The organism is Streptomyces sp. SAS_281 (genome assembly GCF_052542855.1).
Window position 1 is genome coordinate 1 of sequence record NZ_JBMNDO010000032.1, and the last position, 55,093, is coordinate 55,093.

57 protein-coding genes and 1 pseudogene (1 of these 58 cut by a window edge) are annotated in these 55,093 nt (G+C 71.8%); 21 read left to right on the forward strand and 37 right to left on the reverse strand.

Translation table 11 applies throughout. From position 1 onward, the window contains the following. Positions 1–96: 96 nt before the first annotated feature. From ACN6LM_RS14805 to ACN6LM_RS14815, 3 genes are all read right to left on the reverse strand, one after another. Complete coding sequence (locus ACN6LM_RS14805; RefSeq protein WP_445065818.1) at positions 97–1,011, reverse strand: DUF6891 domain-containing protein; 915 nt, start codon at positions 1,009–1,011, stop codon at positions 97–99. 80 nt (positions 1,012–1,091) lie between these two features. Continuing rightward, entirely contained in the window at positions 1,092–2,126 is a 1,035-nt protein-coding gene (gene glnII, locus ACN6LM_RS14810) for a glutamine synthetase (RefSeq protein ID WP_445065819.1), read from the reverse strand. Between the two features lie 127 nt (positions 2,127–2,253). Beyond that, on the reverse strand, positions 2,254–2,676 hold the full coding sequence (locus ACN6LM_RS14815; RefSeq protein ID WP_445065820.1) for a hypothetical protein: 423 nt from the start codon (positions 2,674–2,676) through the stop codon (positions 2,254–2,256). Positions 2,677–3,070: 394 nt separating this feature from the next. Here ACN6LM_RS14815 and ACN6LM_RS14820 point away from each other — a divergent pair, with 394 nt between their 5' ends. Beyond that, positions 3,071–3,985: a Gfo/Idh/MocA family protein gene (locus tag ACN6LM_RS14820; RefSeq protein ID WP_445065821.1), complete on the forward strand. Its 915-nt coding sequence runs from the start codon at positions 3,071–3,073 to the stop codon at positions 3,983–3,985. Positions 3,986–3,999: 14 nt separating this feature from the next. Here ACN6LM_RS14820 and ACN6LM_RS14825 read toward each other — a convergent pair whose 3' ends face one another. After that, complete coding sequence (locus ACN6LM_RS14825; RefSeq protein WP_445065822.1) at positions 4,000–4,473, reverse strand: MarR family transcriptional regulator; 474 nt, start codon at positions 4,471–4,473, stop codon at positions 4,000–4,002. A gap of 70 nt (positions 4,474–4,543) precedes the next feature. On the opposite strand from ACN6LM_RS14825, the gene ACN6LM_RS14830 reads away from it, so the two are divergent. Beyond that, complete coding sequence (locus tag ACN6LM_RS14830) at positions 4,544–5,416, forward strand: alpha/beta fold hydrolase (protein ID WP_445065823.1); 873 nt, start codon at positions 4,544–4,546, stop codon at positions 5,414–5,416. Positions 5,417–5,576: 160 nt separating this feature from the next. Here ACN6LM_RS14830 and ACN6LM_RS14835 read toward each other — a convergent pair whose 3' ends face one another. Then, a complete protein-coding gene (locus ACN6LM_RS14835; protein ID WP_445065824.1) occupies positions 5,577–5,942 on the reverse strand; it encodes an arsenate reductase family protein in 366 nt (121 codons plus the stop codon). 142 nt (positions 5,943–6,084) lie between these two features. Between ACN6LM_RS14835 and ACN6LM_RS14840 the strand changes: the two genes are divergently transcribed. Next, positions 6,085–6,354 carry a hypothetical protein gene (locus ACN6LM_RS14840; protein WP_445065825.1) on the forward strand — a complete coding sequence of 90 codons (270 nt, stop codon included), beginning with the start codon at positions 6,085–6,087 and terminating at the stop codon, positions 6,352–6,354. 50 nt (positions 6,355–6,404) lie between these two features. Here the strand turns inward: ACN6LM_RS14840 and ACN6LM_RS14845 are convergent, their stop codons facing one another. Further along, positions 6,405–6,842, reverse strand: a complete 438-nt coding sequence (locus ACN6LM_RS14845; RefSeq protein WP_445065826.1) for a hypothetical protein — start codon at positions 6,840–6,842, stop codon at positions 6,405–6,407. Between the two features lie 62 nt (positions 6,843–6,904). Next, entirely contained in the window at positions 6,905–7,279 is a 375-nt protein-coding gene (locus tag ACN6LM_RS14850) for a VOC family protein (RefSeq protein WP_445065827.1), read from the reverse strand. Positions 7,280–7,804: 525 nt separating this feature from the next. Here ACN6LM_RS14850 and ACN6LM_RS14855 point away from each other — a divergent pair. Together ACN6LM_RS14855 and ACN6LM_RS14860 are read left to right on the forward strand one after the other, a co-directional pair. After that, complete coding sequence (locus tag ACN6LM_RS14855; RefSeq protein ID WP_445065828.1) at positions 7,805–9,322, forward strand: SulP family inorganic anion transporter; 1,518 nt, start codon at positions 7,805–7,807, stop codon at positions 9,320–9,322. Between the two features lie 58 nt (positions 9,323–9,380). After that, positions 9,381–10,046: a nitroreductase gene (locus tag ACN6LM_RS14860; protein ID WP_445065829.1), complete on the forward strand. Its 666-nt coding sequence runs from the start codon at positions 9,381–9,383 to the stop codon at positions 10,044–10,046. Positions 10,047–10,150: 104 nt separating this feature from the next. Here the strand turns inward: ACN6LM_RS14860 and ACN6LM_RS14865 are convergent. From ACN6LM_RS14865 to ACN6LM_RS14895, 7 genes and pseudogenes are all read right to left on the reverse strand, one after another. After that, a pseudogene (locus tag ACN6LM_RS14865) lies at positions 10,151–10,294 on the reverse strand (TetR family transcriptional regulator); the annotation flags it as partial. A gap of 41 nt (positions 10,295–10,335) precedes the next feature. Next, positions 10,336–10,917 carry a GNAT family N-acetyltransferase gene (locus tag ACN6LM_RS14870; RefSeq protein WP_445065830.1) on the reverse strand — a complete coding sequence of 194 codons (582 nt, stop codon included), beginning with the start codon at positions 10,915–10,917 and terminating at the stop codon, positions 10,336–10,338. After that, on the reverse strand, positions 10,910–11,467 hold the full coding sequence (locus tag ACN6LM_RS14875; protein WP_445065831.1) for a lasso peptide biosynthesis B2 protein: 558 nt from the start codon (positions 11,465–11,467) through the stop codon (positions 10,910–10,912). Before ACN6LM_RS14875 ends, ACN6LM_RS14870 begins: the two co-directional genes overlap by 8 nt. Then, positions 11,467–13,269, reverse strand: a complete 1,803-nt coding sequence (locus ACN6LM_RS14880) for an albusnodin/ikarugamycin family macrolactam cyclase (RefSeq protein WP_445065832.1) — start codon at positions 13,267–13,269, stop codon at positions 11,467–11,469. The genes ACN6LM_RS14875 and ACN6LM_RS14880 overlap by 1 nt, the downstream gene beginning before the upstream one ends. 72 nt (positions 13,270–13,341) lie before the next feature. Beyond that, positions 13,342–13,482, reverse strand: a complete 141-nt coding sequence (locus tag ACN6LM_RS14885) for an albusnodin family lasso peptide (protein ID WP_445065833.1) — start codon at positions 13,480–13,482, stop codon at positions 13,342–13,344. Between the two features lie 164 nt (positions 13,483–13,646). Further along, positions 13,647–13,859 carry a hypothetical protein gene (locus ACN6LM_RS14890; protein WP_164399980.1) on the reverse strand — a complete coding sequence of 71 codons (213 nt, stop codon included), beginning with the start codon at positions 13,857–13,859 and terminating at the stop codon, positions 13,647–13,649. Then, complete coding sequence (locus ACN6LM_RS14895; protein ID WP_445065834.1) at positions 13,856–13,999, reverse strand: hypothetical protein; 144 nt, start codon at positions 13,997–13,999, stop codon at positions 13,856–13,858. The genes ACN6LM_RS14890 and ACN6LM_RS14895 overlap by 4 nt, the downstream gene beginning before the upstream one ends. Positions 14,000–14,240: 241 nt before the next feature. On the opposite strand from ACN6LM_RS14895, the gene ACN6LM_RS14900 reads away from it, so the two are divergent. From ACN6LM_RS14900 to ACN6LM_RS14910, 3 genes are all read left to right on the forward strand, one after another. Beyond that, positions 14,241–15,482 (forward strand): helix-turn-helix domain-containing protein, encoded by a 1,242-nt coding sequence (locus ACN6LM_RS14900; RefSeq protein WP_445065835.1) that lies wholly within the window; start codon positions 14,241–14,243, stop codon positions 15,480–15,482. Then, positions 15,473–16,036 carry a GNAT family N-acetyltransferase gene (locus ACN6LM_RS14905; RefSeq protein ID WP_164399981.1) on the forward strand — a complete coding sequence of 188 codons (564 nt, stop codon included), beginning with the start codon at positions 15,473–15,475 and terminating at the stop codon, positions 16,034–16,036. The genes ACN6LM_RS14900 and ACN6LM_RS14905 overlap by 10 nt, the downstream gene beginning before the upstream one ends. Positions 16,037–16,206: 170 nt before the next feature. Then, positions 16,207–16,527: a hypothetical protein gene (locus tag ACN6LM_RS14910; protein ID WP_445065836.1), complete on the forward strand. Its 321-nt coding sequence runs from the start codon at positions 16,207–16,209 to the stop codon at positions 16,525–16,527. A 411-nt stretch (positions 16,528–16,938) separates the two neighbouring features. Here ACN6LM_RS14910 and ACN6LM_RS14915 read toward each other — a convergent pair whose 3' ends face one another. Both ACN6LM_RS14915 and ACN6LM_RS14920 read right to left on the reverse strand, forming a co-directional pair. Beyond that, positions 16,939–18,090 carry a caspase family protein gene (locus tag ACN6LM_RS14915; protein ID WP_445065872.1) on the reverse strand — a complete coding sequence of 384 codons (1,152 nt, stop codon included), beginning with the start codon at positions 18,088–18,090 and terminating at the stop codon, positions 16,939–16,941. A 2-nt stretch (positions 18,091–18,092) separates the two neighbouring features. Continuing rightward, positions 18,093–18,458 (reverse strand): effector-associated constant component EACC1, encoded by a 366-nt coding sequence (locus ACN6LM_RS14920; protein ID WP_445065837.1) that lies wholly within the window; start codon positions 18,456–18,458, stop codon positions 18,093–18,095. A gap of 253 nt (positions 18,459–18,711) precedes the next feature. On the opposite strand from ACN6LM_RS14920, the gene ACN6LM_RS14925 reads away from it, so the two are divergent. Together ACN6LM_RS14925 and ACN6LM_RS14930 are read left to right on the forward strand one after the other, a co-directional pair. Further along, entirely contained in the window at positions 18,712–19,317 is a 606-nt protein-coding gene (locus ACN6LM_RS14925) for an ArsR/SmtB family transcription factor (RefSeq protein ID WP_445065838.1), read from the forward strand. Further along, positions 19,314–20,618 (forward strand): MFS transporter, encoded by a 1,305-nt coding sequence (locus ACN6LM_RS14930; protein ID WP_445065839.1) that lies wholly within the window; start codon positions 19,314–19,316, stop codon positions 20,616–20,618. Before ACN6LM_RS14925 ends, ACN6LM_RS14930 begins: the two co-directional genes overlap by 4 nt. A 29-nt stretch (positions 20,619–20,647) precedes the next feature. Here the strand turns inward: ACN6LM_RS14930 and glnA are convergent, their stop codons facing one another. After that, positions 20,648–22,057, reverse strand: coding sequence for a type I glutamate--ammonia ligase (gene glnA, locus ACN6LM_RS14935; protein WP_445065840.1), 1,410 nt, complete (start codon positions 22,055–22,057; stop codon positions 20,648–20,650). A 296-nt stretch (positions 22,058–22,353) separates the two neighbouring features. On the opposite strand from glnA, the gene ACN6LM_RS14940 reads away from it, so the two are divergent. Next, entirely contained in the window at positions 22,354–22,821 is a 468-nt protein-coding gene (locus tag ACN6LM_RS14940) for an RDD family protein (RefSeq protein WP_445065841.1), read from the forward strand. Between the two features lie 418 nt (positions 22,822–23,239). On the opposite strand, the gene ACN6LM_RS14945 is transcribed toward ACN6LM_RS14940, so the two are convergent. From ACN6LM_RS14945 to lipB, 4 genes are all read right to left on the reverse strand, one after another. After that, complete coding sequence (locus tag ACN6LM_RS14945; RefSeq protein ID WP_445065842.1) at positions 23,240–23,950, reverse strand: DUF4191 domain-containing protein; 711 nt, start codon at positions 23,948–23,950, stop codon at positions 23,240–23,242. A gap of 10 nt (positions 23,951–23,960) precedes the next feature. Further along, positions 23,961–24,176 carry an SCO2195 family GlnR-regulated protein gene (locus tag ACN6LM_RS14950; RefSeq protein ID WP_164399985.1) on the reverse strand — a complete coding sequence of 72 codons (216 nt, stop codon included), beginning with the start codon at positions 24,174–24,176 and terminating at the stop codon, positions 23,961–23,963. Between the two features lie 256 nt (positions 24,177–24,432). Then, the gene (gene lipA / locus ACN6LM_RS14955) at positions 24,433–25,368 is read right to left on the reverse strand and encodes a lipoyl synthase (protein ID WP_445065873.1); all 936 of its coding nucleotides are present in this window, start codon (positions 25,366–25,368) and stop codon (positions 24,433–24,435) included. A 159-nt stretch (positions 25,369–25,527) separates the two neighbouring features. Beyond that, a complete protein-coding gene (lipB, locus tag ACN6LM_RS14960; RefSeq protein ID WP_445065843.1) occupies positions 25,528–26,340 on the reverse strand; it encodes a lipoyl(octanoyl) transferase LipB in 813 nt (270 codons plus the stop codon). 297 nt (positions 26,341–26,637) lie between these two features. Between lipB and ACN6LM_RS14965 the strand changes: the two genes are divergently transcribed. Beyond that, on the forward strand, positions 26,638–28,218 hold the full coding sequence (locus ACN6LM_RS14965; protein WP_445065844.1) for a regulator: 1,581 nt from the start codon (positions 26,638–26,640) through the stop codon (positions 28,216–28,218). An 11-nt stretch (positions 28,219–28,229) separates the two neighbouring features. Here ACN6LM_RS14965 and ACN6LM_RS14970 read toward each other — a convergent pair whose 3' ends face one another. Further along, positions 28,230–29,576, reverse strand: a complete 1,347-nt coding sequence (locus tag ACN6LM_RS14970; protein ID WP_445065845.1) for an NAD(P)/FAD-dependent oxidoreductase — start codon at positions 29,574–29,576, stop codon at positions 28,230–28,232. Positions 29,577–29,756: 180 nt separating this feature from the next. Continuing rightward, entirely contained in the window at positions 29,757–30,656 is a 900-nt protein-coding gene (locus ACN6LM_RS14975) for a TIGR01777 family oxidoreductase (protein ID WP_445065846.1), read from the reverse strand. Between the two features lie 56 nt (positions 30,657–30,712). Here ACN6LM_RS14975 and ACN6LM_RS14980 point away from each other — a divergent pair, with 56 nt between their 5' ends. After that, positions 30,713–31,240, forward strand: coding sequence for a GNAT family N-acetyltransferase (locus tag ACN6LM_RS14980; protein ID WP_445065847.1), 528 nt, complete (start codon positions 30,713–30,715; stop codon positions 31,238–31,240). Between the two features lie 9 nt (positions 31,241–31,249). On the opposite strand, the gene ACN6LM_RS14985 is transcribed toward ACN6LM_RS14980, so the two are convergent. The 7 genes from ACN6LM_RS14985 to ACN6LM_RS15015 form a co-directional block, all read right to left on the reverse strand. Continuing rightward, positions 31,250–31,768 carry a DUF4240 domain-containing protein gene (locus ACN6LM_RS14985; RefSeq protein ID WP_445065874.1) on the reverse strand — a complete coding sequence of 173 codons (519 nt, stop codon included), beginning with the start codon at positions 31,766–31,768 and terminating at the stop codon, positions 31,250–31,252. Between the two features lie 61 nt (positions 31,769–31,829). Then, positions 31,830–32,810, reverse strand: coding sequence for a helix-turn-helix transcriptional regulator (locus tag ACN6LM_RS14990; protein WP_445065848.1), 981 nt, complete (start codon positions 32,808–32,810; stop codon positions 31,830–31,832). A gap of 90 nt (positions 32,811–32,900) precedes the next feature. Next, on the reverse strand, positions 32,901–35,570 hold the full coding sequence (gene aceE, locus ACN6LM_RS14995) for a pyruvate dehydrogenase (acetyl-transferring), homodimeric type (RefSeq protein ID WP_445065849.1): 2,670 nt from the start codon (positions 35,568–35,570) through the stop codon (positions 32,901–32,903). A 255-nt stretch (positions 35,571–35,825) separates the two neighbouring features. Beyond that, positions 35,826–36,449, reverse strand: a complete 624-nt coding sequence (locus ACN6LM_RS15000; protein WP_164404302.1) for a GntR family transcriptional regulator — start codon at positions 36,447–36,449, stop codon at positions 35,826–35,828. 131 nt (positions 36,450–36,580) lie between these two features. Continuing rightward, entirely contained in the window at positions 36,581–38,368 is a 1,788-nt protein-coding gene (gene sucB, locus ACN6LM_RS15005) for a 2-oxoglutarate dehydrogenase, E2 component, dihydrolipoamide succinyltransferase (RefSeq protein ID WP_445065850.1), read from the reverse strand. 59 nt (positions 38,369–38,427) lie between these two features. Next, on the reverse strand, positions 38,428–39,816 hold the full coding sequence (gene lpdA / locus ACN6LM_RS15010; RefSeq protein ID WP_177154075.1) for a dihydrolipoyl dehydrogenase: 1,389 nt from the start codon (positions 39,814–39,816) through the stop codon (positions 38,428–38,430). Positions 39,817–40,073: 257 nt separating this feature from the next. Next, positions 40,074–41,627: a leucyl aminopeptidase gene (locus tag ACN6LM_RS15015; protein ID WP_445065851.1), complete on the reverse strand. Its 1,554-nt coding sequence runs from the start codon at positions 41,625–41,627 to the stop codon at positions 40,074–40,076. 216 nt (positions 41,628–41,843) lie between these two features. Here ACN6LM_RS15015 and ACN6LM_RS15020 point away from each other — a divergent pair, with 216 nt between their 5' ends. Further along, on the forward strand, positions 41,844–42,701 hold the full coding sequence (locus ACN6LM_RS15020; RefSeq protein WP_445065852.1) for an endo alpha-1,4 polygalactosaminidase: 858 nt from the start codon (positions 41,844–41,846) through the stop codon (positions 42,699–42,701). 9 nt (positions 42,702–42,710) lie between these two features. Here ACN6LM_RS15020 and ACN6LM_RS15025 read toward each other — a convergent pair whose 3' ends face one another. Continuing rightward, complete coding sequence (locus ACN6LM_RS15025) at positions 42,711–43,490, reverse strand: adenosylcobinamide-GDP ribazoletransferase (protein WP_445065853.1); 780 nt, start codon at positions 43,488–43,490, stop codon at positions 42,711–42,713. An 87-nt stretch (positions 43,491–43,577) separates the two neighbouring features. Between ACN6LM_RS15025 and ACN6LM_RS15030 the strand changes: the two genes are divergently transcribed. Continuing rightward, positions 43,578–44,339 (forward strand): hypothetical protein, encoded by a 762-nt coding sequence (locus tag ACN6LM_RS15030; protein ID WP_445065854.1) that lies wholly within the window; start codon positions 43,578–43,580, stop codon positions 44,337–44,339. Here the strand turns inward: ACN6LM_RS15030 and ACN6LM_RS15035 are convergent. From ACN6LM_RS15035 to ACN6LM_RS15045, 3 genes are all read right to left on the reverse strand, one after another. Continuing rightward, entirely contained in the window at positions 44,282–44,992 is a 711-nt protein-coding gene (locus tag ACN6LM_RS15035; protein WP_445065855.1) for a hypothetical protein, read from the reverse strand. The genes ACN6LM_RS15030 and ACN6LM_RS15035 overlap by 58 nt on opposite strands. A 59-nt stretch (positions 44,993–45,051) precedes the next feature. Next, positions 45,052–46,152, reverse strand: coding sequence for a nicotinate-nucleotide--dimethylbenzimidazole phosphoribosyltransferase (gene cobT / locus ACN6LM_RS15040; protein ID WP_445065856.1), 1,101 nt, complete (start codon positions 46,150–46,152; stop codon positions 45,052–45,054). A 130-nt stretch (positions 46,153–46,282) separates the two neighbouring features. Then, positions 46,283–47,485 (reverse strand): bifunctional adenosylcobinamide kinase/adenosylcobinamide-phosphate guanylyltransferase, encoded by a 1,203-nt coding sequence (locus ACN6LM_RS15045; protein ID WP_445065857.1) that lies wholly within the window; start codon positions 47,483–47,485, stop codon positions 46,283–46,285. A gap of 136 nt (positions 47,486–47,621) precedes the next feature. Between ACN6LM_RS15045 and ACN6LM_RS15050 the strand changes: the two genes are divergently transcribed. Continuing rightward, on the forward strand, positions 47,622–47,834 hold the full coding sequence (locus ACN6LM_RS15050) for a hypothetical protein (protein WP_445065858.1): 213 nt from the start codon (positions 47,622–47,624) through the stop codon (positions 47,832–47,834). A gap of 63 nt (positions 47,835–47,897) precedes the next feature. Here ACN6LM_RS15050 and ACN6LM_RS15055 read toward each other — a convergent pair whose 3' ends face one another. The 3 genes from ACN6LM_RS15055 to ACN6LM_RS15065 form a co-directional block, all read right to left on the reverse strand. Further along, on the reverse strand, positions 47,898–48,989 hold the full coding sequence (locus ACN6LM_RS15055; RefSeq protein ID WP_445065859.1) for a S1C family serine protease: 1,092 nt from the start codon (positions 48,987–48,989) through the stop codon (positions 47,898–47,900). Positions 48,990–49,527: 538 nt separating this feature from the next. Further along, positions 49,528–50,262, reverse strand: a complete 735-nt coding sequence (locus ACN6LM_RS15060) for a class I SAM-dependent methyltransferase (RefSeq protein WP_425815046.1) — start codon at positions 50,260–50,262, stop codon at positions 49,528–49,530. A gap of 107 nt (positions 50,263–50,369) precedes the next feature. Beyond that, positions 50,370–50,969, reverse strand: coding sequence for a DUF3043 domain-containing protein (locus ACN6LM_RS15065; protein WP_445065860.1), 600 nt, complete (start codon positions 50,967–50,969; stop codon positions 50,370–50,372). Between the two features lie 274 nt (positions 50,970–51,243). On the opposite strand from ACN6LM_RS15065, the gene ACN6LM_RS15070 reads away from it, so the two are divergent. The 5 genes from ACN6LM_RS15070 to ACN6LM_RS15090 all read left to right on the forward strand — a co-directional run. Then, a complete protein-coding gene (locus ACN6LM_RS15070; RefSeq protein ID WP_365685271.1) occupies positions 51,244–52,020 on the forward strand; it encodes a PspA/IM30 family protein in 777 nt (258 codons plus the stop codon). Between the two features lie 9 nt (positions 52,021–52,029). Next, positions 52,030–52,308, forward strand: a complete 279-nt coding sequence (gene pspAA, locus ACN6LM_RS15075) for a PspA-associated protein PspAA (RefSeq protein ID WP_425814836.1) — start codon at positions 52,030–52,032, stop codon at positions 52,306–52,308. A gap of 130 nt (positions 52,309–52,438) precedes the next feature. Then, positions 52,439–53,707, forward strand: coding sequence for a sensor histidine kinase (locus tag ACN6LM_RS15080; RefSeq protein WP_445065861.1), 1,269 nt, complete (start codon positions 52,439–52,441; stop codon positions 53,705–53,707). Beyond that, complete coding sequence (locus tag ACN6LM_RS15085; RefSeq protein ID WP_445065862.1) at positions 53,704–54,399, forward strand: response regulator; 696 nt, start codon at positions 53,704–53,706, stop codon at positions 54,397–54,399. Before ACN6LM_RS15080 ends, ACN6LM_RS15085 begins: the two co-directional genes overlap by 4 nt. A 174-nt stretch (positions 54,400–54,573) precedes the next feature. Continuing rightward, positions 54,574–55,093, forward strand: the start of a protein-coding gene (locus tag ACN6LM_RS15090) for an efflux RND transporter permease subunit (RefSeq protein ID WP_445065863.1). The gene runs 2,633 nt beyond the window's last position; the window shows 520 of its 3,153 coding nt (coding positions 1–520); the start codon lies at positions 54,574–54,576; the stop codon falls past the right edge of the window.

Below are 55,093 nucleotides of genomic sequence, written 5' to 3' on the forward strand. Positions count from 1 at the left end.
CTCCGTGTGGTGTGTTCCTAGACAGCTCCACCACATCGGAGGTCTTCGCCATGTTCAAGACCTGCCGAGTGTCAACAACGCTCGTGATCAATACACCTAACCCACCAGCCGCTTGCGCCAGTCGAGGCCCGACAGCTCGATCGCCTTGTCCGGCGAACCGTCCCACTCCACCGTCAGCCCGGCCTCGCCCAGCGCGGCCACCACCTCGCGGCCCACCGCGGCCGTCGTATCGGCGGAGTCGTCGAACCCGCCGTAGTACAGCGCGAGACCGTGCCCGGCCGCCGCGCTCTCCGTGCCCTGGCCGTGGAAGAAGACGAAACCCCTGGCGTCCTCGCGCCCGGCCGCCCAGATCTCGCTCATCCCGCACGAGCGGCAGCACGTGAAGTCCTCCCGGGCCGTGATGCCGCCCCAGTCCAGCCGGGCGAACGCCCGCTCCAGCCGGTCCGCGTCCGTCACCTCGTCCGCCCAGCCCCGCTGCTCCTCGACGCGCTCCAGCCAGAGCCGTTCCACCAACTCCCGCGCCTGGGCCCGGGAGACCGGCCGCACCCCGTCCTTCACCAGGTAGTCCTCGGCCGTCTCGGTGAGCGTCTGCACGGTCCCGTAACCGCCGCGCAGCAGCTCCCGCACCCGGGGCTCCAGCCGCTCCCGGAACTCCTCGGCGAGCACCGGCACGGGCTCCGGCTCCGGTATCCCGGCGCTCTCCCAGGCGGTCCCCGCGTCCCAGCCGGGCTCCTCGCGCGCCCAGCGGGTCATCAGCGCGACGACCCGCCCGGGGTCTCCGACGACGGTACGGACATGGCTCGTCGCCGTGCCCGTACGGTGCTCCAACTCGTAGTCCCCGCCCGCCTCGTGCCACACCTGGACGAAGGTGCCGGGGATGTCCGGTATCCGCTGGACGACCAGGAAGTTGTCCCCGCGCGCGCCGATGCGGTGCACGAGGTCCGCGAGCTTCTCGGCGGAAACACGGGTGTGGGTCTGCTGGTTCTCGGTCTCGACCTTGACGCTGAGCATGCGCCCAGCCTGGCACACGGCACCGACAGCGAAGGGCACCCACCGTTCGTGCGGTGGGCCCCCTTCCCGTACGGGGCGGATCAGACCTGGCCGGCCTTCTCCAGGGCCGTGCAGCAGGTGTCCACGATCAGCCGCGTGACGACGTACGGGTCGACGTTGGCGTTCGGGCGGCGGTCCTCGATGTAGCCCTTGCCGTCCTGCTCGACCTGCCACGGGATGCGCACCGAAGCGCCGCGGTCGGACACGCCGTAGCTGTACTCGTTCCACGGGGCGGTCTCGTGCAGACCGGTCAGCCGGTCGTCGATGCCCGCGCCGTAGTTCTTGACGTGGTCCATCGGCTTCGAGCCCTCGCCCAGCGACTCGCAGGCCGTGATGATCGCGTCGTAGCCCTCGCGCATCGCCTTGGTGGAGAAGTTGGTGTGCGCGCCCGCACCGTTCCAGTCGCCCTTGACCGGCTTCGGGTCGAGGGTCGCGGAGACGTTGAAGTCCTCGGCGGTGCGGTAGAGCAGCCAGCGGGCGATCCACAGCTGGTCCGAGACCTCCAGCGGGGACAGCGGGCCCACCTGGAACTCCCACTGGCCCGGCATGACCTCGGCGTTGATGCCGGAGATGCCCAGACCGGCCTTCAGGCAGTTGTCGAGGTGCTTCTCCACGATCTCGCGGCCGAAGATCTCGTCCGAGCCGACGCCGCAGTAGTAGCCGCCCTGCGCGGCCGGGAAGCCGCCCTCGGGGAAGCCGAGCGGCCGGTGGCCGTCGAAGAAGGTGTACTCCTGCTCGATGCCGAAGATCGCCTCCTGCCCGGCGAACTGCTCGGCGACCGGGCGCAGCAGCGCCCGCGTGTTGGACGCGTGCGGGGTCATGTCGATGTCGAAGACCTCGCACAGGACCAGGATGTCGTCGCCACCGCGGATCGGGTCCGGGCAGCTGAAGACCGGCTTCAGCACCCGGTCCGAGGCGTGGCCCTCCGCCTGGTTGGTGCTCGACCCGTCGAAGCCCCAGATCGGCAGCGCGGCCACGTCGGACGACGCGCTGCCGGACATGATCTTCGTCTTGGAACGGAGCTTGGCGGTCGGCTCGGTGCCGTCGATCCAGATGTACTCAGCCTTGTACGTCACGGAAGCCATCCTTTGCGGGTGCTGCGGTCTATGCGCCGCAGCTTCGCAAGCCGCGATTTCCCGGCCGTTGCCCTCGTGTGAACCCCGTGTTACCGAGGTTTCCCCCGGCTCCCGCCGGACGCCGCGGTCATCCTTCGATGAACTGGTAGTCGCCGACGATGCGGCCGTCGGCGCCGAGCACGAGGATCTCCAGCCCGACACCGGCTGCCTCGCCCCCGCCCCGGGGCGCCATCTCCCAGTGGAACCCGACGATGTCGTGGAGCCGGTCGGCGTTGCCGCGCGACCGGAAGACGAAGGTGCCGGGCGCGACGAACTCCTCGTGGGCGCGCGTCCCCCGGAAGTCCAGCGCCTCGTGCCCGCGCGCCTCCAGCAGGAGGCGGTCGAAGCCCAGCCATTCGGCGGCCTCCCGGATCTCCTCGGGAGGCCGCAGTACGTGGACGGCTTCGGCGGACCACAGCTCACGGACCGCGGCGCGGCGGCGTTCCGCGTCGGACTCGTTCCACACGGCGACGGAGCGGTCGGTGAGCTCGTGGATGCCGACGTCGGTCATGGGCGGTCCCCTCGGTTCGGCTGCGGCCGGTGTGCGGCAACGAACTTCCCGCGCCGGGTGAAGCGCGGCAATTCCCCACGGGAATCGCGGATCAGCAGACGATCGGGACACACAAGGGGGGTGATCAGTGAACGGACCGGAGGCGGTCTCGCGACCGCGTTGGGCACCCCGATCCGGCCGACGACCGGGAGCTGACGACCGTCACCGCGCTCACCCACTTCGGCACCGCCGTCGACGTCACCGTCGCGGAACTGCGCCTCGGGGCATTCCCGCCGGCCGGCCGGGAGACCGGCGCCCTGCCGGCCGGACTGCACCGGACCCGGAGCCACCGACCCCCGGGAACCGGTCCTTCAGGCGTTGCGGCACCGGAGGCACCACCCGGCACACTGGACCCATGACGACGACACCCGAGACCCCCCTGCGCATCGGCCTGGCCGGCACCGGGCCCTGGGCCCGCAACACCCACGCGCCCGCCCTCGCCGCACACCCCGGCGTCGAGCTCAGCGGTGTGTGGGGCCGCCGGGCCGAGGCCGCCGGGGAGCTGGCCGCCGCGCACGGTGCTCCGGCGTACTCCGGTGACGCGGGGCTCGACGAGCTGTTCGCCACGAGCGACGCCGTCGCCTTCGCGCTGCCGCCGGACGTGCAGGCCCCGCTGGCCGCCCGCGCCGCCGCGGCCGGCTGCCACCTGATCCTGGACAAGCCGGTCGCCACCACGGTCGCCGGCGCCCGTGAGGTCGCCGAGGCCGCCGAGCAGGCCCGGGTCGCCTCCGTCGTGTTCTGCACGCTGAGGTTCGCCCCGCAGCCCGCCGCCTGGATCGCCGAGCAGGCCGCGGCGGGCGACTGGTTCACCGCCCGCGCCGAGTGGATCGGCGCGCTCTGGGCCCCCGGCACCGACAGCGCGTACGCCGCGTCCCCCTGGCGCCGCGAGCGGGGCGGCCTCTGGGACGTCGGCCCGCACGCCCTCTCGGTCCTGCTCCCGGTCCTGGGCGACGTCACCGAACTGACCGCCACCCGGGGCCCCTCCGACGCCCACCACCTCGTCCTGCGCCACACCTCGGGAGCCTCCAGCACGGTCACCCTGGCCCTCGGCGCGCCGGTGGCCGCCGCCGGGGTGGAGGTCGTCCTCCGCGGCGAGCACGGTGTCGCCGCACTGCCGAGGTGGGACGGGGCGGTGGACGCCTTCGCGGCGGCCGTGGACGCGCTGACCGCCTCGGTGCGTACGGGCGAGGCCCACCCCTGCGACGTACGGTTCGGCCTCCGCCTGACGGAGCTCCTGGCGGAGGCGGAGGCCCAGGTCCACGGCGGCTAGGCACCGTGGCGGGGTCAGCCGGCGGACCCCGCCCCGCCGCCGCCCTCCTCCGACACCGCCGCCAGGAACCCCTCCAGGAACCGCCGCACCGCCGCGACCTCGCCGGCGTCGAACTCCCGCAGCAGCGCCACCGCGCTCCCGATCGCCGGGCCGAACGCCACCCAGCCCAGCTCCACCGCCCGCGGCGTCACCCGCAGCAGCACCCGCCGCCGGTCCCGCTCGTCCCGTGTCCGTGTCAGATGCCCCAGCCGTTCCAGCCGGTCGATGAGCGACGTGGTGCCCGCCGAGTTCAGCCCCAGCTCCGCCCCCAGCCGCCCGGCGGTGACCCCGGACCCCTCGCGCTCCGCGTCGAGCAGGCACACCAGGGCGCGTACATCCGTCGGGTGCATCCCGTGCCGGGCCGCGAACTCCGCCTGGCGCAGCCCGAATGCGGACGTCACCTTCCGCAGCAGATGGACGATCTCCAACTCCGGCCCCTGCTCGGTCATCTCCGGCACCTCCCGCTATTGTCTCGCTCAGCGAGATAATATCCAGGTGTACGGAGTCCAGGGAGCACCCATGACACCCACCCCGCCCGCGACGACCGTCGACGCGGCCTTCCTCGCCGCCTACGACGCGACCGTCGCGGCCACCTGGCCGTCCGGCACCACGCCGACCACGGTCCCCACCCCCTACGGCACCACCCACCTCAACAGCTACGGCCCCGAGGACGCCCCGGCCCTGGTCCTGCTGCCCGGCGGCGGCGCGACCTCCACCACCTGGTACGCCCAGGCCGCCGCCCTCGGCCGCACCCACCGCGTTCACGCCGCCGACCTCATCGGAGAACCGGGCCGCAGCACGCCGGGGGAGCGCCCCATCCGCAGCGTCGCCGACCTCTGCGGCTGGCTCGACGCCCTGCTGGACGGCCTGGGCGCCACCGGACCGGTCGCCCTCGCGGGCCACTCGTACGGTGGCTGGATCGCCCTGCACCACGCCCTGCACGCGCCCGACCGGCTGCGGAAGCTGATCCTCCTCGACCCCACCGGCTGCTTCAGCGGATTCCGTCCGGGCTACCTGCTGCACGCCCTGCCGATGCTGCTCCGTCCGAACGCCGCCCGCACCCGCGCCTTCCTGACCTGGGAGACCGGCGGCGCCACGCTCGAACCGCACTGGCTGCGGCTGCGGGAGGAGGCGGCCGGCTTTCCCACGGCCCGCCCGGTCACCGGGCCCCGCCCCGAGCCGGACGCCCTGCGCGCCCTCGACGTACCGACGCTGATCCTGCTCGCCGGGGACAGCCGCGCCCACGACGCGGCGAAGACGGCCGCCGCCGCACACCGGCTGCTGCCGAGGGCGGAGACGGCCGTCCTCCCGGACGTCTCCCACCACGCACTGCCCCTGCACGCTGCGACGGCCCCGGAACTCAACCGCCGGATGGGCGAGTTCCTGGCCTGAGGGCTGTCCCGCAATTCCCGGCGGGCGCACGACGACAGCAACGGCACCTCGCCGCGTTGTCGAAACACCCGAATACACGCAGTAGGCGGGCGCCTCTCCGCCCTGCGATGCACCGCATCCGACGCCGCGCGCCGATCCACCAGGAATTGCGGGACAGCCCTCAGGCGCTACGCCCCAGCGCGTCCCGGACCGCCTCATCCGTGCGGCCCACGACCGCCGTGCCGTCCTCCGCCGTGATGATCGGCCGCTGGATCAGCTTCGGGTGCTCGGCGAGCGCGGTGATCCACCGCTCCCGGGCACCCGCCTCACGCGGCCAGTCCTTCAGGCCCAGCTCCTTCGCCTCCGCCTCCTGGGTCCGCGTGATGTCCCACGGTTCGAGGCCGAGCCGGTCGAGCACCGCCCGGATCTCGTCCGGCGACGGCACGTCCTCCAGGTAACGGCGGACCGTGTAATCGGCCCCTTCCGCGTCGAGCAGCTGCACCGCGCTGCGGCACTTGGAACACGCGGGATTGATCCAGATCTCCATGGGGCCAAAGGTACGGGATGGGCCTCGCAGGAGACGCCGAAAACCCCTCTGGCCAGGGCCGATTGTCAGTGCCGGCCGGTAGAATGGGAGTCAGTTCGTGAGGGTTTCCGAAGAGTTCCGCCACCGTGCCAGGAGGTAGCCCATGGCCGTTGCCGCAGTCACGACCAAGCCGCTCGACAAGCCCCCGACCAAGAAGCCGCTCCCCGCCGGCCGCCCCCGCGAGTGGTACGTCTCGCACAACCGCCGGCTGAAGGCGATGCGCCTCGCCATCGCCCTGCTCGACACCGGCGTCTACCTCCCGTCCAGCGCGAACAACGCCCGCATACGCACGACCGCCGCGCGGCTCGGCATCCACCCGCCGTCCGACATCACCTGCCGCATGGTCCGCGCCCTCATCCGCTACGGCCGCTGACCGCCGACCGACGCGGGGCGGGCCCCGGAGTCCTTCCGGGGCCCGCCCTCTCAGTACCCGTCGCAGGTCGCCGTCGCGTACGCACCCGAGGCCGAGTCCGTACGCCGCGTGCCGCCGTCCACGGTCACCGAGCACGACACGTCGCCGCCGCCCCGGCCCACACTCACCACGAACGAGCCGCCGCTCATGAAGCCCTTCGTGTCCAGCTCCCCGGCCCACGGCAGCGACCGCAGCGCCAGCCGCCCGGTCGACAGTTCCTCGCCCCGCCACGTGCTGTACGTCAGCACCGCGTCGCGCGCGGTCCCCGTCACCTCGTACCGGATGTGCACCTTCCGAGAGCCCTCCGAGTGGAGCACGTCCGACAGCACCGCCATGACAGCGCCCGCGGCGAGGGCCAGCACCACGGCGACCAGCAGGAGTACCCACGGCCACATCCGCCGCCGGGGCGGCGGCGGGACCGGGCCGCCGGGCGGAACCTGCTCACTCATCCCCCCAGCCTCCGCGCTCCGGCCCCGCACCGCGACCCCCCGGGGTCCGTCCGGCTGCCCGGCTACAGATACGGCCGGGTGATCAGCTCGATCGCGTGCCCGGCCGGGTCCTTGAAGTAGACCCCCCGCCCGCCGTGCTCGGTATTGGTCTCCCCGGCCCGCTTCATCTGCGGATCGGCCCAGTGCTCGACCCCGCCCGCGACCAGCCGCCCGTAGGCCCGGTCGAACATCTCGTCGTCCACGAGGAACGCGTAGTGCTGCATCTGGATCTCCACCGGCGGCTCCGCGAACTGGAGCAGCACGCCGCCCTCCAGCCGGACATTGACGAACGGCCCCCAGGACGGGGCCTCGTCCAGCTCCAGCAGCTCCCGGAAGAACCGCGCGGACGCATGGCGGTCCACGGCGGCGATGATGGTGTGGTTGAACGCAACGGACATGGCTGACGACCTCGTGATCTCTTCGGCTCGACACAGTGGATACGTACGGTGTACGAGCCGAGGGAGGCCCTCGCGCCAGGCATACGGAACAGCCGGCGGGGCCACGGCGGGGGCTCAGCCCACCACCGGGTAGCCGTTCCGTGCATGGCGTATCGCCGGTCCGGTGTTCACGGGCACGACCCTACGGGGGCCGGGCGGGAAGGTACAGTGGCTTGGGCACCCCGCGGCGCGCGCACGCGTGCACGGGCTCCGCACACGGTTGTGCGAGCTGGGGAGCGCCCCGAATTCCGGTGGACAGAGAGCGAGCGAGCGGATGCGCATGACGACGCCCCGCACCGCCGCCTGCCCGCCGTGACCCCTCACCCCTGAGCCTCCGGGCCCGTCCGCGCGCCGATCCGCCGGACCCGCCCCGGTCGACCCCTGGCCCCCGGCGCGTACTCACGCGCCCGCCGGCCCCCGCCTTCCCCGCTGTCTACCCCCGCACGCCCTCTCGCACGGGCGCGCCCGACCGACAGGTACGCCCTCTTGTCCTCTGCACCGCCCTCGACCGCGTCCGCCCCCGCCTTCCGGCTGCGCGCCCTCAAACCCGACTGGATCTCCGACCCCAAGGTGTGGCGCACGGAGGTCCTCGCCGGACTCGTCGTCGCCCTCGCCCTGATCCCGGAGGCCATCTCCTTCTCGATCATCGCCGGGGTGGACCCCGCGATCGGCCTCTTCGCCGCCTTCACGATGGCGGTCACGATCTCGATCGTCGGCGGGCGCCGCGCGATGATCTCCGCCGCGACGGGCGCCGTCGCCCTGGTGATCGCCCCGGTCAACCGCGAACACGGCTTCGGCTACCTGGTCGCCACCGTGATCCTGGCGGGCGTCTTCCAGATCGCGCTGGGCGCCCTGGGCGTCGCCAAGCTGATGCGGTTCGTGCCGCGCTCCGTGATGACCGGCTTCGTCAACGCCCTGGCGATCCTGATCTTCATGGCCCAGGTGCCCGAGATGCACGACGTGCCGTGGGCGGTCTACCCGCTGATCGCCGGCGGCCTGCTGCTGATGGTGTTCTTCCCGAAGGTCACCCGGGTGATCCCGGCGCCCCTGGTCTCCATCGTGGTCCTGACCGTCATCACCGTGGCGGCCGGCATCGCGGTCCCGGCCGTGGGCGACAAGGGAGACCTGCCTTCCTCGCTCCCCGTGCCCGGCCTGCCCGACGTGCCGTTCACCCTGGACACGCTGACGACCATCGCCCCGTACGCCCTGGCGATGGCGCTGGTCGGCCTCATGGAATCCCTCATGACCGCCCAGCTTGTCGACGACATCACGGACACCCGTTCCAACAAGACCCGCGAGTCGGTCGGCCAGGGCATCGCCAACATCGTCACCGGCTTCTTCGGCGGCATGGGCGGCTGCGCCATGATCGGCCAGACGATGATCAACGTCCGCGTCTCCGGGGCCCGCACCCGCCTCTCCACGTTCCTCGCGGGCTCGTTCCTCATGGTCCTCTGCATCGTCTTCGGCCCGGTCGTCTCCGACATCCCGATGGCGGCGCTGGTCGCGGTGATGGTGATGGTCTCCTTCGCCACGTTCGACTGGCACTCCATCGCCCCGAAGACCCTGCGCCGCATGCCGGTGGGGGAGACGGTGGTCATGGTCATCACCGTCGCCATCGTCGTCGCCACGTCCAACCTGGCGATCGGGGTCGTCGTCGGCTCGGTCACCGCGATGGTGATCTTCGCCCGCCGCGTCGCGCACCTGGCCGACGTCACGGCGGTCGTGGACCCGGACGGCGGCCAGGTCGTCTACTCCGTCACCGGCGAACTCTTCTTCGCCTCCTCCAACGACCTGGTCACCCGCTTCGCGTACGCCACCGACCCCGACAAGGTCGTCATCGACCTCACCGCCACCCACATCTGGGACGCCTCGTCGGTCGCGGCCCTGGACGCGATCGAGACGAAGTACGCCCAGCGCGGCAAGACGGTCGAGATCGTGGGCCTCAACCAGCCGAGCGCGGACCTGCACCGCACGCTGAGCGGCGAGCTGACGGGCGGGCACTAGGCAGTCCTCGACCGCTGAATACGGTGAAGGGATCGTTTGAAGGAGAGGACGCGCAGACATGGACGTGTACGAGGCAGTGGACAGTCGCCGGGCCGTGCGGGCGTTCAGCGACGAGCCGGTGCCCAAGGAGGTGCTCGTACGCGTGCTTAACGCCGCGAGACGGGCTCCGTCAAGCGGGAACCTCCAGCCGTGGCATCTGTACGTCGTGACCGGCGAGCCCCTGGCCGAACTGAAACGGCGCGCGACCGCCAGGGCCCTGGCGGGAGACCCGGGTGACGAGCGGGAGTATCCGATGTACCCCGACGCACTGTCCTCGCCGCACCGGGACCGTTTCTCCGCTGCGGCGGCCCAGCGTTACGAAGCCCTGGGCATCGAGCGCGACGCCCCCGACCGACCCCAGCGGATCGCTGCCCTGAACGCGGAGGCCTTCGGGGCGCCGGTCCTCTTGTTCTGCTACCTCGACCGGACGATGGGGCCCGGACAGTGGGCTGACGCGGGGATGTACGTGCAGACGGTCATGCTGCTGCTCAGGGCGGAGGGGCTGCACAGCTGCCCCCAGGTGATGTGGACCAACTACCGCAAGACCGTCAACCGCACCGTCGGAGCCCATGACGAGCGCGTGCTGTTCTGCGGCATCTCCGTGGGATTCGAGAAGGAAGGTGTGCCACGGCTGCGTACCGGGCGGGCGGACATGACGGAAACAGTGAGCTTCATCGGCGCGTGACCGCTGACGACCGAGACCGCCAGGACACTCCCTGGGCCCGGGGGAGCGGCCCCCCGGCTCCGTCGTCGCGCTTACCCCGGGACTGCCCCGTGCAGAAAGACGTCCCGGGCGATCTTCGCGGTCGTGACGGCGGAACCGTACTCGGCAATCAGCGGGATAGCCGTCTGAATGATCATCGCGCGCCGCTGCTCCGGTGACATGGCGGGGGCGCGGCGGCGGGTGGTCGGGTTCTCCTTGGATTCGGTCACGCCGTACGGAGTGAGTCCTCACTCCGTCAATGACTGAGGACTCACTCCGTACGGCCGCGGCCCAGGAGCGCCCGCACCGCCGAAGGCCCGCTGAAGTCCGCTGCCAGTGCATCCATCAGCACCTCGTCACAAACCTGCCCGAGCCAGTACCCGCCCTCACGCAGCCGCCCCGCGTGCTGAAACCCGGCACGCTCGTACGCCTTGATCCCGGCCGCGTTCGGGGCCAGCACCTTGAGCCACACCATGCGCAGACTGGCGACGTGGAACGCGTAGTCGAGGGTCAGCCGAGTCGCCTCGACACCGAGCCCGCGCCCACGGGCTTCGCGGGCCAGCATGACGACGAACTCGGCGGTGCGTACGGATTCGTCGGGAAGGAGGGTGGTGACGCCGACCGGGACGGGCTCGGGTTCCGTCAGGTCGTAAACGGTGAAGCGGAAGTTGGACCCCCGGAGCTGGTGCTGCATGCCCTCGGCACGCGCCTCCAAGGACTCGGGCACCTGGCGGCCGTAGCCGACCATGACGGTCGGGTCCTGCTCCCACTTCCAGTACGTCTCGACCAGATCCGCACGGTAGGAGCCCAGGCCACACGTCTCGGTGGCCAGCCACAGAGCCGGCTCAGTCATGGGTGTCTCCGATCATCAGGACGGGCGTGTAGAGGAGCGTGGACGCCGGTTCGGCCGCGAGGGCTCCGTCGCCAGTCTGGACCCAGGCGTGCAGGCGTACGGGGTCCGGCGCGACACCGTGACACCAGACGACGGACCGGCGCCGCAGGGCGAGGAGGAGCACGGCGGCGGCCGACTCCTCCAGACAGGCGGTGCGGGCAGGTGAATACCAGGCGGCCCGGCGCACGGCGAGGACGGCACGCTCGGCCTGCTCGGGGGTGGCGGGGTGGGTGGCTGTCGACGTGGCCGCGCGGACGGCGTCGGTGATACGTCGCATGGCGGATTCCTGCCTCCCCGCCGCTTTCACCGCCACGACACCGGAGAGGGCGACGGCTGCGGTGGAGCTCCACGTATCGCGGGGGACGGTGAGGCCGGCGGGATGCTCCGCGCTGCCCCAGCTCGCCTTCGGCGCGGTCGACGGGGCGGGCTCTGGCGGAATCAGGCAGCGCACGCCGCCGGTGTCGTAGTCGATGACGACCTGCACATGGCCGAAGTCGACGGACCGCTCCATTACTCCACCGTTCCGGGGACAAGGGCGACCCACACGGGGTCAGGGGTGCGGGTGATGGTGTGCAACCAGGCATCGGCAGCCAGGGCCTGCTCTATGTGCGCGAGCGGCATCGGGACCCCGGCGGCGGCGTGGCGGATCTGCTCACGGAATCGCTTCGCGTCGATCAGGCCGAGCGCCGCCAGGTTCATGCCTCCGGTGTCGAGGAGTTGGGGAAGGGCGGCGCGCAGTCCGCCGTAGTGGTCTGCCTCGAAGGCCCCCTTCGTGGTGCGGGCCACCAGTTCGGCGGGGAGGAGATCGGCGAACGCCCGCTTCAGCACCGGCTTGTAGGCGTAGGGAGGTGGACGCAGACCGACTGGGGTCCTTAGCACCGCGTCGACCACGGAGGCATCCAGGAATGGATTGTGCAGATCGATTCCGCAGGCGTCTGCCAGCTCGGCGTCGGCCACCGCCGTACGTGCCACCTCGCGGATCTCGTCAACGAGGATGCGTACCGAGGCGTCCAGGCCCGGTAGAGGGTCGGGCGCGGCCGCGTAGTCCTCGGCAGCCTCGCTGAGGAGACGTACGGCGGATGAGTCCGCCCATGCCGGTACGGGCAGGGTGGAGAACCACCTGACATCACTTCGAGTCGGCTTGACCCCTCTGGGCAGCTCGGTGGTGAGTGCTGCCGAGGCGCCCTCGCGGGTGGTGGCCGTCATCATCGATGCGGACCGAAGCAGTGGGACGACGGCGGTGTGCCGAAGCCGAGCCCACCCGAATGCCTCGCGGACCGCGCGGGTGTAGCGACGATGGCGCAGGAGATCAGCGAGCTGGGCCGGCGGCTGGAAGAGGACGCTGTCCCCGCCGTCGCCGGTCAGATGAGTACGGGTGCCGAGTTCGCGGCGCACCCAGCGGAATTGGGCCAGGAGCCGGGTCTGCGTGAGCGTGGAAGGCGCGGGTTCGTCGGTCACGGGGACGTCGGTGAGGCCGGTGTACGGCCGGTGTTCATGGCCGAGGGGGAGGAGGCGGTGGCGGAGTCGGCCGTCGGAGGCCGCAGCGGTGAGCCGGGCGTAATGGAGGTCGGCGCCGTCGAGGACACCACGGGGGTGGATGGTGACAGCGTTCACCGGATCCGGCGCGGTGCGGGAAGCGAGGACGGCGACCGTGGAGGAGTCGAGACCACCGGAAAGGTCGCTCGACAGGGCCGGGTCGGTGTCGGCGCGGAGACGTACGGCGGCAGTGAGGGCGTTACGCAGGCGCAGGTGCGGTGGCGGCCCGTCGAGGGGGTCGGGGCACCATGTGGTGCTGTACGTGTACCGGTCTCCGGTGGCGGGCAGTTCGATGCGGCTGCCGGGTGGGAGCTGTTCGACTCCGGCGAAATACGTACGGCCAGAGGCCAATACGGGCACGGATGGAGCGAGGAACGCGCATGCCAAACGCTTGGTGTCGACGTGAGCGCCTGCCAGGGCGCCGAGGTAGCGGGCCGACGTCGACCACGCCCAGGTCCCCTGCCACACGACTGCGTACAGGGGCAGTGCGGCGGCCGGGTCGGTGTGGAGGACCAGCCCGTGTGCCAACTCCTCCAGGACCGCGTAGTTGCCCGGCCACTGCCACGTCGCGCGGGTGGGCACGGGGCAATCGGCGAGGGTCTGTACCTCCGCGGCGGTGGCTCCGCACAAGCCGATGACATGGATGCGGCGGCCAGGCCGCTGCGCTGTGCGGATGGGGACGCTGCCGAGCCGCCACAGAGACGACGTGGTCAAGCTCTCCGCGCCGAGTGGGCGAGGAAGGCCGGGTCGGGTGGTGCTGAATCCGCCGATGGGCAACGTGTCCTCCAGATCCTGCGAAGGGGGTGCGGCCCCGACCCGAAGGCTGGGGCCGCACCCGTGCGACGGGGGTCAGCAGTTGTACGCGCGGCGCTTGTCCTCCGACTGCCCGCCACCCTGGCCCTCGGTCAGTTCGGCGACATCGCCGAGGTCGACCGCGACCGTCTTCCTCTCGGCGCTGGTGTCGCTGTTCTCGCTGTGGGCGTCGATCAAGGTGGTGCTCCTTACGTCGATGTGTGAGTGGTGCCCGGTGGTGCTTCCGCCCCAGGCTGGTGATCCGGCCGGGCGGAAGTTGGTGGGCCATCCGCCGGGCGTACCGGCGGTGGCCGTAAGGAGAGCGGCGGCGACGGCGTGCGCGAGAACCGTCGGTCGCTGTCTCACGTGATGAGCTGGAGGTTCTCCGCGGACGTCGTCCACTCGACCCCGGAGGCGGGCCGCACGTGCGCGACGCGGACAGTCCGTCCGTTGGCCTTCTCGTGAACGATCGCGGTGAGCTCGCCCTCGCCGCGGTTCGCGATGTCGCGGACCTGCCGGTGCAGCCAGGGATGGTCGTCCTCGTGGAAGAACGATCCGAGACCGACGGTGGTCATCGCGCGGCCTTCTCTTCGCACGGGGCGTCGTCCTCGAACCGGTCGAGGAAAGCCTCGAACCCTTCCTGGGCGCGGGCCATCAGGTCGGAGCTAGGGACGCCGTACTCCGGCTGCTCGTCGGCGGGGAGGGGCGTGGTCATCGCGCACTCCTGCGGGTGAGGGTCGGCGCAGCGGGCCGTGCCACGGGCAGGGCGTGGTCGCTGCTTCGGGAAGCCGCCCGGAGCGTCCTTCAACCTCCGGGGCGTGTGACCAGTCAACGACCGTCGGGCGGCACTGAACAGGAAAGGTCGCCGCCTGGTCGCCCACTGCCAACCGGAAAACTTTACGTCCGCATTACCCGACGGCTGGCTCGGACGTAGCGGCCCGGCTACGTTCTGCGGCATGGGAGTGAACGTCATCCTGAGAGGCCGGATGAATGAACTCGGCCTGACGCAGGAAGAATTAGCGCGTCAGATGAACATCGCGCTCGATGATCTCAGCGGGAGGCCGGGCGATGTGTCAGCTCGCACAGTGCGCAACCTCCTCAACGGCAGCACCCGCAGACCGATCGGCCGCACGTGCGCCGCACTCGAAGCGGTATTCGGCTGCCTTGTCGCGGACTTAGGGTTTGCCCCACCACCCACCGCCGTACAAGCGGAGGATCCAGTGCACCGCCGTACCTTTCTTGTCGCGGGGACCGGAACTGCCGTCGCCGCTGCTGCCCCGCCGCGCCTCACGCGGCTGGGACAAGCCGACGCCGACCGGTTTCATCTGGAGTACACCGAGCTGCTGCGCGGTGACGCGCGGCTCGGCGGGGCGGGGAAGATCGAGAACAAGGCCATCGAGCTCGCGTCGCGCGTCCAGTCGTCGCTCGCCGGCGGCGGCGCCTCGGACCGCGTGCGTCGCCAGATGTACCGGCTCGCCTCCGACGCCACGTGCCTGGCGGCCTTCGCCGCCATCGATGCAAGTGCTCCACGGCGTGCCCGCTCCCACCTCGACAAGGCTCTCCCTCTGGCGGGCCTGGCGCGTGACGGGGAAGCCATGTACCGCGTGTGGGACCATCTGATGCTCACCTCCAGCCAGCGCGAGAACCACGCCGAGGCGGCGGCCGGAGCCGAGGTCATGAAGCGTTCCTCGACCGCCCGGCGCGACCCGCTGTACGCGTCGCTGGGACACATGCGGCACGCCAACGCCCTGGCCAGGTTGCATCAGCCCACCGAATCCCTGCGTGCCATGAGCTTCGCGGAGAGGACGTTCGGACGCGCCGACGGCGTACAGCCCTCCGCGTGGATCTCGTTCTACAACCGAGCCGAATTCGACGCCCTGTCGTCGTACGTCTGGACCGCACTGGGGGAACACGAGCGGGCCGAGTCCTGCCTCCACCGCACTCTTGCGGCGATCCCCGACGACATGGTCCGCAACAAGGCGCTTTATACGGCGCACCTGTCGCTCTCCCAGGCAAGACAAGGAGAGGCGGAGCTTGCCGCCGGAACAGGACGCCGCGCGTACGAGATGCTGCTGCCGGCGTCCGGATCGCTGCGTACGACGAGGACGCTTGCCGTCACCCGCCAAGTCATCGAGGCCACGGGCACGAAGGCATCCGAGGTCGTGAGCTGGATCGAGGAGTCACGCCGATGGATCTGAAAACGTACACGCACGCCGACGCCCCGAACGTGCGCTCCCTGCTCCTGGACATACACGACGATGTCTACGCGGACGAGCCCGACCCGTTCCACTCGCGCGAGCGCTTCTCGTACTACGTAGACCTGTGGTCCGGGCGCGAGGACTGGCTGTGCGTCTCGGGCTGGGAGGACGGCGGGGCGGTCGGGTACGCGTACGGTTCGAGGTTCAAACCGGGCGGCTGGTGGAAGGGGGCGGACCGGCCCAGAGGTGTGCGCGGCCGCATCTTCGCTCTGTCCGAGCTGATGGTGGTGCCCCGGTGGCAGGGGACCGGCCGGGCCCAACAGATCCACGACGCACTGATCCGATCCGTCGACGTCGACTTCGTGACCCTCCTGGTCGACGCCACCCACCCGAGGGTGCAAGCCCTGTACGAGAAGTGGGGCTACGAAAAGCGCGACGAGGCCAAGCCTTCCGAGGACTCCCCGCTGTACGCGGTCATGGTCAGGACATTGCGAGAGGCACCCGCGCAGCGCGAGGCACAACCGAAAGGCCCTGTCGCTCTCCGTGGAGAGTGACAGGGCTCTTGCTCTGGCGTAGCCGCGATTCAGAGGTCGAAGTGCAGTTGGACGAACCTCCTGAACCGGCAGACGGCTCCAGCCGGTGTGTTCGGTGCACAACGGATGCACGAGAGGGCCGTCCCGTCAGATGGCCGCTTGTGTGCTCACTACCGTGAAAGGCTGAGGTCATGCCTTATCACCTGCGGTTCTTCTTTGAATACGGAGTCGACACGCCGTTGTGGCCAGGTCGGTCTGGCATGGCCGTTTTCGACAGCCCCTACGGATACCCCTGCGTTCCGGAGAAGCTTCCCATCACGGCAGCCACCAGCAACGAGCTCACCAGGCTCGCAGACCTGTACCAGTTCTCACTCGACTGGGACCATCCTGCAGGTCCCTCGCCCTGGACCCAGGAGCAGCAGGAATCGTTCCGGCATGAGGCCGATACCGCGCTGGAGGCGTTGCGCCGCGAACTTGGAGACGGGTGGACGATTGAGGACCAGAGGAGCTGACTGCCCTCTGCGGCAGATGCCCCTTGGGCCTGTCGGGCGTACGTGCGAGATGTGCGGGGATGTCGGCGGCTATGTGGGTAGCTGCGATGTCGGCAAGAGGCGGACGAGCGCCAGGCATCGACCAGATTCAGCCGTCTTGTTGGTTCTGCCGGTTGTATGGAAAGGGCCTCTGCCACACTCCACAGCTGATGTACCAGGCAACGAATCGGGGGTATGCAGGCCATGGCGCAGACGAGAAAGGGCTACTACCGGGCAGCGCACTACGTGAAGCCGTCGACGGTATCCAGAAAGGCCAAGAAGCCGGCGTTCTGGGTTGTCGCGGTGGGCGTGCTCTTGCTGATCGCTGCTTGGAATTCCCTCTTCGGTGACGACGGCGACAAGGCGAAGCCGGAACCTCAGAGGACGGTCCAGTCAGTCACGGAGTCGCCGGCGCGTTAGTTGTCGGAGGGCTCGTGCCCAAGCGGTCGCGGTGCGGGTGTCCTGGCTCCGGGGCTGCTGCTCCTCGGAATCAGCCGCCGCTTTAGTGGGGGGAGTAGATCGCAGCTGCTCCCAGCGCAATTGCCAGTCACCCTGCCGCTCGTCCGGCATTCCGCAGGCGGTCAAGTAGGCGCTGGTTGTCTGCCAGGTTCTGGGAAGATCCTTGCGGTTGAGGAGGGTACTGACCGTTCCGGTCGAGATCTGGCCGCCGGAACGGTGGCTGATTGCTGAGTGGGTGAGGCCGCTGGTGACGCGCACTTGCCCCAATGCATTGATGAACCCTTCGACGCTGCGGACGGCCGCCGGATCTGGCCATGCGCGGAGGTCGGCAGAGCCCGCGTGGTGGCTGGCGGACACCTGTGTTCGGCTGAAGGCAGGGTTCCAGCTCAGTGCGAGCTGGCCGTTGCTATTACGTTCTCGTCCTTGAGGGACGGGGTGCCCCTTCGCGGAGAGGGATTTCCTTAGCTGCAAGAGGACGTTGTCGAGGTCGAGCTGTTCGGGGCCCCCGGCGATACCCATGGTGAGGATTCTGAGAAGCTCACCGGTGAATGCAGTGTGGGGCTCCCCGGGCGGGGCGAGTGCCTGACGGGTCTCCGAGGCTGCGGCGAGAAGATAGGTCCCTTCGACATCGGCTTGGGCGGCAAGATCTGAGGGCCCCATGGTTCCCAGGGCCAGGCCCGCGTAGCAGCAGTCCAGTATGACGACAGTCCGCTCGGCTCTTCCCTCCAGTAACGCGCTTCGCAGCCAGCTGTATTGAAGTCCCGTCTCCACCCGCTGCTGCCTGGATTGGGGTAGCCCCAGATAGAGCTCGCCCTCTGGCGTGACCAGCCCATGCCCCGCGTAGTACACCAGCAGCGTGTCCCTGGCCGCATCTGCGGCATCACGCAGGGTGTCCATCACGGTAATCGCACTCGTCGGCTCGGAGAGCACCTGGCAGTCGTCTCGGTTGAGATTCCAGGAGGTGGGCCCAGTGAGTACCTCGGCCAAGGAGCTGAGGTTGTTGGAGACGGCCGGCAGGTCTTCGAGGAAGGTGTACGCGCTAGTCCCGACCAGGACCGCCTTTGTGGCGCCGGCGTCCGGGAACACGCTCAACTCGCTGGGCCCCTCTGACCGTCTCCCCGGTCCTCCCGAAGCAGCTGGTTGATCCGCTCGATCTGTTCATCGCTGCAGTCCGTCAGGGCATCGATGAGATCGTTGTGCCGGACGGTGACACGAGTGGCCCGCGGCCGTGTCTGCTTCCAGGCGGCAAGCGCCAGAGTGAAGTTCGCGGCGTTCCATCCGTTCTCGGTGATCAACTGCAGAACGTCGGCGGCTGCCCCCATCTCGCCCTCGCGTGGTGGCTGCTCGCGCATCTCCAGGGTCGCGGTCCGACGGATGTCAGGATCCTGACGAAGCCAGGCGAGCAGCGAACGGAGTTCGTCGTCCGACGGCTCGACACGAACCTCAACGCGCATGCGATCCCCCTGTTGCCGTGCTCCGAGTCTTGGCGGTCTTCACCATGGTCCCGGATGAGCGGGTGCGCGGGGGCCGTCTTCACTGAACCTTGCTGAAAGAGGTTGGCCTTCGCGTGATCCTCGCGGCCGACGGGGTCGATGTCGTCCTGTGTCGTCCTTCCAGTACGTCTCGACCAGACGGATGCGTGCACTGGCAGAGTCTTCTCTGCAGAGACTCCTATGCAGAGAAGACTCTGCAATCTACGCTGCTGGCATGTCCGACGAACCGGAACGCGCATCACAGCCCGCCAAGCCCACCCGGCGCCTCGACGCGCGCAGTCTGCGGGGACTGGCCCATCCGCTGCGGATGAGCATCTTCGAACTGCTCAGCCTGGACGGCCCGGCTACCGCCACCAGGCTCGCCGAACGCCTCGGGGAGAACACCGGAACCGTCAGCTGGCATCTGCGCCACCTCGCCGAACACGGCTTCATCGAGGAAGAGACCGGACGGGGCACGAAACGCGAGCGCTGGTGGAGAAGGGCCGATGTCTCCAATGAGCTGAACACCGCCGATTTCCGCGACGATCCCGACACCCGGGGTGCGCTGTCGGTCTACCTGCACGAACTGCTCCAGCAGCACTTCAACCGGGTCGTGAAGTACATCGGCGAGGACTGGGACGACACATGGCGGAGCGCCGGCACGGTCTCGGACTGGAGTGACCTGCGGATGACCCCGGAACAACTGGGGGCGCTCAACGCGGAGCTGATGGCCGTCATCGCCCGCCATACCCCTGCTCCGGACGCCGAGCCCGCCCCGGACGCGCTCCCCGTCGTCGTGCAGCTCCAGTCCTTCCCGCGCAAGGAACGTGGCTCCGCATGAGCTACGGCATACGCGGGGGCCTCCTGCGCCGCCACCGTGATTTCCGCCTGCTGTGGTGCGGCGAGACCGCCGGCAAGTTCGGCGCGTCCGTCACCGGGGTGGCGATGCCACTCGTCGCCGTCTCCACCCTGCACGCCAGTACGTTCGAGGTCGGCCTGTTGAGCGCCGCCGCCTGGGCCCCCTGGCTGATCATCGGTCTTCCGGCCGGTGTCTGGGTGGACCGGCTGTGCCGCAGGCCGGTCATGCTCGCCGCCGCCGCGGTCTCCCTCGTGCTCTTCGCCGCCGTCCCGGTCACCGCGTGGTTCGGCCGGCTGAGTATCGGGCTGCTGCTGGCCGTCGCCCTGCTGACAGGCACGGCAACGGTGTTCTTCCAGACCGCCTACACCGCCTATCTCCCCACCCTTCTGGACCCCGATGAGCAGCCCGAGGGCAACGCCAAACTGCACGGCAGCGCATCCGCCGCGCAGATCGCCGGGCTCGGCTCCGGCGGCCTGATCGCACAGCTGGCAGGCGCGGTGAACGGGATGTTCGCCAACGCCGCGACCTTCCTCGTCTCCCTCCTGTGCCTGATAGGCATCCGGCATCGCGAGCCGCGCACCACCAGGACCGGGCACCGCCGCACGTCACTGGTCAGTGAGGCCCGCGAGGGCCTGCGGTCGATCGCCTACGACCCCTGGCTCCGCACGTTCACACTCTTCGGAGCCGCCTCCAACCTGGCCCTCATGGGATACCAGTCGATCCAAGTGGTCTTCCTGGTACGGGGCGTGGGCCTGCCCCCGGGAGCGGTCGGCGTAGTCATCGCGGCGACCAGCGCCGGAGGCGTAGCCGGGGCATTCGCCGCACGCCGGGTCGCCCACCGGATCGGCACCGCCCGCGCGACCCTGCTGTTCGAACTGGGTCTTCCCTCACTCGGTCTGCTCATGCCGTTGACCATCGGCGGAGCCGGGATCCTGCTCTTCGTGACAGGCGGCTTCAGCGTCTGCGCGGGCGTCGTCGCCGGCAACATCATCAAGGCGAGCTTCCAGCAACGCTACTGCCCGCCGGATCTCCTCGGCCGTCTCACCGCGAGCATGGCATTCCTGAGCTACGGAGCGATCCCCGTCGGAGCACTGCTCGGCGGCCTGCTCGGAACCGCACTCGGCCTCCGTACCGCCATGGCCCTCACGACGGCGGGAATCCCGCTCGCCGCACTGATCCTGCTCTTCTCCCCGATCCGGCGCTCCCGCGACCTGCCCACGTCCCGCCGGACGGGGAGCAGCCCGAAAACGCCGGAGAGCCCTGTCGCTCTCCGTGGAGAGTGACAGGGCTCCTGTTCTGGCGCAGCCGCGATTTAGAGGTCGAAATAAAGCTCGAACTCGTGCGGGTGCGGGCGCAGCTGGATCGGGGCGATCTCGTGGGTGCGCTTGTAGTCGATCCACGTCTCGATCAGGTCGGACGTGAAGACGCCGCCGGCCTGGAGGTACTCGTTGTCGGCCTCGAGGGCGTCCAGGACGGCCGGGAGGGACGTCGGGACCTGCTGGACGTTGGCGTGCTCCTCGGGGGCCAGCTCGTACAGGTCCTTGTCGATCGGCTCCGCGGGCTCGATCTTGTTCTTGATGCCGTCCAGGCCGGCCATCAGGAGCGCCGAGAAGGCCAGGTACGGGTTGGACGACGGGTCCGGGGCGCGGAACTCGACGCGCTTGGCCTTCGGGTTGGAGCCCGTGATCGGGATGCGCATCGCGGCCGAGCGGTTGCGCTGCGAGTACACCATGTTGACCGGGGCCTCGAAGCCCGGGACCAGGCGGTGGTAGGAGTTCACCGTCGGGTTGGTGAAGGCCAGCAGCGACGGAGCGTGCTTGAGGATGCCGCCGATGTAGTAGCGCGCCATGTCCGACAGGCCCGCGTAGCCCTGCTCGTCGTAGAACAGCGGGTCGCCGCCGGACCACAGGGACTGGTGGACGTGCATGCCCGAGCCGTTGTCGCCGAAGATCGGCTTCGGCATGAAGGTCGCGGTCTTGCCGTTGCGCCAGGCGACGTTCTTCACGATGTACTTGAAGAGCATCAGGTCGTCGGCCGCGGCGAGCAGCGTGTTGAACTTGTAGTTGATCTCCGCCTGGCCGCCGGTGCCGACCTCGTGGTGCTGGCGCTCGATCTCCAGGCCGCTGTTCTGCAGCTCCAGGGACATCTCGGCGCGCAGGTCCGCGAAGTGGTCGACCGGGGAGACCGGGAAGTAGCCGCCCTTGTAGCGGACCTTGTAACCGCGGTTGTTCTCGACCGCACCGGTGTTCCAGGCGCCGGCCTCGGAGTCGATGTGGTAGAAGCTCTCGTTCGCCGACGTCTGGAAGCGGACGTTGTCGAACACGTAGAACTCGGCCTCGGGACCGAAGTACGCGGTGTCGGCGAAGCCGGTCGAGGCGAGGTACGCCTCCGCCTTCTTGGCCACGTTGCGCGGGTCACGGCTGTACTGCTCGCCGGTGATCGGGTCGTGGATGAAGAAGTTGATGTTGACGGTCTTGTCACGGCGGAAGGGGTCGACCCGGGCGGTCGACAGGTCCGCGCGGAGCGCCATGTCGGACTCGTGGATGGCCTGGAAGCCGCGGATCGACGAGCCGTCGAAGGCAAGCTCGTCGGCCGGGTTGAAGGTCGCCGCCGGCACGGTGACGTGCTGCATCACACCGGGCAGGTCACAGAACCGGACATCGATGAACTTGACGTCGTTGTCGGCGATGAACTTCTTCGCGTCGTCGGCGTTCTGGAACATCCAACTCCTCCTACTCCCGGCCCGGGAGGGACGGGGTTGCAGCTCGTTGTGTGACCAGTGCGGTGGCACACGCTGGACCCGACCATAGGCAGACCGGATTTCTCAAGCATGACCCATTTGTTTCGCCGAAGTTAACCGGCGCGGGTGCGAGGAGCGGTCGCACACGCCTCGGACCGCCCCTTCGGCGGGGCCCCACGGGCCTCCCGGCCGTATCGAAGGGCCGTCCGAGGAGTGGGACGGCGTGTGGACGGCACCCGCGGGGGAAGGCGCGCGGCCGGGCGCAGTACCGTGGTCGGGTGGACAATAGGCAAGCAATCGGATCGTGGCTGTCCGGGCCGCGTGCGGCCGCCGAGGACATGGGCGCCGACTTCGGCTACCGGGGCAAGCGGCTCGGCCTCCCCGAGCAGGGCCCCGGGGCCGTCGCCCCGCTCGGCCGGCGCTTCGGGGCCCTCTTCATCGACTGGGCCCTGTGCCTGCTGATCGCATACGGACTGTTCGCTCGCGGTGACCAGCAGGCGTCCGGGAACTGGGCGCTCGGCATCTTCCTCGTCATGAGTGTGCTCACCGTCGGCACGATCGGCTGCACCCCCGGCAAGCGCCTCCTGGGCACCCGGGTCGTCGCCGAGGACGGCGGCCGTCTCGGCCTCGTGCGGGTCCTCATCCGTAGCGTCCTGCTCTGCCTGGCGATCCCGGCGCTCGTCTGGGACCGCGACGGCCGCGGCCTCCACGACCGCCTGGCCCGCGCGGTCCAGATCCGCGTCTGAGGCGTAGCGACCCGAAGAGGGCGGGCCGCGAACCACCAGGTTCACGGCCCGCCCTCTTGGCGTTGTGAGGTGGGGGAGCCAGTCCGAAGAGGTATGGCAGCGGATCGCGGAAGTGGAAGGCTTCGCTCACGGCGGGCTGGTGCCGCGCCAGGCAGGCGGGCCGTCTCCCAGGACAGTTTCTGGAGGCTTTCCTCGGAAAGGCGCTCGATGGAGCGTCGTGGCCGGTCCTGGAGACCCAAGTCGGCTTCAAGGGCCTCATTGGCCACTGGAACCGGTGGAGCAGGCGAGGCCGCTGGGAGCGCGTCATGGAGATCATGAAGCACTGTGACGGAGCGCCGGCGGCGCCCCGTCACAGGCTTCCCAAGATGCAGATGACAGGCGAGGTACGGCCTGGAGTGGTTCTCGCTGAGAGTGGGGACTAGCGCGCGCGAGGCGGGCGGCCGGCGCCGCCACGGCCGGGGAGGGGCCCCTTCGGGAGCGGCATGTTGCTCATCAGGTCGCCCATCGCGCGGAGCCGGTCGTTGGCGGCCGTCACCTGGGGGCCGGTCAGGACGCGGGGCATCTTCAGCATCTTGGTGCGGACCTTCTTCAGGGGCACCTGGCCCTCGCCGTTGCCGACGATGATGTCGTGGACGGGGACGTCCACCACGATGCGGGCCATCTTCTTCTTCTCGGCCGCGAGCAGGCTCTTCACCCGGTTCGGGTTGCCCTCGGCGACCAGCACGATGCCCGCCTTGCCGACGGCGCGGTGCACGACGTCCTGGCTGCGGTTCATCGCGACCGCCGGGGTCGTCGTCCAGCCGCGGCCCACGCGGTCCAGCACCGCCGCCGCGGCGCCCGGCTGGCCCTCCATCTGTCCGAAGGCGGCGCGCTCGGCGCGGCGTCCGAAGATGATCGCCATCGCGAGGAGCGCGAGCACGAAGCCCAGGATGCCCAGGTAGATCGGGTGATCGATCAGAAAACCGATCGCGAGGATGACACCGAAGGTGACGATTCCCACACCCGCGACCACAAGACCGATCTTGGAGTCGGTCCGCTTGGTCATCTTGTAGGTCAGAGCGATCTGCTTGAGCCGCCCCGCGTTCTCGGCGCTGTCCGCGCCTTCAGTGGTGTTTGCCTTCCTCGCCATGCAATGAAGTTTACGTGGCCTTCGAACGGCGGGCGGCCACGGCCTCCCGTTCCGGCACGTAGCCGGACTCGGCCCGGTCCTTCGCCCGGCGGCGGTCCTCCAGGACGGCCGTCCAGGCGTTGCGGCGGGCGGTGCGCTGGCCGCTGCCGAGCAGCAGCGACTCCACGGCGCGGAGGGTGTTGGTGACGGTCGGGATGACGGTGGCGCGTACCGGCGCGGCCTGCATCGTGGCAAGTCCCCTCGGAAACGATGTACGTGTGCTGCGCGGACTGGAGGCGGGGCGCGGGAAGGGCGGTGGCGGTGTGCGTCACCGCGCCGCGCGTGCATCCAGCGTCACCGTTCGGTGTTACCAGCGCGTGACCGGTCGGTCAAACACCAATGAAACCTCGATACGGGCCCCGCGCACGCCGACGCGGTCCGTCCGCGCCCCCGGGCCTCTCGGACCCTCGGGGGCAGGACGGACCGCGCCGGGCGGATGCGGGTTACGCGGACGGCACCGGGGCCTGGGCCTCGCGCCGGTCCATCGCCTGCTGGAAGAGGCGGCCCGCGCGGTACGAGGAGCGGACGAGCGGTCCGGACATGACGCCGGAGTACCCGATCGCGTCGGCCTCGTCCTTCAGCTCCACGAACTCGTGCGGCTTCACCCAGCGCTCGACCGGGTGGTGGCGCACCGAGGGCCGCAGGTACTGCGTGATCGTGATGAGCTCGCAGCCCGCGTCGTACAGGTCCTGAAGCGCCTCGCTGACCTCTTCGCGGGTCTCGCCCATGCCGAGGATCAGGTTGGACTTGGTCACCAGACCGGCCTCGCGGGCGCGGGTGATGACCTCCAGGGACCGCTCGTAGCGGAAGCCGGGGCGGATGCGCTTGAAGATGCGCGGCACCGTCTCCACGTTGTGCGCGAGCACCTCGGGGCGCGCGGAGAAGACCTCCGCGAGCTGGGCGGGCTCGGCGTTGAAGTCGGGGATCAGCAGCTCGACCTTGGTGCGGCCGGCCTCCCGGGCCGCCGTCTGCGCGTGGATCTGGCGCACGGTCTCCGCGTACAGCCAGGCGCCGCCGTCCTCCAGGTCGTCGCGGGCGACGCCGGTGATGGTGGCGTAGTTCAGGTCCATCGTGACGACGGACTCGCCGACGCGGCGGGGTTCGTCCCGGTCCAGCGCCTGCGGCTTGCCCGTGTCGATCTGGCAGAAGTCACAGCGCCGGGTGCACTGGTCGCCGCCGATGAGGAACGTGGCCTCGCGGTCCTCCCAGCACTCGAAGATGTTGGGGCAGCCGGCCTCCTGGCACACCGTGTGCAGGCCCTCGCTCTTGACGAGTTTCTGCAGCTGGTTGTACTCGGGGCCCATCTTCGCCCGGGTCTTGATCCACTCGGGCTTGCGCTCGATGGGGGTCTGGCTGTTCCGGACCTCAAGGCGCAGCATCTTGCGCCCGTCAGGTGCGACAGACACTCCGGCACTCCCCTTTGCTTTCACTGCATTGGATTCTTCGGCGAACACCAGGGTACGCCCGTAGTTCATTCGGTTGTACGTCCGCCCAACCTGGGGCAGGCAGGACCTATTCCCGGAAGCGTGTTCCGTGGGTCACGCCGTGGCCACGGCGTCGGCGGTGCGCTCGATCGTACGGGGGGCGAGCTCGGCGTTCTCCAGGATGTCCCGGAGGTGCTTCTCGACGACCGGAAGGACCTCGCCGATGGTGATGTCGCGGCCCAGCTCGTAGCTGAGCGAGGTGACGCCGGCGTCCCGGATGCCGCAGGGCACGATGCGGTCGAACCAGGTGTTGTCCGGGTTCACGTTGAACGAGAAGCCGTGCATGGTGACGCCCTTGGCCACCCGGATGCCGATCGCGGCGAGCTTGCGGTCCTCGCGGCGCTGTCCGGCGTTGGAGGGGGCGTACTCCGGACCGTTGAGCCGGGGGTCGAACTCCTCGTCCGCCAGGCGCGGGTCGAAGTCGAGCGTGAGGCCGCCGAGGGCGGGGCGCTGCTCGACCGGGTCGCCCAGGACCCAGACGCCGCTGCGGCCCTCGACCCGGCTGGTCGCGACGCCGAACTCGGCGGCGGTGCGGATCAGCGCCTCCTCCAGACGGCGCACGTGCGCGACGACGTCCACCGGGCGCGGGAGCTTCTGGATCGGGTAGCCGACGAGCTGGCCGGGGCCGTGCCAGGTGATCTTGCCGCCGCGGTCCACGTCGATGACGGGGGTGCCGTCGAGGGGGCGCTCGCTGTCCTCCGTGCGCCTGCCCGCGGTGTAGACGGGCGGGTGTTCCAGGAGCAGGCAGGTGTCCGGGACGGTGTCCTCGAACCGCGCCGCGTGCACCTCGCGCTGCTTCTGCCACGCCTCCTGGTAGTCGACGGCGTTCTCGCCGAATCCCATGTGGACGAACCGGAGCTCACTCACGGCAGCAGCCTTTCTCCTCGTGGTGCCGTGGACCCGGGGGTTTCCCGGAACCGCGTCACCCTGCACGAATCGCGCCAAGGGCCTTTCGTTCGCATCAGGCCGGACGAAAGGCCCCAGTCACTGTACGACCGGCGTCGGCGCGTGGGCCGGGCAGGTCTTCCCGTCAGCGCCGCCCACAATCCTCACACGATCGGATGAATGTGGAGCGAAGGGTGCTGAGGCCGCCCTGCGGGCAGTTAAATTCGCGCCGTTCGTCAGAGGGCTGCCCGGCCCCGAAGGCAGGAGACCCTACAGCTGATGTCCGAACGACCTCCGCAGCGCACGCCCAACCGCCGGCTCGCCTCGCTCATCACCGAGGCCGGGTTCTCCAACGCCGGCCTCGCCCGCCGGGTGGACCAGCTCGGCCTCGAACACGGACTCGACCTGCGGTACGACAAGACCTCCGTGACCCGCTGGCTGCGCGGCCAGCAGCCCCGGGGCACCACCCCCGCGCTGATCGCCGAGGTCTTCACCCGGCGCCTCGGCCGCCGGCTTTCCGCGCAGGACCTCGGGCTGGACGCCTGCGCCCCGGTCTACGCGGGCCTGGAGTTCGCCGCCACGCCTGCCGAGGCGGTCGACATCGTCAGCGGGCTCTGGCGCAAGGACTCCGGCAGCCACGCCGAGCTGCGGAAGATCGCGTTCACCCCGGCCGGTCTCGTCGTGCCCAGCCGGGACTGGCTGATCGGCCGGGCCGACGAGTGGGTCGGCCGCCCGGTGCCCGGCGGGGCCAGGGCCGGAGCGGCGCGGGCGGCCGGTGCCCCGCTCCCCGCCGCCGGAGCCCTGACCGCCGTGCCCGAGCAGGGCGGACGGCACAGCGTGCGAGGGCCGGTGCCGTCGCGGCCCGGCGGGGTGCCCGCGCCGCCCGGCGCCCCGGCCGGCGGCGCGACGGCCGGGCCAGGGGTGCCCCGGCAGCGGCAGACCGAGCGGGGCTCCGGGCTCCGGGTCGGCGAGGGGGACGTGGCCGCGCTGCGCTCGGTGGCCGAGCTCTTCCGTACGCTCGACCACGCCTACGGCGGCGGGCACGCCCGGCAGGCCCTCGTGCGGTACCTGGAGCACGAGACGGAGCCGATGCTGCGCGGCACGTACGGGGAGGCGACCGGCCGACGGCTGTTCGCGGCCGCCGCCGACCTGACCAGGCTGGCCGGCTGGACCTCGTACGACATCGCGGCGCACGGGCTCGCCCAGCGCTACTTCGTCCAGGCGCTCCGGCTCTCCCAGGCGGCCGGCGACCGGGCGTACGGCAGCTACGTGCTGATCACCATGAGCCGCCAGGCGGTCTATCTCGCCCACGGCCGGGAGGCGGTCCAGCTGGCCCGGGTGGCGCAGCAGGGCATCGGATCGGCCGCGCCCCACACCGTCATGGCCATGCTGCACGCGGTGGAGGCGCGCGGGCACGCGGTGCTCGGGGACTCCAAGGCGTGCACGGCCTCGCTCGCCCGGGCGGAACGCGCGCTGGAGACGGCCCGCCCCGGGGACGAGGCGCCGCACTGGGCGCGCCACTTCGACGAGGCGCAGCTCGCCGACGAGTTCGGGCACTGCCACCGCGACCTCCAGCAGTACCGGTCCGCCGCGCAGTACGCGGAGCGTGCGCTCCAGCTGCGCGCCCCCGCGTACGCCCGGAGCAGGCTGTTCTGCCGGGTGGTGCTGGCGTCCGCCCGGCTGGGCCTGGGGGAGCTGGACCAGGCGTGCCGGCTGGGTGCGGAGGCAGCCCAGCAGGCGGCCGAGATGCGCTCGGTCCGGGCCACGGAGTACGTGCGGGACTTCGAGCGGCGGCTGGAGCCCTACCGGGACGCCGCCGCCGTGCGCGGCTACCGGGAGCGGGTCGCCGCGCTGGGCTGAGAGGCCCCGCTTCAGGCCGCCTCGGGGAGCGCGGGGGCGTTCCCGGCGGCCGGGCGGATGCCGAGGTCGTGGAGGATCGACGCGGCGGCGCGGGCGCCCGAGGCCAGGGCGCCCTGGACGGTGCCGGTGTCGCGGTGGTCGCCGCACACGTAGAGCCCGGCGAGGACCCGGACCGGGCGGCGCGGGTCGTGCGGGGCGGGCATCGCGGGGACGGCCTCCGGGTCGTGGTGGGCGGCCAGCAGCTCCCAGTCGTCGGTGGGCACGCCGTAGAGCGCGGCGAGGTGGGCGCGGACCGTGCGGTCCAGGTCGTCGGGCGGGGTGCCGAGGACCGTGGAGCTGATCAGGGTCCGGCCGTGCGGGGCGCGGGCCGGGTCGACCTCGCTCATCACGGCGGTGTGGGACACGGGTCCCGAACGGTCGGCGTCCAGGACGAGCGAGGCGCCGGTGGGCGGGGGAGCGGGCGCGGTGTGGTGGAGCACCGTCACGGGGTGGAAGGACGGCAGGCGCAGGCCCGGCAGCAGCTCGGCGGCGGCGCTCGCTCCGGTGGCCACGAGCAGGGAGCGGCAGCCCAGCTCGCCGTGCTCCTTGGTGCGTACGGAGGTGATGTCGGCGGAGGTGACGTGCACCCCGGTGCGTACGGTGCCCGGCGGCAGGGATGCGGCGAGGAGCGCCGGCAGCGTACCCGCCCCGCCCTCGGGCACACACAGCCGTCCGCTCGCGTACGTCCGCAGGGCGAGGTCGGCGCACCGGCTGGACGTGGTGAGGTCCGGGTCGCTGAGCAGTGCGGTGAGCAGCGGGCGTACGAAGCCGTCGAGCGTACGGGAGGAGAGCCGGCCGGTCAGGGCGTCGAGCGCGGCGCGTTCGGGCCGGGCGAGGACGCGGGCCGGCGGTGTGGCGGCGAGTCGGGCCAGGGCCACGCCGAGCCGGGCGTGGTCGAGTGCGCCGCCCATGACCCCGGTGAGGGCGCCCGCACGCGGCGGCCGGGGGGCGTGCGCGAGGGCGCGCGCCGCCTTGAGTGCGCCCCGTGCGCCGCGTGCGCCCGGTACGCGGGGGGTCTCGCCGGTCCGGTGGCGGCGGCCCTCGCTGTGCACGAGGACTCCGGGATCGAAGGTGCGCAGGACGAGGCCGTCGAGCCCTGGCGTGGTGCGGAGCTCCGGATACGCGGTGTTGAGCAGCGGGCCGACGCGGTCGAGGCGGAACCCGTCCACCTCGTCGGTGGCCATCCGGCCGCCGACGCCGGGGCCGGCCTCCAGGACGCTGACACTGACCCCGGCGCTGGTCAGTCGGTGGGCCGCCGACAGGCCGGCGATTCCGGCCCCGATGATGACGACGTCCGCGTGGTGTGCCGTGCTGAGCACGTACCCTCCCCGGTTCGACGCGAGTGGTGGGGGGCTCATGCCCTCAACCGCCCACCGGAATGCGTGAGTTCGTCAGGAGGCTAGGAGAGTGGCCCGATCGTGCGCAGTCGCGCGCGGACCGGTGCACCGATGCACGGGGTCGCACGCCCGTCCGAAAAGCCGGGCCGTCCGGGCGGCCCGTCAGCGCAGGGCGGCGCGGATGGCGGCGTCGACGGAGGGGAAGGCGAACGAGAAGCCGGAGCCCAGCAGCCGCGTGGGCAGCACCCGTTGACTGCCCAGCACATTACCGGCGAACTCGCCCAGCGCGAGCCGCAGGGCCGCTGCGGGCGCCGTGAAGAGGGTCGGGCGCCGCAGTACCCGGCCCATGGCGGCGGTCACCTCGGCGTTGGTGACGGGCGTCGGGGCGGTCAGGTTCACCGGGCCGGACAGCTCCGGGGTGTCCAGGACGTGCCGCAGCGCCGCGATGTGGTCGTGCAGCGCGATGAAGCTCCAGTACTGCCGCCCGTCGCCCATCCGGCCGCCGAGACCCGCCCGGAACAGCGGGAAGAGCCGCCCCCAGGCACCGCCCTCCCGGGCGACCACCAGGCCGGTGCGGGCGTGCACCGTCCGCACCCCCGCCTCCTCGGCCGCGGCCGTGGCCTCCTCCCACTCCACGCAGACCGACGGCAGGAACCCGTCCCCGGGTGGCGCCTCCTCGTCGACCGGGCGGTCGCCGGTGTCCCCGTAGAAGCCGATCGCGGAGCCGGACAGCAGCACGGCGGGCGGAGTGTCGAGCGAGGCGACGGCGTCCGCGATCGCGGCGGTGCCCAGCACCCGGCTGTCCCGGATCTCCTTCTTGTACGCCTCGGTCCACCGGTGGTCGCCGACCCCCGCCCCGGCGAGGTGGACGACCGCGTCGCAGCCCACGAGCCCGGCCACGTCCACGTACCCCCGCTTGGGGTCCCACTCCACCTCGTCACCGTCCCGGGCCGGGTGGCGCACCAGGCGGACCACCTCGTGCCCGTCGGCCCGCAGCGAGCGCACCAGCGCCGCTCCGATGAGTCCGGTCGATCCGCTGACGGCGATACGGGAGTGCGGCATGGCGTCCATCCTGCCCCACCGGAGCCGCCGTACACGGCCGTGGCACAGTGGCGGCCATGACCGAATCCGCCGCATCCGCCGCACCCCTCGTCCGCCGCGCCGTTCTCGCGGACGAGCCCGCGCTCGGCGAGCTGGACCGTGCCACCTGGTCGACGCTGCACGCGGTGCAGCCGCGCCCGCAGCCGCCGTACGCGCCGTTCTTCGACGAGCGGCACACGCCCCGGGACATCCTGGTGGCGGAGGCGGTCGACGAGGCGGGGGAGCGGGTGCCGGCCGGTTACATACGCGTCGTGCCGCCGACCCCGCTGGCCTGCAACGCGCACGTCCGGCAGATCCAGGGCCTCGCCGTGGCCCACTGGGCGCGTGGCCGGGGCGTCGGTCGCGCCCTGGTCCGCGCGGCCTGCGTGGCGGCACGCGGCGAGGGGGCGAACCGGATCACCCTGCGGGTCCTCGGCCACAACGCGCCCGCCCGCGCGCTGTACGAGGCGGAGGGCTTCACCGTCGAGGGCGTGCTGCGGGGCGAGTTCTTCCTGGGCGGGCGGTACGTGGACGACGTGATGATGGGCCGCCCGCTCGCCCCGTGACGGGCGCGCTCAGCCGCCGAACCGCTCCCAGAGGGCGGGCAGCCGGGCCGCCAGGGCCGCGTCGTCGTCCGGGTCGAGCGGGGTGCCCTCCGGCTCGTCGGGCTGCGGCGGGAGGCCGAGGTCGGGCGCGACGACGCCGGTGAGCTGTTCGTACGCCTCGTCGGCCGCGTACCCCAGCTCCTCGCCGTCGCCGTCCAGCTCCTCGTCGAAGGAGTCGAGCAGCTCGGCCAGGGCGTCCGGGTCGTGCACGGCACCCTCGAAGACCTCCCGGCCCCGGCCGATCAGCCAGCAGCGGAAGTAGTCGAAGGCGTCGTCGCTCGCGCCGCCGAGCAGAATGGCGGCGGCGCCCCACAGGTCCCAGCGGTAGGTGCGGTTGAAGCGGGCCTCGAAGTGCCGGGCGAAGTCCAGCACGGCTTCGGGGTCCAGCAGCACCAGCTTGTCGACCAGCAGGTCGGCGTGGTCCTCGGGGTCGCCGTCGGCGGCCTCGCGCGTGCTGTCGATCAGCTCCCAGAACCCGGTCTCGTCCATCACGGGTCCAGCATCTGCCCTGAGGGCGGCCGACGCACGCCCAGACATCGATACGAAGCCATCAGGGCGTGCCCCCGTAGAGCGCGTGCAGCCCGGCGGCCGCCGCCCGGAACCTCTCCCGCAGCCCGGCCGGGGCCAGCACCTCCAACTCCGGTCCGAGGCCCAGCAGCTGGCCGTAGGCGACGTCCAGGGACTCCACCGGCAGGGTGACCGTGACCCGGCCGTCGTCACCGGGCGGCCCGGCCGCCTCCAGCGCCTCCGTGGCGGCGGCCCGGTCCACGACGTGCGGCAGCCGGTGCGCGGCCGCCTCCGAGAGCCGCAGTGTCACCTCCGTACGCAGCAGGGAGCGGGCGAACGCGGCGGACCGCTCTTCCCAGAAGGCGGGCAGGTCGAAACCCTCGTCCCGGACGAAAGGGGTGTCCGAAACGGTGGCGGCGGTGAACCGGTCGATGCGGTAGACCCGCGTGTCGTCGCCCGCGCGGGCGCAGAGGTACCAGACGCCCGCCTTCAGGACGAGCCCGTACGGGGCGAGCTCCCGCTCGGCGTCGGTGTCCCGGCCGGGCCGCCGGTATCGGGCGAGGAGCAGCCGGTCGCGCCACACCGCCTCGGCCACGGCGGGCAGCAGCTCCGGCGTGACCGGCTCCCGGTACCAGCCGGGCGCGTCCAGATGGAAGCGCCGCCCGGCCCCCGCCGGGGCGTCCCGCAGGGCGGGCGTCAGGGCCGCCGACACCTTCAGCCGGGCGGCCGACGCGGCGTCCGCGAGCCCCATCTCGCGCAGTGCGGAGGGCAGCCCGGACAGGAACAGCGCCTCCGCCTCGTCGCGGGCGAGACCGGTCAGCCCGGTGCGGTACCCGCCGACGAGCCGGTAGCCGCCGGCCCGGCCGCGTTCCGCGTACACCGGGACACCGGCCTCGGAGAGGGCCTGCGCGTCGCGGGTGACGGTCCGCTCGGACACCTCCAGCTCCCGGGACAGCTCGGCGGCGGTCATGCCGGGGCGGGCCTGGAGGAGCAGCACCATTCGGATCAGCCGGGCAGCACGCATGCGGCCATTGTGGCTGGACCGCGGCACGGCAGAAGCAAGCCCGTCCGGCGATCGAGGACAGAACCTCGAGCCGGACGGGCTTGATCACGCTCAGAGACCGTAGCGGTCCCGGGCCTCCTTGACGGCGGTCGCCGGCACCTCGCCGCGACGGGCCAGCTGGGCCAGGGTCGCGACCACCACGGACTGGGCGTCGACGCCGAAGTGGCGGCGGGCCGCGTCACGCGTGTCGGAGAGGCCGAAGCCGTCCGTGCCGAGCGAGGTCCAGTCCTGCTCGACCCACTGGCTGATCTGGTCCGGGACCCCGCGCATCCAGTCGCTGACCGCGACGACCGGGCCCGGAGCGCCCTCCAGCGCCTGCGTCACGTACGGCACCCGCTGCTCACCGTGGAGCAGCGCCTCGTCGCACTCCAGCGCCTCGCGGCGCAGCTCGCCCCAGGAGGTCGCGGACCAGACGTCGGCCGTGACACCCCAGTCGGCGGCGAGCAGCTCCTGGGCCTCCAGGGCCCAGTGGATCGCCGTGCCGGAGGCCAGCAGCTGGGCGCGCGGCGCGTCCGCCGTGGCGGGCGTGCCCTCCTTGAAGCGGTACAGGCCCTTGACGATGCCCTCCTCGACGCCTTCCGGCATCGCGGGCTGCGGCTTCGGCTCGTTGTAGACCGTCAGGTAGTAGAAGACGTTCTCGGCGTCGGGGCCGTACATCCGCCGCAGACCGTCCTTGACGATCACCGCGATCTCGTACGCGAACGCGGGGTCGTAGTTGAGCGACGCCGGGTTCGTGGCGGCGATCAGGTGCGAGTGGCCGTCCGCGTGCTGGAGGCCCTCGCCCGTCAGGGTCGTACGGCCGGCGGTGGCGCCGACGATGAAGCCCTTGCCGAGCTGGTCGGCGAGCTGCCACATCTGGTCGCCGGTCCGCTGCCAGCCGAACATCGAGTAGAAGATGTAGAACGGGATCATCGTCTCGCCGTGCGTCGCGTACGACGTGGAGGCGGCGATGAAGTCGGCCATGGCCCCGGCCTCGGTGATCCCCTCGTTGAGGATCTGGCCGTCCTTGGCCTCCTTGTAGTACATCAGCTGGTCGCGGTCGACCGGCTCGTACGTCTGGCCCAGCGGCGAGTAGATGCCGGCCGAGGGGAACAGCGACTCCATGCCGAAGGTGCGGGCCTCGTCCGGGACGATCGGCACCCAGCGCTTGCCGGTCTGCTTGTCCCGCATCAGGTCCTTGACCAGGCGGACGAAGGCCATGGTGGTGGCCATCTCCTGCTTGCCGGAGCCCTTCTTGAGCGCGGCGAACGCGCGCTCCTCGGGCTGCGGCAGCGCCACCGCGTGCACCCGGCGGGCCGGGGCGGGGCCGCCGAGGGCGGCGCGGCGCTCCTGGAGGTAGCGGACCTCGGGGGAGTCGGCGCCCGGGTGGCCGTAGGGCACCAGGCCGTCGGCGAAGGCGCTGTCCGGGATCGGGAGACCGAGCAGCTCGCGCATGCTCTTGAACTCGTCGATCGACAGCTTCTTCATCTGGTGGTTGGCGTTCTTGGACTCGAAGCCCTTGCCGAGCGTGTAGCCCTTCACCGTCTGGGCGAGGATCACGGTCGGCGCGCCCTTGTGTTCGACGGCCGCGCGGTAGGCCGCGTACACCTTGCGGGCCTCGTGGCCGCCGCGCGAGGTGTAGAAGCACTCGGCGATCTTCGCGTCGGTGAGCAGTTTCGCCAGCTCGGCGAGGGCGGGCTCGGCGCCGAAGAAGTGCTCGCGGATGTACGCGACGTCGCGGGTGGCGTACGTCTGGAACTGCGCGTCCGGGACCTCGCGGAGGCGGCGTACGAGCGCGCCCGTGGTGTCGAGCTGGAACAGCTCGTCCCAGGCGTTGCCCCAGAGCGTCTTGATGACGTTCCAGCCGGCGCCCCGGAAGGCGCCCTCCAGCTCCTGCACGACGCGGAAGTTGGCGCGGACCGGACCGTCGAGGCGCTGCAGGTTGCAGTTGATGACGAAGGTCAGGTTGTCGAGCTTCTCGCGGGCCGCCAGCGCGAGGGCGGCGGTCGACTCGGGCTCGTCCATCTCGCCGTCGCCCAGGAAGGCCCAGACGTGCGAGTTCGACGTGTCCTTGATGTTGCGGTTGGCGAGGTAGCGGTTGAAGCGCGCCTGGTAGATCGCCGAGAGCGGGCCGAGGCCCATGGAGACCGTGGGGAACTCCCACAGCCAGGGCAGCCGCCGCGGGTGCGGGTAGGACGGCAGGCCGTTGCCGCCCGCCTCCTGGCGGAAGTTGTCGAGCTGCTGCTCGCTGATCCGGCCGTCGAGGAAGGCGCGGGCGTAGATGCCGGGGGAGGCGTGGCCCTGCACGTACAGCTGGTCGCCGGAGCCGTCCCCCTCCTTGCCGCGGAAGAAGTGGTTGAAGCCGGTCTCGTACAGCCAGGCCGCCGAGGCGAAGGTGGCGATGTGGCCGCCGACGCCGAAGCGTGCGCCACGGGTGACCATCGCGGCCGCGTTCCAGCGGTTCCACGCGGTGATCTTCGATTCCATCTCCAGGTCACCGGCGAAGTCGGGCTCCGCGGCGGTCGGGATGGAGTTGACGTAGTCGGTCTCCAGCAGCTTGGGCAGCGCGAGACCGGCGCCCTCGGCATGCTGGAGCGAGCGCCGCATCAGGTACGCGGCACGGTGCGGGCCCGCGGCCTTGGTGACGGCATCCAGGGAGGCCGCCCATTCAGCGGTCTCCTCCGGGTCGCGGTCCGGGAGCTGGTCGAGCTCGCTCGGAAGCTTTCCTACGGGGTCGGTCATGATCGCCGCCTTCCGGTGAGGAGGGGGGTGGAGAAGTCCCTGACTGGCAGGACAGGGCGATGGGGCCGGTGGGCCCGCGAGGTGAACTGTAAGTCGCCGATCGATGATCGATCAAAGGATGAACGGCAAAACTTCTCGATATGAAGAAAGTGGCATGCGGTGCCATGAAATGGGGCACCGAGTGACGGGATTTATCCGTCAAAACGGGCGCTCACCTGCACGGAAGAGCGGCAGGGGCGACACTTGCGCAGCGCCTCAGGCGCGCGGGGCGCACCCGAGGACGTGCGCCTTGACCAGCGTCCCGATGTCCGGGTCCTTGCGCAGGAACGCGTCGATGAGGGCCTCGTGCTCCTCCGCGTACGACTTCTGGACCGTCCCCAGCCAGCGGATGGACAGGGCCGTGAACACCTCGATGCCCAGCCCCTCCCAGGTGTGCAGCAGCACCGCGTTCCCCGCCGCCCGCACCATCGCGCGGTGGAAGCCGACCGTGTGCCGGACCTGGGCCTCACCGTCTGCCAGCCGGTCCGCCTCGTACAGCGCCGTCACGTGCGGCGCGAGCAGCGAGCAGTCCTCGCCGAGCCCGGGGGCCGCCAGCTCGGCCGCGATCTGCTCCAGGCCCGCCCGTACGGGGTAGCTCTCCTCCAGGTCCGCGGCGGTGAGGTTGCGGACCCGGACGCCCTTGTTGGGCGCCGACTCGATCAGCCGCAGCGTCTCCAGCTCCCGCAGCGCCTCGCGCACGGGCGTCTGGCTGACCTCCAGTTCGGTGGCGATGCGCCGCTCCACGATCCGCTCGCCCGGCTTCCAGCGCCCGCTGACGATCCCCTCCACGATGTGCTCGCGGATCTGTTCGCGCAGCGAGTGGACGACGGGCGGGGTCATGACGGGCTCCTTCGGACAGACCGGTACGCCTGCACCGGGCACGGTGGCCGGGGCGACCGGTGGTGTCTAGACAATACGGCGGCGCCCCCGCCCGGAAGTGTTCCGGACGGGGGCGCCGATCGTGAGGCTGGTTACAGGCCGAGCTCGACCTCGAACTCGCCGGCCTCCAGGATCGCCTTGACCGCGGTCAGGTAGCGGGCGGCGTCAGCGCCGTCCACCAGACGGTGGTCGTAGGAGAGCGACAGGTAGGTCATGTCGCGGACACCGATCACGGTGCCCTCCTCGGTCTCGATGACCGCGGGACGCTTCACGGTGGCGCCGATGCCCAGGATGGCTGCCTGGTTCGGCGGCACGATGACCGTGTCGAACAGCGCACCGCGCGAGCCGGTGTTGCTGATGGTGAAGGTGGCACCGGACATGTCGTCCGGGGTCAGGCCGCCACCGCGGGCCTTGCCGGCCAGCTCGGCGGTCTTCTTCGAGATACCGGCGATGTTGAGGTCGCCCGCGCCCTTGATGACCGGGGTCATCAGGCCCTTCTCGGCGTCCACGGCGATGCCGATGTTCTCCGAGTCGAAGTACGTGATGGTGCCTTCGTCCTCGTTGATCCGGGCGTTGATGACCGGGTGGGCCTTCAGCGCCTGGGCGGCGGCCTTCACGTAGAACGGCATCGGGGAGAGCTTGACGCCCTCACGGGCGGCGAAGCCGTCCTTCGCCTTGGCGCGCAGCTTCATCAGCTTGGTGACGTCGACCTCGACGACCGAGGTCAGCTGGGCCTGCGAGTGCAGCGCCTTCATCATGTTGTCGCCGATGACCTTGCGCATGCGGGTCATCTTGACCGTCTGACCGCGCAGCGGGCTGGCCTCCAGCTTCGGCGCCTTGGCGGCGGCCGGAGCGGCGGCGGGCGCCGGGGCAGCGGCGGCGGCCTTGGCGGCCTCCGCGGCGGCGACGACGTCCTGCTTGCGGATGCGGCCACCGACGCCGGTGCCCTTGACCGCGCCCAGGTCGACGCCGTTCTCGGCGGCGAGCTTGCGGACCAGCGGCGTGACGTACGCGCCGTCGTCACCGGAGGTCGCGGCCGGGGCGGCGGCCGGAGCCTGCGCCGGGGCGGCCGGAGCCGGGGCGGGAGCCGCCGGGGCCGGGGCCTGGGCGGCGGGCGCCGGAGCCGGAGCGGCCGGAGCCGGGGCGGGCGCGGCGGGGGCCGGAGCCGGAGCCGGTTCCGGCGCGGGGGCCGGGGCCGGGGCGGGGGCCGGGGCGGGAGCCGCCGGGGCCGGGGCCTGGGCCGGAGCGGCACCGGGCGCGCCGATGACGGCGAGCTTGGCGCCGACCTCGGCGGTCTCGTCCTCGCCGACCACGATCTCCAGCAGCACACCGGCGACCGGGGCGGGGATCTCGGTGTCGACCTTGTCCGTGGAGACCTCGAGCAGCGGCTCGTCCTCCGCGACCTCCTCGCCGACCTCCTTGAGCCAGCGGGTGACGGTGCCCTCGGTGACGCTCTCGCCGAGCGCCGGCAGGGTGACGTCGGTGCCGGAGGCGGAGGAGGCGCCGGTGGTGGCCTCGGCGCTCGGCGCCTCGGCCGGGGCCTGCGTCTCGGTCGACGGGGCGGTCGGGGCCTCGGTGGCGGCCGGGGCCGGGGTGGCGGCCGGCTCGGCGGCCGGGGCGGCCTCGGCGGCCGGGGCGCCCGAGCCGTCGTCGATGACGGCCAGCTCGGCGCCGACCTCGACGGTCTCGTCCTCGGCGACCTTGATGGACGACAGGATGCCGGAGGCGGGGGCGGGGATCTCGGTGTCGACCTTGTCGGTCGAGACCTCGAGCAGCGGCTCGTCGGCCTCGACGCGCTCGCCCTCGGCCTTCAGCCAACGGGTGACAGTGCCCTCGGTGACGCTCTCGCCGAGCGCCGGAAGGGTTACGGAAACCGACATGGTTTCAGTTGCTCCTTACGAAAATGCGGAAGTGGTCGGTCGTCGCGCCCGGTCGACGGTCAGTCGTGGGAGTGAAGCGGCTTGCCGGCGAGCGCCAGGTGCGCCTCGCCCATCGCCTCGTTCTGCGTCGGGTGGGCGTGGATGAGCTGGGCCACCTCGGCCGGCAGCGCCTCCCAGTTGTAGATCAGCTGGGCTTCGCCGACCTGCTCGCCCATACGGTCACCGACCATGTGGACGCCGACCACGGCACCGTCCTTGACCTGGACGAGCTTGATCTCGCCCGCGGTCTTGAGGATCTTGCTCTTGCCGTTGCCCGCGAGGTTGTACTTCAGCGCGACGACCTTGTCCGCGCCGTAGAGCTCCTTGGCCTTGGCCTCGGTGATGCCGACGGAGGCGACCTCGGGGTGGCAGTACGTGACCCGGGGCACACCGTCGTAGTCGATCGGGACGGTCTTGAGACCGGCCAGCCGCTCCGCGACGAGGATGCCCTCGGCGAAGCCGACGTGCGCCAGCTGGAGCGTCGGGACCAGGTCGCCCACGGCGGAGATCGTCTCCACGTTGGTCCGCATGTACTCGTCGACCAGGACGTAGCCGCGGTCCATGGCGACCCCGGCCTCCTCGTAGCCGAGGCCCTGCGAGACCGGGCCGCGGCCGATCGCGACCAGCAGCACCTCCGCCTCGAAGGTCTTGCCGTCGGCGAGGGTCACGCGGACGCCGTCCTGCGTGTACTCGGCGCTCTGGAAGAACGTGCCGAGGTTGAACTTGATGCCGCGCTTGCGGAACGCGCGCTCAAGAAGCTTCGAGCTGTTCTCGTCCTCGACCGGGACGAGGTGCTTCAGGCCCTCGACGATCGTCACGTCGCTGCCGAAGGAGGTCCACGCCGAGGCGAACTCGACGCCGATGACGCCGCCGCCCAGCACGATCGCGGACTTCGGGACGCGGTCCAGCTTCAGCGCGTGGTCCGAGGAGATGATGCGGTTGCCGTCGATCTCCAGGCCCGGCAGCGACTTCGGCACGGAGCCGGTCGCCAGGAGCACGTGGCGGCCCTGGATGCGCTGGCCGTTCACGTCCACCGAGGTGGGGGAGGAGAGCCGGCCCTCACCCTCGATGTAGTGCACCTTCCGGGAGGCGACGAGACCCTGGAGGCCCTTGTACAGGCCGGAGATCACGTCGTCCTTGTACTTGTGGACGGCCGCCATGTCGATGCCCTCGAAGGTGGCCTTGACGCCGAACTGCGCGGACTCGCGGGCCTGGTCCGCGATCTCGCCGGCGTGCAGCAGAGCCTTCGTGGGGATGCAGCCGTTGTGCAGGCAGGTGCCGCCGACCTTGCCCTTCTCGATCAGAGCGACGTCCAGGCCCAGCTGCGCTCCGCGCAGGGCCGCGGCGTACCCGCCGCTACCACCGCCGAGGATCACTAGGTCGAAAACGGTGCTGGCGTCGTTCGCCACGTCACGTCCTCCATGCATGTGCGCCGTACGCCGGGCCCCGTCCTCGGGGTGGTACCGGCCGGTCGGCTGGTGTGCGGCCGCTTTGTCTTCGGCCCTGTGGTGGGGGCCCTGTCCTGCCGAGAACCCATCTTCGCACTTGTTGACGGTGGGCGGGACGCGGGGCCCGGGTCCGGGACGGTCGATCGTCCTTCCCGGTGGGAAACACCTACGGCCCCGGACGTATGCCCGGGGCCGTGGACGAGGCCGTTTCCGGCCGGTCAGCCGAGGTCGCCGGCGGCGGTGCGCTCCGCCAGCTTCACCAGCGTGCGGACCGCGGAGCCGGTGCCGCCCTTGGGTGTGTAACCGTAAGGGGCGCCCTCGTGGAAGGCGGGGCCCGCGATGTCCAGGTGGGCCCAGGCGATGCCCTCTCCCACGAACTCCTTCAGGAACAGGCCGGCCACCAGGCCGCCGCCCATCCGCTCGCCCATGTTGGCGATGTCGGCGGTCGAGGAGTCCATGCCCTTGCGCAGGTCCCCCGGGAGCGGCATCGGCCAGGACGCCTCGCCGACCTCCTCCGCGATCTCGTGGATCGAGGTACGGAAGGCGTCGTCGTTGGACATGATGCCGAAGGTGCGGTTGCCCAGGGCCAGCACCATCGCGCCGGTCAGGGTCGCCACGTCGACGATCGCGTCCGGGTTCTCCTCCGACGCGCGGGTCAGCGCGTCGGCCATGACGAGCCGGCCCTCGGCGTCGGTGTTCAGGACCTCGACGGTCTTGCCGCTGTACATGCGCAGCACGTCACCCGGGCGGGTGGCGCTGCCCGACGGCATGTTCTCGGCGAGCGCCAGCCAGGCGGTGACGTTGACGCGCAGGCCCAGACGGGCGGCCGAGACGACGGTCGCGAACACGGCGGCGGCGCCGGCCATGTCGCACTTCATCGTCTCGTTGTGACCGGCCGGCTTCAGCGAGATGCCGCCCGAGTCGTAGGTGATGCCCTTGCCGACGAGGGCCAGGGTCTTCTCCGCCTTCGGGTGCGTGTAGGCGAGCTTCACCAGGCGCGGGCCGCGCTCCGCGCCCTGGCCGACGCCCAGGATGCCGCCGTAGCCGCCCTTGACGAGCGCCTTCTCGTCCAGCACCTGCACCTTGATGCCGTGCTCCTTGCCGGCGGCGGTGGCCACGGCGGCGAAGGACTCGGGGTACAGGTCGTTGGGCGGGGTGTTGACCAGGTCGCGGGCGCGGTTGATCTCCTCGGCGAGGGCGATCGCGCGCTCGGCGGCGGCCTTGAACGCCTTGTCACGCGGCTTGGCACCGAGCACGGCGACCTCGGCCAGCGCCTGCTTCGCGCCGGCGGGCTTCGCGTCCTTGGGGGCCAGCTTGTTCTCACCGGCCTGGTAGGCGGTGAAGGCGTACGCGCCGAGCAGCGCGCCCTCCGCGATGGCCTCGGCGTCCTCGACGGAGCCGATGGGCAGCGCGAAGCCGGCCTTCTTCGAACCGGCCAGCGAGCGGGCGGCGGCACCGGCGGCCCGGCGCAGCGTCTCGGCGTCGTACGCGCCGTCCTTCTCGGGGGCCTTGCCGAGACCGGCCGCGATGACGACGGGGGCCTTCAGACCTTCCGGGGCGGGGACCTTCGTCAGCTCGCCCTCGGCACCCGAGGCGCCCAGGGTCGCCAGGACGGCGGCGAGCTTCCCGCCGAACGCCTTGTCCACGGCCTCGGCGCCCGGTGCGAGGACCAGGTCCCCAGGCTTGGATCCAGCGCCCTTGGCGACGCCCACGACGAGGGCGTCGGCGCGCAGCGTCGCCGCACCGGCAGTGCTGAGAGTGAGAGCAGTCACGGTGGTGAAATCTCGCTTCCGTTGAGTTCTTCTCGGTCGAGTGGGTGGGCCGACCGTGCCCGGCGCATCGTAGACGCGGCCGCAATGTGCCGGGAATGAGCCTACGCGCGCCTTTGCTGCCTGCTCACGGCGGCGGGCCGTAGACGGTGTCCGCCGGGGTGCGGCCGCGTACGGTGGTGGTCCCGGGAAGATCGTCCCGGTGGACCTGGGAGAACGATGCGCGACCGCACGGCCGCACGGGTGAGCGGGGCGCGCGGCGCCCTCGCCGTCACCGCACTGGCGCTGATCACGATGCTGGCGGGCTGCTCCCCGGGGGGTGAGAAGGCCCCGTCGGGGAAGGCGGACGGCTCCGCGAGGCCCTCGCCGGCGCGCTGGCGGCCGGCGCCGGGCACGGACTGGCAGTGGCAGCTGTCCGGAAAGCTCGACACCTCGGTGGACGCCCCGGTGTACGACATCGACGGCTTCGACCGGACGGCGGCCGAGGTCGCCGCACTGCACCGGAAGGGCCGCAAGGTCATCTGCTACCTGTCCACCGGCGCCTGGGAGGACTTCCGCCCGGACGCGGCCCGTTTCCCCACCGCAGTCCTCGGGAAGGGCAACGGCTGGAAGGGCGAGCGCTGGCTCGACATCCGGCGCACCGAGGTCCTGGAACCGCTGATGGAGACCCGGATCGCGATGTGCGCGAAGAAGGGGTTCGACGCGGTCGAACCGGACAACATGGACGGCTACCGCAACAAGAGCGGCTTCCCGCTCACCGCCGCCGACCAGCTGCGCTACAACCGCCTGGTCGCCCGCCTGGTCCACCGCCACGGCATGTCCGTCGGCCTCAAGAACGACCTGCCGCAGATCCCGGAGCTGGTCGGGGACTTCGACTTCGCCGTCAACGAGCAGTGCGCGCAGTACGGGGAGTGCGAGGAGCTGACCCCGTTCGTGAAGGCGGGCAAGGCCGTCTTCCACGTGGAGTACGAGCTGCCGGCGGCCGAGTTCTGCGCGCGGTCCCGGGAGCTGGGGCTCAGCTCGCTGCGCAAGGAGTACGAGCTCGGCGCCGGGCGCGAAACCTGCGCCGAGGGCTGACGGGCCGCCTCAGCCCAGCGCCAGGCACACCAGCGCCACCGTCGCCGCCGTCTCCGCCAGCGCCCCGAACACGTCCCCGGTCACCCCGCCGAACCGCCGCACGCAGTGCCGGAGCAGCAGCCCGGCCGCCACCGGCGCGGCCACGGCGGCCAGCGCGTACCGCAGCGCCCCGTACCCGCCCAGCAGCGCCCCCGACCCCGCGCATCCGGCCACCACCACGAGCCCCACCGCCCAGGCGCCGGCCGCCGGAACCGTACCGGCGACGGCCGCGCCCAGGCCCTCCGGGCGGGCCGCCGGGACGCCGCGCCGGGAGGCCAGGGTGAGCGCGAGCCGGGCGACGGCGGCGGAGGCGACGGCCGCCACCGCGCCCTGCGCCCAGCCCTCCGCGTACAGCCGCTGAAGGGCCGCCACCTGGGCCAGCAGCACGAAGAGCAGGGTGATCACGCCGAACGGGCCGATGTCCGACTGCTTCATGATCCGCAGCGCGTCGTCGGCGGGCTTGCCGCTGCCCAGGCCGTCGGCGGTGTCCGCGAGACCGTCCAGGTGGAGGCCCCGGGTGAGCGCGGCGGGCACGGCGGCCGAGGCGACCGCGGCGAGCAGCGGACCCGCCCCGCCCCACAGCAGCAGTCCGCCCGGGACCGCCGCGAGGACGCCGACGGCAAGCCCGGCCACCGGGGCGCACAGCATCCCGGCCCGGGCGGTCTCGCGGTCCCAGCGGGTGACGCGGACGGGGAGCACGGTCAGGGTGCCGAAGGCGAAACGCAGGCCGTGGCTGTTCAGGGAGGTCACGGCGCGCAGGCTAATCGGTGGGGACGGCCGCTAGATTGACCGAATGCCGCATAACGGGGCACAAGCGGACGATCAGGAGTGGGTGGCATGGGTCACTGGTTCGATCGCAACTTCGTCGAGCCGGGGAAACTCCCCCTGCTCCTCGCCCTGGCCGCCTTCGTGCTGACCTTCGCGATCACCCGGGTCGTGACCCGGATGATCCGGGCGGGGAAGGGGCCTTTCCGCAACATCACGCCCGGCGGCGTCCACATCCACCACGTGGTGCCCGGCGTGGTGCTGACCGTCGTCGGCGGCTTCGGCGCGGTGGCCGGCGGACGGCACGGGGTCACTGCCGGGATCTTCGCGGTCGTCTTCGGCGTCGGCGCGGGGCTGGTGCTGGACGAGTTCGCCCTGATCCTCTACCTGGACGACGTGTACTGGACCGAGGAGGGGCGCCGGAGCGTGGAGGTCGTGGTGCTCACCGCGGCCCTCGTACTGCTGGTGCTCGGCGGTTTCTCACCGCTCGGCGTCAACGACCTGAGCGACGATCAGGAGCAGGGCCGCCTGGGGGCCGTGCTCACCGTCGTCATCAACTTCTGCTTCGTGCTGATCGCCCTTTTCAAGGGCAAGACCCGGATGGCGGTGGTCGGCACGCTCGTCCCGTTCGTGGCCCTGGTCGGCGCGATCCGGCTGGCCCGGCCGGCCTCGTTGTGGGCCAGGCGGTTCTACCGCAACCGGCACCGGGCCCGCTCCCGCGCGGTGCTGCGGGCCTACCACCACGACGTGCGATGGGTCGGCCCGCGCCGCAGATTTCAGGACCTGATCGGCGGGGCGCCGGACCGGGCCCCGCTCCCGCCCTCCAAGCCCTGACCGCCCCTCAGCACCGGGACCGCGCACAGGGCGAGCGCCGCCGCGACGGCCGCCAGGTGTTCCCGGCCCGCCAGGTTGTCCTTGACCGCGGTCTCGGCCGCCATCGCCGCGATCACCACCGCCCCGGTGATCCTCGCCCGGTACGCGACGCAGACGCAGACCGCCAGCGCGACGACCGCCGCCGACGGGCCCGTGTCCACGACCCGCGCGTCGGACCCGGGCAGCCCGAGGAAGGCGTCGGGCCCGGCCGCGACACCGATCCGTGCGTACAGCGTCCCGGCCAGGGTCGCCGCGTACGCGATCAGCAGGGTCCGCCACCGGCCGAGGCAGACCTCCGCGGCCCCGAACACCACCAGCATCTGCGCCAGCGCGCCCCACACCGGCAGGTCCAGCGCGGGTACGAACAGCGACAACGGGGTACGCAGCAGGGCCGCCCAGACCGGATCGTCCGCCCGGACCGCGCCCAGCGTCTGCACCGGGCCGTAGCCCCAGGGCCGGTTCTGCACCACCTGGAGCAATGCCGTCAGCGCCACCGACGCCAGGGTCAGGGGCACGGCTCGCGGCCCTCGGGCGGCGAGCGGCGCCCGTACGGCCGACCACAGCGGGCCCCACTCCCGGCGGGCCGCCCGGCACAGGTCCTGACCGAAGGTCACCCCGGGATCATAGGGGGCGCCGCACCGCACGGGAGGGCGCCCCGCGGCCGGGGCCGGCGTCAGTCCGTCACGTCGTCCTTCTCATCGTCCGCGCCGTCCTCCGCGCCGTCCTCCGCCGCCTCCGGCTCCCGCTCGGGCAGCTCGGCGGCCAGCGCGGCGGCGGCCTGGACGAAGGGAAGGGCGAGCAGCGCTCCGCATCCCTCGCCCACCACGACGCCGTGGTCGAGCAGCGGGTTGAGCGCCATCCGGTCGAGGGCCTTCGCCTGCGCCGGCTCACCGCTCAGCTGGCCCGCCAGCCACCAGTCGGGCGCCCGGAACGCCGCCCGCTGACCGACCAGCGCCGCCGCCGCGCCGACCACCCCGTCCAGGACCACGGGCAGCCGCCGCACCGCGCACTGGAGCAGGAAGCCGGTCATCGCCGCCAGATCCGCGCCGCCCACGGTGGCCAGCAGCTCCAACTGGTCGCCCAGGACCGGCCGGGCCCGGCGCAGCGCGTCGCGGATCGCCGCGCACTTGCGCATCCACGCCAGGTCGTCGATCCCGGCACCGCCGCGCCCGGTCACCACCGAGGCGTCCGTGCCGCAGAGCGCCGCGATCAGCGTGGCCGCCGCCGTCGTGCCGCCCACGCTCAGGTCGCCGAGCACCACCAGGTCGGTGCCCGAGTCGGCCTCCTCGTCGGCCACCGCGATCCCGAGCCGCACGGCCGCCTCGGCCTCCTCGGCCGTCAGCGCGTCCTCGACGTCGATACGGCCGCTGCCGCGCCGCACCCGGGTCCGGACCACCGCTTCCGGCAGCAGCTCCGGGTCGCAGTCGAGACCGGCGTCCACGATCCGCACCGGTACGGAGAACCGGCGGGCCAGGACCGCCAGCGGGGTCGAGCCGTCCAGCGTGGCACGCACCAGCTCGTGCGCGGTGGAGGCCGCGCGGCCGGACACATCGAGCCCGGCGACGCCGTGGTCGCCCGCGAACAGCACCACACGCGGCTGCCCGACCGTCCGCACCGGCGACGCCTGCTGCGCGGTCGACAGCCACTCGGCCAGCTCGTCCAGCCGGCCCAGGGCGCCCGGGGGCACGACGAGCCGCTCCCGGCGTTCCTCGGCGTCGCGCCGTACGCCCCCGTCGGGGCGTTCGATCAGGTCGGAGAAGTCGTCCAGATTCACGGGGATCTGCCTCGCGGGTCGATACGGGGAGTGGTCCGGGGGAGCCCGGCGGCGGGCTCCCTGCGGAACAGTACCCGCCACGTTTTCCGGGCCCGCCCGGTACGGCCCCGCGCCCGGGGCTCCCCGCCCCTCAGCCGCGCAGCGGCAGCACCTGGCCCGCCACCACCAGCAGCACCTGCTCGCACTCCTCGGCCACCGCCGCGTTCAGCCGGCCCAGCTCGTCCCGGAAGCGCCGCCCGGCCGCCGTCGCCGGCACCACCCCGGAGCCGGTCTCGTTGGTCACCAGGACCACCGTGCGCCGCGTCCCGCGCACCGCCGCGACCAGCTCCGCCGTCCTGGCCCGCAGCGCGCGCTCGCCGCCCGCCGCCCACGCCGCGTCGTCCCAGGCGTCCACCCGGTCCATCGCGTCCGTCAGCCACAGCGACAGGCAGTCGATGAGCAGCGGCGGCCCGTCCGAGGACAGCAGCTCCGCCGGCTCACAGGTCTCCTCGGTGCGCCAGGCGGCCGGCCGGCGCTCCCGGTGCAGCCCCACCCGGGCCGCCCAGTCCGCGTCCCCGTCCCGGGTGCCGCCCGTCGCCACGTACACGACCTCCGGGTACGTCTCCAGGCGCCGTTCCGCCTCGACGGACTTCCCGGACCGGGCGCCGCCGGTGACCAGGGTGCGCCGGGGGACCACCGCCGGGGCGCGGAAGCCCCCGACCGCCAGCGTCGTACCGTCCGGCACGGCCCGCGCCCCGGCCGCGGCCAGCCGGCGCTCCAGCTCGGGGGCGGGCGGCGCGTCGTGGTCCAGGTGGACGGCGATCAGCTCGGTGGCGGGCCCGATCGCCTCGACGGCCCGCAGCCGCGCCACCGCGTCGGGACGCCCGACGACGTCCCCGGCGACCAGGTCGTACGGCTGCGCCACGGGGGCCGTCAGCCCGGCCGGCGCGCCACCCGGCGGGAGGTACAGCAGCCGGGCGCCCTCCGGCGAGGTGACCTCGTATCCCGTACCGGGCGCGTCCATCGGCACGGCCCGCACCCGGTGCCCGCTGATCAGGGTCAGCACCCTGCCGTCCGGCACCCGGCCCGCCGGAGGCAGCCCGGCGGGCAGCTCGACGGCCGGTCCGTCGTGCGGGTGGGTGAGGAGGACCTGGCGTACGCCGGTGAGCGAGTGGCCGGCGCGGGCGGCGGCGAACACCGCCCCCGGTGTGAGGTCGAGCAGCAGCGCGTCGTCCACCAGGAGGGCGGTCGCGGCCCGGCTGCCGGCTCCGCGGGCGAGGGCGCAGGCGGCGCAGGGGCAGTCGGGCCGCGGCAGCCCGTCGGGGGCTCCGGTGCCGAGCAGAGTCAGTTCCACGTTCCGATCCTCCCGCGTCGCCGCGCGGGTTGCGCGACGTGGGGGCGAAGATCCGCCGGACAGGCCCCAGGGCCCCTTCCCTTGCTGGTGGGAAGCACTAGGCTGCCGAGCGGAACGACATACCCAGGAGGCGGACATGGCGTGGACGTGGCGGTTCGAGAAGTCCGACGGTACGGAGACGGAGCCGGCCCTGCGGCCGGAGGAGTTCACGACCCAGGGCGACGCGGAGTCCTGGATCGGTGAGTACTGGAAGGAACTCCTGGACGGCGGGGCGGACCAGGTCACGCTCTTCGACGACGGGACGAAGATCTACGGCCCGATGAGCCTCCAGGCGGACGCGACCGGCTGACGGCACACGGCTGCCGCCGGGCGGGTCCTCGCGGACTTCCCGGCGGCAGCGGCCTCCGCAGGCTCAGATCTCGCCGAGCGTGACCTCGGCCGTCTTCTGCGAGCTTCCGCGCGTGTACGTCACCTCCGCCTTCTGGCCCGGTTTGTGGCCGGCCAGAGCCTCGGAGAGCGAGGTGATCGTGGTGACCTTCGTGTCGTCCACCTTCACGATGATGTCGCCGGCCCGCAGCCCCGCCTCGTCGGCCGCGCCGCCCTTCTGCGCGCTGACGATCGCGACCCCCGCCGGCCGGTAGTCGTCGTTGACGACCGTGCGGCCGGTGATGTCGAGCGCAGCCCGGCCCGAGTCGGTGACCTTGCCGTTCTTGATGATCTGGTCCGCGACCGTCCGCACCATCGACGCCGGGATGGCGAAGCCGATCCCGGGCGCCGCGCTGTCGCCCATCTGGGGGTCGGAGGCGGCGAGCGTCGGGATGCCGATGACCTGGCTGTCCAGATTCACCAGGGCCCCGCCGCTGTTGCCCGGGTTGATGGCCGCCGAGGTCTGCACCATGTTGGCGATGGTCGCTCCGGTGCCGCCGCCCGAGCGGCTCTCGCTCACGGTCCGGCCGAGGGCCGAGACGATGCCCTGGGTGACGCTGCTGGACAGGCCGAGCGGCGAGCCCATCGCCAGCACGATCTGCCCGACCGCGACCTTCTCCGAGTCGCCGAACTTCGCGGGCCGCAGCCCGTCGGGCACGTCGTCCAGTTTGATGACGGCCAGGTCCTGCTGGGGGTAGGCGGCGACCAGTGACGCCTTCAGCACCTTCTCGCCGGTGGCCACCGTGACCTTGAACGTCTTCTCGTCGCCGACGACGTGCGCGTTGGTGACGATATGGCCCCCGGCGTCGTAGACGACACCGGAGCCGAGGCTCTCGGAGGCGTCGATCTGCACGACCGACGGCAGCACGTCGTTGATGACGGACTGGTACTCGCTCTGCAGATCACCGGCGGCCTTGGAGGCCGGACCCGGCTGAGCCGAGCCGGACGCCGTCGCGGCCGGCGCGGAGGAGGGGGTGTCCGATCCGGAGCAACCGCCCACCAGCGCGATCGCGCAGACACCCGCGGACAGGGGCAGCAACAGCCGGCGCGCACGGCGGCGTGAGTGAATGGCATCCATGTCCGGATTATTACTTTTGCCCCGAAGGGTGGCCCGTTGAGCGCATCCAGAGGGGCGGGAGATCAATCCCACGCATGGCGGGCGGACGCCCGCACATCAGGAGGGGATGTGCCGCACGCGCGGGCGCAGGCACCCGTAAACCTGGAGGGATGTGCCGCACATGGCGGGGCGGTCGCCCGCACATCGGGAGGGTTGTGCCACGCACGGCGGGGCGGTCGCCCGCACATCGGGAGGGTTGTGCCGCACATGGCGGGCGGACGCCCGCACATCAGGAGGGGATGTGCCGCACGCGCGGGCGCCGGCGCCCGTAAACCTGGAGGGATGTGCCACGCATGGCGGGGCGGTCGCCCGCACATCGGGAGGGTTGTGCCACGCACGGCGGGGCGGCCGCCCGCACATCGGGAGGGGATGTGCCGCACATGACAGAGCCGGGCGGCCGAAAATCGAGCCCGCCCGGCGATTGAGGGCAATCCTTCAGCCCGTCCGGCGCTTGAGGACAGGACGCCCACCCGGACGCCCCGGGCCCACCGGCCCCGGCTCAGCCCCGTACGCCGCACAGATGCAGCAGCGCGGCGACACCGCGATACGGGTCCGTACGACCGGCCCGGTCCTCCGCCGCGAGCACCCGCTCCAGCTCCGCGGCCGGCGGCAGCTCCACGTCGTTGCTCACGTTGTCCGTGAAGAGCCGCACCCCGTACCAGGCGTGCAGCGGCGCCGCGATCGAGGCGAGCGTCGCCGTCAGCGCCTCCAGCCGGTCCGCGCGCACGGACAGGCCGAGCCGGTTCGTGTACCGGTCGGAGTCGAACGCCGCCAGGGCCCCGGCGAAGTCCCCGGCCATCCCCGGCCGCATCGCAAGCGCGTCGGCGTTCCGCACGAGCAGGGACAGCAGCCCGCCCGGCGCCAGCATCCGGGCCAGGCCCGCCACCATGGCGTCCGGCTCCTGGACGTACATGAGCACGCCGTGGCAGAGGACCACGTCGAAGCTGCCGGGCAGGAAGTGGACCCCGGTGTCCTGGCCGTTGCCCTCGATGAGCCGCACCCGCTCGCGGATGCCGGCCGGCTCCCCGCCCAGCGCCTCGCGGGCGGTCCGCAGCATCTCCGGGTCGGACTCCAGACCGGTCACCGTGTGCCCGGCCCGGGCGAGCCGCAGCGCCTGGGTGCCCTGGCCCATGCCGACGTCCAGGATGCGCAGCCGCTGCCCGACCGGGAAGCGGGCCGCGATCTGCTCGTCCAGCTGCCGGGCGACCAGCTCCTGGCGCACGGTGTTGCGCAGACCCGCCAGCCCCTTGGTCCAGGCCGCCGAGGCCCCGGCGAAGCCGGAGACGGCACCGGCCGGCCGGTCGGCGGACGCACCGTCGACCAGGCCGGACGGCTCGGTGCTCAGGGCCGCTCTCCGCGCTTGACCTGCGGCTTCGGCAGACGCAGCCGCCGCATCTGGAGCGTGCGCATCAGCCCGTAGGCGACCGCGCCGCGCTTGGGCGTGTCCGGGAACCGCGTGTTCAGCTGCTTGCGCAGACGGAGCGCGAGCCCGACCGAGTCGACCACGATCAGCACGATCACGATCAGCCAGAGCAGCAGCGAGATGTTCTGGATGCCCTGCACCTGGATCACGCTGAGGATCAGGATGACCACGGCGAGCGGCAGGAAGTACTCCGCGATGCAGAAGCGCGAGTCCACGAAGTCGCGGACGAAGCGGCGCACCGGCCCCTTGTCGCGCGCGGGCAGATAGCGCTCGTCACCACTGGCGAGCGCTTCCCGCTGCTTGGCCATGTCCACCCGGCGGGCCTCGCGCTGGCGCTTCGCGGCCTCCTTGCGGTCGAGCGGCGCGCCACTGGAGGCACGACGGCGCTGCGTCTGGGCCTCGCTGCGCTTGGGGGTGGGGCGACCCTTGGGGGCCTGCGGGTCGCGGGGCGTCTTGGAGAGGTCCGCCGTCACCTTGTCGGTGGGGGCCTTCTCTTCCTTGGAGCGGCTACGGAACACAAGGCCCAAGGGTACGGGGTCGCTCGCGGATCTCCGCAGGCCGCCCGGGAACGATCCGGCAACGGCCCGCGTCCTCGACCGTGTACGGGCGGGCGATACGGGCGCCACCTACTCCCTGGGCGGGAGTGGACCGGGAGCACAGTCGTCCTTGGGGAGGAGCCCATCGACGTCCGAACAGTGCGGTAATAGAGGCAGGGCCCGTACTGTGGGTTCTGTTGGAGTGCTGGAGCCCAGTTGAGTCAGAAGGGGGCGCGCGAAGCCCATGAGCGGTGTCATGAAGCGTATGGGGATGATCTTCCGCGCGAAGGCAAACAAGGCCCTTGACCGGGCCGAGGATCCGCGCGAGACCCTTGATTACTCGTACCAGAAGCAGCTGGAGCTGCTTCAGAAGGTGCGCCGCGGAGTCGCCGACGTGGCGACCTCGCGCAAGCGGCTGGAGCTGCAGCTGAACCAGTTGCAGGGCCAGTCCTCGAAGCTGGAGGACCAGGGCCGCAAGGCGCTCGCGCTCGGCCGCGAGGACCTGGCCCGCGAGGCGCTGTCGCGCCGCGCCGCCCTCCAGCAGCAGGTCACCGACCTGGAGACGCAGCACACCACGCTGCAGGGCGAGGAGGAGAAGCTCACCCTCGCGGCCCAGCGGCTTCAGGCCAAGGTGGACGCCTTCCGGACGAAGAAGGAGACCATCAAGGCCACCTACACGGCGGCCCAGGCGCAGACCCGGATCGGGGAGGCGTTCTCCGGCATCTCCGAGGAGATGGGCGACGTCGGCCTGGCGATCCAGCGGGCCGAGGACAAGACGCAGCAGCTCCAGGCCCGCGCGGGCGCGATCGACGAGCTGCTGGCCTCCGGCGCCCTGGACGACCCGACCGGCACGGCGAAGGACGACATCGCCGCCGAGCTGGACCGGATCTCCGGCGGTACGGATGTGGAGCTGGAACTCCAGCGCATGAAGGCCGAGCTGGCCGGCGGCTCCTCCTCCCAGCAGGCGATCGAGGGCGGCCGGCAGGACGCCCAGCAGCAGAACAGCCAGTCGCACAAATTCGACAAGAACTGAGGCGGCGTCATGATCGTACGGATCATGGGGGAGGGTCAGGCGGTCCTGGCCGACAGCCATCTCGCCGAGCTCGACAAGCTCGACGACGCCCTGCTGGCCGAGATGGAGCGCGGTGACGGGCCCGGCTTCCGCACCACGCTCCACGCGCTCCTGGCTCGCGTGCGCGAACTCGGCACACCCTTGCCGGACGACTCCCTGGAGCCGTCCGAACTGATCCTGCCGTCGCCGGACGCCACCCTCGAAGAGGTACGCGCCATGCTCAGCGACGACGGTCTGATCCCCGGCTGACGCCGACCGCTCTCCAGCACCCGCACCCGAGTGCCCCGCGCCGTCCGACGGACGCGGGGCACAGGTGCGCCCGGGCCCGCCGCTTCCGGCCGGAACGGCCCGCGCGCGGCACGCCGTAACGTAGCCCGACGTGACCACCCTCGGAACCGGGGTCCTGCGCATCCGCGACTGGCTGCGCGGCCACCCCCTCGCGCTGGACGGCGCGCTCGCCCTGGGCGTGCTCGTGGCCATGGTCTTCGCGTCATTCGTGGACCCCGGCGGGCACGACGGGCCCACCTTCGGCGCCCGCACACCCGCCGCGAGCAGCCTGCTGCTGATGCTGCTCAGCGCACTGGTCCTGATCCGGCGGCGCCGCGAACCGATGGCGGTGCTCGCCGCCACCGGGGCGCTGACCGTCGTGGAGCTGGTCACCGCGGACCCGCCGACCCCCGTCGTGATGAGCGCCGTCATCGCGCTGTACACCGTCGCGGCGCGCACCGACCGGCCCACCACCTGGCGGGTCGGGCTGCTCACCATGGCCGCGCTCACCGCCGCCGCCATGCTCTTCGGGTCGCCGCCCTGGTACAGCCAGGAGAACCTGGGCGTCTTCGCCTGGACCGGGATGGCCGGGGCCGCGGGCGACGCGGTCCGCTCCCGGCGGGCCTTCGTCGACGCGATCCGGGAGCGCGCCGAACGGGCCGAACGGACCCGCGAGGAGGAGGCCCGCCGCCGGGTCGCCGAGGAGCGGCTGCGCATCGCCCGCGACCTGCACGACGTCGTCGCCCACCACATCGCCCTGGTCAACGTGCAGGCCGGGGTCGCCGCCCACGTCATGGACAAGCGCCCCGACCAGGCGAAACAGGCCCTCGCCCATGTCCGCGAGGCGAGCCGGTCTGCGCTCAACGAGCTACGGGCCACCGTCGGCCTGCTCCGCCAGTCCGGCGACCCGGAGGCCCCCACCGAACCGGCCCCCGGCCTCGCGGTCCTGGACCAGCTCGTGGAGAGCGTCCGCCAGGCGGGGCTGCCCGTCGAGGTGGCCTGCGCCGCCGAGGGCGAGCCGCCGCTGCCGGCGGCCGTCGACCTGGCCGCGTACCGGGTGATCCAGGAGGCGCTGACTAATGTCCGCAAGCACGCGGGCCCGGGCGCCAAGGCCGAGGTGAGCGTCGTACGGGTCGGAGCCACGGCCGAGGTCATGGTCCTGGACAACGGCCGCGGGAACGCCGGAGGCGCCGACTCCGCCCCCGGCGGCGGCCACGGCCTGCTCGGGATGCGCGAACGCGTCACCGCCCTGGGCGGCACCCTCACGGCCGGTCCCCGCTACGGGGGCGGGTTCCGCGTCCATGCGATCCTGCCCGTCGAGGCCCGCGCGCAGGAGCCCGGTCGGCCGGGCGCGGTGGGCCGGACGGGGGAGAACGCATGACACCGGCCATCAAGGTCCTGCTCGCCGACGACCAGGCGCTGCTGCGCAGCGCGTTCCGGGTGCTGGTCGACTCGGAGCCCGACATGCGGGTGGTGGGCGAGGCGGCGGACGGGGCGCAGGCCGTGGAGGCGGCCCGCGCGGAGCGGCCCGACGTCGTGCTGATGGACATCCGGATGCCCGGCACGGACGGACTCACCGCCACCCGCATGATCAGCGCCGACCCGGAGCTCGCGGACGTCCGCGTGGTCATGCTCACCACCTTCGAGGTGGACGAGTACGTGGTGCAGTCGCTGCGCGCCGGGGCCTCGGGCTTCCTCGGCAAGGGCGCCGAGCCGGACGAACTCCTCAACGCGATCCGGATCGCCGCGGGGGGCGAGGCGCTGCTCTCACCGGCCGCGACCAAGGGCCTGATCGCCACGTTCCTCGCGCAGGGCGGCGGCGGGGCCGGCGAGGGGCCGGGGGCGGCCGCGTACGCGGAGCGCCTGACGGCCCTCACCACCCGGGAGCGCGAAGTGCTGGTCCTGGTCGCGGGCGGCCTGTCCAACGACGAGATCGCGGAACGCCTGGTCGTCAGCCCACTGACCGTCAAGACCCATGTGAACCGGGCGATGGCGAAGCTGGGCGCCCGGGACCGGGCACAACTGGTGGTAATCGCGTACGAATCGGGCCTGGTGCGCCCACGGGTGGAGTGAGGGTGCAGCCGGGGTGTACTCCACCTGCGGTATGCGGGGCGTGAGAAAGCGACCCTGGGGCCGAGGACTTTCGTCCCGGGGATCGGCGATCGTATAGGTGGGCGGGATCTGTCCCCCGGGCACGGCCCGGCATCCCGCCCACCTGCCGCGTAAGCCACAGAAAGAGACCCACCCATGTCCTGGCTGTCCAGATTCAGCCTCGCGCAAAGGGCCCTGATCGGTCTGATCTCGATCGTCGCGCTCGTCTTCGGAGCGATTGCGATCCCGCAGCTCAAGCAGCAGCTGCTGCCCACCATCGAACTGCCGATGGTGTCGGTGCTCGCCCCGTACCAGGGTGCGTCCCCCGATGTGGTCGAGAAGCAGGTCGTCGAACCGCTCGAGAACTCCATCAAGGCCGTCGACGGCGTCACCGGCATCACGTCGACCGCCAGCGAGGGCAACGCCCTCGTCATGGCGACCTTCGACTTCGGTGACGAGGGCACCAAGCAGCTCGTCGCCGACATCCAGCAGGCCGTCAACCGGGCCCGCGTCCAGCTTCCCCAGGACGTCGACCCGCAGGTCATCGCCGGCTCGACGGACGACATCCCGACGGTCGTCCTCGCCGTCACCTCGGACAAGGACCAGCAGGCGCTCGCCGACCAGCTGGATCGCACCGTCGTCCCCGCCCTGGAGGACATCGACGGCGTCGGCCAGG

Coding starts and splice junctions, on each gene's coding strand:
- ACN6LM_RS14805 (WP_445065818.1), bottom strand. CDS start 1,011: ATGCTCAGCGTCAAGGTCGAGACCGAGAACCAGCAGACCCACACCCGT.
- ACN6LM_RS14815 (WP_445065820.1), bottom strand. CDS start 2,676: ATGACCGACGTCGGCATCCACGAGCTCACCGACCGCTCCGTCGCCGTG.
- ACN6LM_RS14820 (WP_445065821.1), top strand. CDS start 3,071: ATGACGACGACACCCGAGACCCCCCTGCGCATCGGCCTGGCCGGCACC.
- ACN6LM_RS14825 (WP_445065822.1), bottom strand. CDS start 4,473: ATGACCGAGCAGGGGCCGGAGTTGGAGATCGTCCATCTGCTGCGGAAG.
- ACN6LM_RS14830 (WP_445065823.1), top strand. CDS start 4,544: ATGACACCCACCCCGCCCGCGACGACCGTCGACGCGGCCTTCCTCGCC.
- ACN6LM_RS14835 (WP_445065824.1), bottom strand. CDS start 5,942: ATGGAGATCTGGATCAATCCCGCGTGTTCCAAGTGCCGCAGCGCGGTG.
- ACN6LM_RS14840 (WP_445065825.1), top strand. CDS start 6,085: ATGGCCGTTGCCGCAGTCACGACCAAGCCGCTCGACAAGCCCCCGACC.
- ACN6LM_RS14845 (WP_445065826.1), bottom strand. CDS start 6,842: ATGAGTGAGCAGGTTCCGCCCGGCGGCCCGGTCCCGCCGCCGCCCCGG.
- ACN6LM_RS14850 (WP_445065827.1), bottom strand. CDS start 7,279: ATGTCCGTTGCGTTCAACCACACCATCATCGCCGCCGTGGACCGCCAT.
- ACN6LM_RS14860 (WP_445065829.1), top strand. CDS start 9,381: ATGGACGTGTACGAGGCAGTGGACAGTCGCCGGGCCGTGCGGGCGTTC.
- ACN6LM_RS14870 (WP_445065830.1), bottom strand. CDS start 10,917: ATGACTGAGCCGGCTCTGTGGCTGGCCACCGAGACGTGTGGCCTGGGC.
- ACN6LM_RS14875 (WP_445065831.1), bottom strand. CDS start 11,467: ATGGAGCGGTCCGTCGACTTCGGCCATGTGCAGGTCGTCATCGACTAC.
- ACN6LM_RS14890 (WP_164399980.1), bottom strand. CDS start 13,859: ATGACCACCGTCGGTCTCGGATCGTTCTTCCACGAGGACGACCATCCC.
- ACN6LM_RS14895 (WP_445065834.1), bottom strand. CDS start 13,999: ATGACCACGCCCCTCCCCGCCGACGAGCAGCCGGAGTACGGCGTCCCT.
- ACN6LM_RS14900 (WP_445065835.1), top strand. CDS start 14,241: ATGGGAGTGAACGTCATCCTGAGAGGCCGGATGAATGAACTCGGCCTG.
- ACN6LM_RS14905 (WP_164399981.1), top strand. CDS start 15,473: ATGGATCTGAAAACGTACACGCACGCCGACGCCCCGAACGTGCGCTCC.
- ACN6LM_RS14910 (WP_445065836.1), top strand. CDS start 16,207: ATGCCTTATCACCTGCGGTTCTTCTTTGAATACGGAGTCGACACGCCG.
- ACN6LM_RS14920 (WP_445065837.1), bottom strand. CDS start 18,458: ATGCGCGTTGAGGTTCGTGTCGAGCCGTCGGACGACGAACTCCGTTCG.
- ACN6LM_RS14925 (WP_445065838.1), top strand. CDS start 18,712: ATGTCCGACGAACCGGAACGCGCATCACAGCCCGCCAAGCCCACCCGG.
- ACN6LM_RS14930 (WP_445065839.1), top strand. CDS start 19,314: ATGAGCTACGGCATACGCGGGGGCCTCCTGCGCCGCCACCGTGATTTC.
- glnA (WP_445065840.1), bottom strand. CDS start 22,057: ATGTTCCAGAACGCCGACGACGCGAAGAAGTTCATCGCCGACAACGAC.
- ACN6LM_RS14945 (WP_445065842.1), bottom strand. CDS start 23,950: ATGGCGAGGAAGGCAAACACCACTGAAGGCGCGGACAGCGCCGAGAAC.
- ACN6LM_RS14950 (WP_164399985.1), bottom strand. CDS start 24,176: ATGCAGGCCGCGCCGGTACGCGCCACCGTCATCCCGACCGTCACCAAC.
- lipA (WP_445065873.1), bottom strand. CDS start 25,368: ATGCTGCGCCTTGAGGTCCGGAACAGCCAGACCCCCATCGAGCGCAAG.
- ACN6LM_RS14965 (WP_445065844.1), top strand. CDS start 26,638: ATGTCCGAACGACCTCCGCAGCGCACGCCCAACCGCCGGCTCGCCTCG.
- ACN6LM_RS14975 (WP_445065846.1), bottom strand. CDS start 30,656: ATGCCGCACTCCCGTATCGCCGTCAGCGGATCGACCGGACTCATCGGA.
- ACN6LM_RS14980 (WP_445065847.1), top strand. CDS start 30,713: ATGACCGAATCCGCCGCATCCGCCGCACCCCTCGTCCGCCGCGCCGTT.
- ACN6LM_RS14985 (WP_445065874.1), bottom strand. CDS start 31,768: ATGGACGAGACCGGGTTCTGGGAGCTGATCGACAGCACGCGCGAGGCC.
- ACN6LM_RS14990 (WP_445065848.1), bottom strand. CDS start 32,810: ATGCGTGCTGCCCGGCTGATCCGAATGGTGCTGCTCCTCCAGGCCCGC.
- aceE (WP_445065849.1), bottom strand. CDS start 35,570: ATGACCGACCCCGTAGGAAAGCTTCCGAGCGAGCTCGACCAGCTCCCG.
- ACN6LM_RS15000 (WP_164404302.1), bottom strand. CDS start 36,449: ATGACCCCGCCCGTCGTCCACTCGCTGCGCGAACAGATCCGCGAGCAC.
- sucB (WP_445065850.1), bottom strand. CDS start 38,368: ATGTCGGTTTCCGTAACCCTTCCGGCGCTCGGCGAGAGCGTCACCGAG.
- ACN6LM_RS15020 (WP_445065852.1), top strand. CDS start 41,844: ATGCGCGACCGCACGGCCGCACGGGTGAGCGGGGCGCGCGGCGCCCTC.
- ACN6LM_RS15030 (WP_445065854.1), top strand. CDS start 43,578: ATGGGTCACTGGTTCGATCGCAACTTCGTCGAGCCGGGGAAACTCCCC.
- ACN6LM_RS15050 (WP_445065858.1), top strand. CDS start 47,622: ATGGCGTGGACGTGGCGGTTCGAGAAGTCCGACGGTACGGAGACGGAG.
- ACN6LM_RS15055 (WP_445065859.1), bottom strand. CDS start 48,989: ATGGATGCCATTCACTCACGCCGCCGTGCGCGCCGGCTGTTGCTGCCC.
- ACN6LM_RS15070 (WP_365685271.1), top strand. CDS start 51,244: ATGAAGCGTATGGGGATGATCTTCCGCGCGAAGGCAAACAAGGCCCTT.
- pspAA (WP_425814836.1), top strand. CDS start 52,030: ATGATCGTACGGATCATGGGGGAGGGTCAGGCGGTCCTGGCCGACAGC.
- ACN6LM_RS15085 (WP_445065862.1), top strand. CDS start 53,704: ATGACACCGGCCATCAAGGTCCTGCTCGCCGACGACCAGGCGCTGCTG.